The sequence below is a fragment of the Vibrio azureus genome (assembly GCF_002849855.1).
Lineage (GTDB): Bacteria > Pseudomonadota > Gammaproteobacteria > Enterobacterales > Vibrionaceae > Vibrio > Vibrio azureus.
Genome location: NZ_CP018616.1, coordinates 344,638 through 402,308, shown reverse-complemented (window position 1 = coordinate 402,308; position 57,671 = coordinate 344,638). Strand labels below are relative to the sequence as shown.

The following is a 57,671-nucleotide window of genomic DNA, read 5'->3' as shown; positions in this document are numbered from 1 at the left end:
CAAATATTGTGCAGCAAATGCAACACTCGAGATAAACCAAACATCGCTTCTGGATGAGAAAAAATGGTCGAAAAAACTTTTGGCATCAAACGAGCTAGGACTTCTCGTCCTCGAGGCCCCAATGTTTTCTTGGCTAAGTCGGCTTTAAATTGAATGATTTCTTTCGCCATCATCTCTACGTCATGCATGGCAAGATCTTGACTTAGGATCTGCTCAACGACATCGTACTTTGCCGCCATATCCCAAAGCTCATAGAAATGGCGTGCCACCTCTTGAGCTTCATCTTCTTCTTCATCGCCAATCAAACTTTCAAATACGATATGCACCCGATGCATGTGTTGATGAATCTCTTCTAACAACGCGTCCCATGAGGGACTTCTCATCGCTGTAGCGAGTTTAAGGCGCTCCTCTTCCGCTTCAGGTAAAGTTTGTGTTTGTTTATCCGCCATTGCTTGCATCAGGTTTTCTAACTGACGCAAATAACCGTAAGCAGAAGTCAAATGCTCTACTTGTTGATGAGATAACTGCCCTAATTGACCAATAGCTTCGAGGGTCTCCAATAAACCTCGTCCTCGCAATGATGGCTCTCGACCACCACGGATCAACTGAAAGACCTGAGCAATAAATTCAATCTCACGGATCCCTCCGGGGCCCAACTTGATGTTATTGCTCAATCCTCGACGGCGCACCTCACTGCTGATCATTGATTTCATACGACGTAGTGATTGGATAGCACTAAAATCGATATAACGCCGAAAAACAAAAGGACGTAACATCTGGCGTAACTCTTGATATTGTGGGTACATCTCACATCCCATGACACGAGCTTTGATCATGGCATAACGTTCCCAATCCCGTCCTTGCTCTTGATAATAATCCTCAAGAGCTGCATAGCTCATCACCAGCGGGCCGCTTTCACCAAATGGACGTAAGCGCATATCAACTCGGTAACAAAACCCATCGAAGGTTTGTTGATCCAGCGCTTTGATTATCCGCTGCCCAAGACGCGTAAAGAACTGGGCATTTGAAATACTACGGCGTGTCCCTTGAGTTTCACCGTTTTCTGGATAGGTAAATATCAAGTCAATGTCAGAGGAAAAGTTGAGCTCTCCTCCGCCCAATTTGCCCATTCCTATAATCAGCATCGGTTGGGCTTCACCAGCTGCGTTAGTTGGTGTGCCCCACTCTTTGCAACACACCTTGTATTGCCATTGATACGTTTCAACGATCATCGCCTCTGCTAATTGTGACAAATGATGTAAAGATTCTTCTAAGGTCCATCCATGTGTGAAGTCTTTCCAAGCGATGTAAACCATCTCACGGCGACGAAACTGACGTAGAACGCGATGAGCGGCACTCTCATCTTGGCTTTCTGCCAAAAGACTGGCCAATCGTTCGCGATACTCTTGTTGACGTTGTTTATCCGCTAACATGCTCGGTAAACACTGAGCAAGTTGCTCATCTTGCTGAATCGCATCAGTCACAAACTGACTCAAGCCGGATATAAAACCAAATTGCTCTGCCACATCTTCTGGCCACTGTTGATAATAACCTGCTTGCTCAGCCTGTTTTATTGCTGCATCAGAGATAGAAACCAGTCGTTGAGGCAATTGCATAATTCTTCCTTGTGTAAAAATGGCAACACGCGAGCATTAATCGTACGGCCGCTCGGCGAATAAAGAGTGTGATACAAAAAAGCAACGCCCACTCATAGGCAGTGGGCGTTTTATCAAAGGGTACTCATATCTGCATTGTCACAGAATTTAGCGTGCCATGATTCATATTGAACCTGTGAACACCAGCACTTCAACTTGTGATGCAACAAACTCACGATCAATCTCGCCAGTATGGCGCGACCTCAATACCAATCGCTCGAGTTTGATCCATAGCATGAAGAATAGAGCGCTCTTGACGTTGTAACCAACGTTCCAACTGCTCCTGCTCTTCCCCCTCTAGCATGCCAACGAGAGGCAACAGGTGATTCAACATTAATAGGTCATCAATGCCGTAGACCAAATCTTCCCAAGGCAAACGGAAAGTGTTCCTTTCATGAGCATCGTACAAGCTAGCAAAACCAATCCCGGTGTACAAATTGCGTTGTAAACGGTAGCGTTGGTCTATATACGCTTGGGCGGACAGCTCTCTCTCGATAGGGAAAGCTTCAATCAGTTCAGCCCAAGTGCGATCTAGCTGTTTCACAGAAAAAGGCTGGATGTTACTGGACAGTTTTTCGCGTGCCTTATCATCAAGAAATGGCTGCCAGCCTCGAGTTAAGATCCAGCGACTTAAATCCAACAGAAGCCCCGTGTAGCGCGCAGAGCATAATAAGTTGAGGTTTTCTTCTCGACTCGGCAACTCTTCAAACTGTTGGGTTAATTCGGAGACTAAGAATTTACGGGCATCGAGCTTACGCAGTACGTTACCTTTATCCTCAAGTAGCTCTTCAAGGTGAGCATGTTCATCCAACCAATCAAACTCTCCCTCAAGCCACTTAAGCTCTTGGCGTAAGAGCGCACTGGCACGACGTGGGACCATGCTGCCAAAAATCGTAAACGTCTGGCGGATAAATCGGATCGCATTGACAATTTCGCGCAAAGCCGCAACACAGTCACGTTCCGTATAGATCTGCTCGTGATAATGCCAATGAGACAGAGCATGTTCCAAAGAGTGAATCAGGCAATACTCCACATTATCTTGCTTGCTGCTATCGACTAACGACAGAGGTTGAACCTCATCACCTGCGTATTGCTTGGCTAAGCGATAGCCCTTTGCCGCTTTGCTGAGGTTACCTAAGCGCATACCTCCGGCTTCACATAGCGTACGAGCCACGGTGAATAGCGCATCGGTTTGACCTGACTTTAGTTCCAATTCGACTTCACAAATCGGCTCACTCACTTCTTGACCTTTTTCATCAAGAGCAACAACAGCGCCTTGGTCAAAGGCTACTTCAATTTGGCTCCCATCAGGCAAACTGATCAGCCATTGTTCACGTGAAAAATTGGTTGAGAATAATGGTGTCAATTCTGATTGCAAAGTGGGGACGTCTTTACCTTCTGGCCAAATATCAGAGGGATGAAGTGTGAGCTCTGGCTCATTTTTAGTATGTTCCGCATTGTATTCTGGTCTTTGATGAAGGCCCGCAACAACGCGCCCTGCGGTTTTTACTGTTTGAACGAAAACATCATCAAAGCGACGGATTCTGAGTCCAATGTCGTGCTTTCTTAGCCACTCATCAGCCGTATCAAAATAGATGTTACCTAAGTCACGACAACTGTGCTGGAGGACTTTTTTCTCAGCAATTTTTGCCTTTAAAGTTTCTGAAAATTCAGGAGAAACAAAAAACTTCAGTTCTATCTCGGTTTCCATAGCTATACCTTTCAACGCAGATAGAAACAGGATATTGCCTAATTTATCAGACGGCAAGCAAGAAATATCCGCTCAATGATGATCTAAAACAGTTTTAATGAACCATGTAATGCGTTAACATGCGCGCCTTTATAGCCATCGTTCAACATTTCGCCAAGAAATGGTGTATGTTTTTTTAAGGTTATAGTGATTAGGTTGAATGGCCATGCCAGTAAATACAATTATGGGGTTATTTGCAAAGTCCCCGATTAAACCTTTGCAACGCCACGTTGTGTGTGTCAATGAATGTTGTTCGCACCTGGTTAAGTTCTTCGAAGTTTCTTCAAAGGGTAACTGGGAAAAGGCAGCTGAAATACGTGCTCAAATCTCCCACCTGGAGAAAGAAGCTGATGTACTAAAACGTGAGATTCGATTAAAACTGCCTCGCGGTTTGTTCATGCCAGTCGATCGCACTGACATGCTTGAGCTTCTTACTCAGCAGGACAAACTGGCAAATCTGGCAAAAGACATTGCTGGTCGTGTTTATGGCCGTCAGCTTGTTATTCCAGAGGCTCTCCAACCAAACTTCCTTGCTTACGTTCAACGTTGTCTTGATGCGGCTAACCAAGCGCAAAAAGTCATCAATGAACTTGATGAACTTTTAGAAACGGGCTTTAAAGGCCGTGAAGTAACACTCGTTGCTGAAATGATTCATCAATTGGACGTAATTGAAGATGACACCGATGCAATGCAGGTTGAACTGCGCCAACAATTGATGGCCGTTGAATCTGAATTAAACCCGATCGACGTCATGTTCTTATACAAAATTCTTGAATGGGTGGGTGGTATCGCCGACCAAGCGCAGCGCGTAGGTGCTCGCTTGGAAGTGATGCTATCACGATCTTAAATCAATACGTTAACGACATAACGAAGAGCATCATCATCAAGCAGCAAAGAGACGCTGATCACCGTCAACGTCTTTATTATGTTGCGTGTAGTATTTTGCTCCGCTTGTTATAAAACAACTAGGTATTACGATGGATATCCTTGCGAACTACGGCACTGTCCTGATTATTGTTGCAGCAATTTTTGGTTTCATGATGGCAATTGGTATTGGCGCGAACGACGTTGCCAATGCGATGGGCACATCAGTAGGTTCAAAAGCACTAACCGTAAAACAAGCGATCATTATTGCCATGATCTTTGAATTTGCGGGGGCTTACCTTGCTGGCGGTGAAGTAACCGACACTATCCGTAAAGGTGTTATCGAGACATCTCTTTTTGCTAGTCAGCCAGACGTGCTTGTGTTTGGTATGATGTCAGCCTTGCTCGCTGCGGGTACTTGGCTGCTTCTTGCTTCTTACATGGGCTGGCCCGTTTCTACTACCCACTCAATTATCGGTGCGATCATTGGTTTTGCCTGCGTTTCTGTTGGTACTGAAGCCGTAGACTGGGCAAGCGTACAAGGTATTGTTGGCAGTTGGATCATCACACCGGTCATCTCGGGTTTCTTTGCGTACGCCATCTTTGTCAGCGCACAACGCTTGATTTTTGATACAGAAACACCACTGATTAATGCTAAACGCTTTGTGCCAGTTTACATGTTCATCACCACTATGGTGATTGCTCTGGTAACCATCAAGAAAGGCCTTAAACATGTTGGTTTACACCTAAGTAATGGTGAAGCTTGGATGTGGTCTGCTGTCGTTTCTGCTGTCGTAATGGCAGGAGGTTACTACTACATCCAGAAGAAATTTGCTAATCGTGAAGAAGATCATAGCTTTGCTGGTGTAGAAGGCATCTTCAGTGTACTTATGGTTATCACGGCTTGTGCAATGGCGTTTGCGCACGGTTCTAATGACGTAGCTAACGCGATTGGTCCACTATCTGCTGTTGTTTCAACCGTTGAACACCTTGGCGAAGTCACTGCGAAAAGCACGATTGCATGGTGGATTCTTCCGCTAGGTGGATTTGGTATCGTGGTCGGCCTCGCAACTCTGGGTCATAAAGTCATGGCCACCGTCGGTACAGGTATCACAGAACTCACACCTAGCCGTGGTTTTGCAGCTCAGCTTGCAACAGCTTGTACGGTTGTTCTTGCTTCGGGTACAGGCCTGCCTATTTCAACAACACAGACTCTTGTCGGTGCTGTCTTAGGGGTTGGTTTCGCTCGTGGTATTGCAGCACTGAACCTAGGTGTTGTACGTAACATCGTTGCCTCATGGATTGTCACGCTTCCAGCAGGTGCATTATTAGCGGTCGTTTTCTTCTACGCTATTCAAGCGGTTTTCTCGTAAGATTACCTTCACGGCCTCATTTTAATGATAAGTTAGATAGTAAGGGGAGGTTTACCTCCCTTTCTTTAGTTGCACACTAGCCTGAAACTGCATACTATTCACTTGCTTCAGGCTCGAATGATACGGTACCTGGACTATCTTCAAGAAAATCGTTAAGGGATTTACTGTGAAAAAACTATTCATCACGGTTCTGTTTGCACTGCTAGCAGTACCAACAGCTCTAGCCGCAGACCGTTATATTTCGGATGATTTATTCACCTACATGCACTCTGGCCCAAACAACACTTACCGCATTATGGGAAGTGTTAATGCCGGCGAGAAAGTAAAACTGCTGCAAGTGAATAAGGATACGGGTTACACTCAGGTTCGCGACTCTCGAGGCCGCACAGGCTGGGTCCAAAGTAAACTTGTTACTAACCAAGAAAGTATGGCTATCCGCCTTCCTCGTACCGAAAAAGAACTCGAAGAGGTCAAAAAGCAGTTAGCCAACGCTCGTCAAAATTCAGACACAGAGAAAGCAGGCTTAGTGCAATCTTTGGAAAATAGTAACAATCAGATCTCTAATCTGGAGAAGAGATACACTGAAATTAGTGAGCAATTAACTTCTGTAGAAACAGAAAACCGCAAGTTGCGTGCAAAACTGGATACACAGAAACAAGACATGTTCATGAAATACTTCGCTTATGGCGGTGGTGTAGCGGGTCTTGGTTTGTTGCTTGGGTTACTACTACCAAGTTTGATACCTCGCAGGAAAAAATCACCGGCAGGCTGGGCTTAAACTTAACCGCTTTCGTTTGTCATATACTCAAACGATAAAGCGTTACAAAAGTCAGATAAAAACAGTTTGTAGCGAAAATAATATTTACACCGAAACAAAAGCCAGTCCCTGAACATGACTGGCTTTTTTAATTTCTTTGACTCTCTGTTTTCAAAAGCGAGCGATGACGTTAACCTTTCCACTGGTAAGTCGAAGGAATGCTTATTTGCTCCCCCTGAAACTCAATGATGACACCATGAGCGTTAATTTCTTTTAACATAATTTGATTATCAATGAGGTCGCCTTGATGATATTCCACATCGTTAATTTTGACCCATCGACGTTGCGCATCACTGGAGTAAATATGGATTTGAAAGTTCAGTGCAGGTAAGCGTCCTCGCCATTTTTCTTGCTCTTTTTCAAGTTGACTGATACTCATGGCTGCTGAAGCAGAAGAATCAGAGTAAGGCTCATTACTTAAATAATCATCATTATTATTCAAGACACTTTCGACCGTTGATGCGAGTTCCGGCGAAAGAGAAGACAAGTCGAGATCACTGAGCGAAACGCCAAGCTCACTTTCATTTTCACTTTGCATCTTAGGGCTCGTGGGCACTTTATTCGTCAACATGGCTTTATTGACTTCATTAGCCGATAAGTTGCCATCACCAGCTTGAGTAGTAAAACTCCCAATTACCCTTGTGATCTTAGCGACTGGCCATTCTCTCTGTAAAGGCTGCAAAGTTTGTCGCTCCGGATAGTCGAAACTTTCAAACTTTGGCTTCCTCACGGGGGTGGGCAGCGACAAAGCTTCTTCAGGAAGCGTTACCGATTGGGCAGCCTCCACAACCTTCAAAGGTTCAGATAAGGGTTGAGATTGCTCTGAACGCGGATTAAATACCCCAAGGTACCAAGCAGAGCCAATCGCACTAAAAGCAACAGGGATCAAAAAAGCGCCAACATGTTTGGTCATTGACATTACAAATTCTCCTCATTAATCATGCCTAACAGAGGCGCATTGAGTTGAACATTTTGTTGCAAGCGATCCAGTGTTTGTTTTCCAGCGATGCCGTCAACATCCAAACCTTGCCAGCGTTGGAATAATTGAACACGCTCTTTGATCAAGGAATCAAAGGTATCGGTTCCTAATGGCGGTTCATTCACGGCTAATGCTAACAGTTGATCTAACACTTCAATCGCCGGTCCTTCCATGTCCAAGCGTAAGGTCTCTCTTAAAGGCGCTTGCCAAAGCTCGATGATATTTCCTTGCCATAACGGTTTTAACCAAGAGGTCGGTAAACGCAGACGTTGCTGGCCATTTAGCACCTCTACCTTGCTATCACCAATCGCATATAAAACAACATAACCAATTTGACCTTGGTAATTCAGCTCTAAGATAACCGGACGATTTTGGGCGACTAACATTGGCCAAGTCGTCATTTTACGCTGGCATAACATCGTCGATTGAGCATCACTCAAACACAAATTGTCCCGAACTGATGACTCATATCCCCATTGTTGATATAACTCTCTGACGGCCAAATGCGAATGAGGTTGTGCTAACAATACGTTGCGTTGCTCCTCGGTCAAATGGTTGTTTTGAATCGGAGGAGAAACAACGACGGCGGGAGTTTCTGGCAAGGCTTGCTTCTCTTCTGCAACTTGTATCGCTGCAGGGGTTGCAGTTTGTGGCGTTAACGGCATGTTCTGTACCATCAACCAGCCTAAGCCCAGAGCTGCCAGAACGCCAAGCGATGCGGTCCCCCAAGCAGGCCACTTCAACGGTGCTGATGTGCTCCCTTGTTGGTAAATATCCGCTTGAAACTGCATCACCTCTTCACAAGCCTGATAAACGGTATTTCGATCAATGTCAGTATGACCTTGATAAAAGCTCAGGTTGAGTGACTTATCACAGATAAGGTTAATTAAACGAGGGATACCATGACTGTATTTAGCGATCAGTTTGGTTGAAGCCCTATCGAATAATGGCTGCTCACCACCAGCGGTGTGCAGACGGAAGGTAATGTAGTCGGCGGTCTCTTTATCATCCAGTGGCAGCAAGTGATAACGCCCTGTAATCCGTTGTGCTAACTGACGTAATTGGGTCGTTTGTAGCAACCTTTGTAGTTCAGGCTGCCCGACGAGAAGCACTTTGAGTAGCTTTGTTGTCTCGGTTTCTAAATTGGTCAAAAGACGTAACTGTTCTAAAACATCAGCCGCTAAGTGCTGTGCTTCGTCAATAACAAGCAGAGTTTGCAACCCTTGCTGGTAATTATCTTGCAGATAAGCATAGATGGCTTGATGCAGCTGTTTTGGGGTTGCATTTTGTGGGTAATCGATATCAAATTCATCACAGATCGCTTCAAGCAGATCCTGACTAGAAAACGTCGGATTTAAAATCAGGCCGGCCTTGGTGTTCTGGTCAAGGTTAGCCAGCATGACTTTAGCCACTGTCGTTTTGCCTGTCCCCACCTCTCCGGTTAACATTGCAAAACCACCACCTTCACCCAAACCTGCCTTTAAATGCGTAATGGCTTCTTTGTGACGCTGGCTCAAATACAAATAACGTGGGTTTGGAACTATCGAAAAAGGCAGCTCAGTAAACCCAAAAAAGTCCTTATACATTAGGCTCTCCAGATGGACTCCATTTCTTATTAATGAAGTTTCTTATATCAGACTAAAAAGAGACTCTTAGAGTCTTATTTAGTTCTTTTTTTACTCCCAATCATTACAAAATAATAACTTCTATTGGAATCTGCCGACCTTTCGAGTGACTTTTGTGCAAAATAACACTGACATTTCAACACATCGTCATGCTGCAAAAGCCACAAGTGGCAGCAAGAATCAGCACAAAACCTCAACAGACCCTATTGATTTGGGGTAACATCGATTATCAATTGGGGCAAAGTACCACTGCTTACCTCAATATCCAACGTCATATCGATAAATTAAGAGGTAATTCGTGCAGGTTTATTTAGTCGGAGGAGCGGTTCGCGATCGTTTACTGGGAATCACGAATAACGATAGAGATTGGGTGGTAGTAGGTTCAACCCCTCAAGAGATGCTAAATCAAGGCTATATTACGGTGGGTAAAGACTTCCCCGTTTTTTTGCATCCCAGCAATAAAGAAGAATACGCACTCGCACGGACTGAACGTAAATCTGGTCAAGGCTATACTGGTTTTGAGTGTTTTTTCGACCCATCAGTAACTCTAGAGGAAGATCTTCTTCGACGTGATTTAACCATTAATGCTATGGCCATTGATGAAGCAGGCGCGCTACACGACCCTTACGGTGGTCAACAAGATATTGAAAACAAGCAACTGCGCCATGTTTCTGAGGCATTTATTGAAGATCCGCTCAGAGTATTACGTGTAGCCCGCTTTGCAGCAAAGTTAGCACCTCAAGACTTCCAAGTCGCTAAAGAAACCATGCAGTTAATGCGTCGTATTGTCGAAAGTGGTGAGCTAGAGACACTCACCGCAGAACGTGTGTGGCAAGAATGGCACAAATCCCTGTCGAGCCCTCGTCCAGATGTATTTTTATCCATACTGAGAGAGTGTGGCGCGCTCGCTATCGTGCTACCTGAGCTGGATAACTTATTTGGTGTGCCGCAACCCGCTCAATGGCACCCTGAAATCGACACTGGCATTCATACATTAATGGTGGCCCATCAGGCCGCTCTCTTAAGCGCCTCTTTATCGGTGAGGTTTGCAGCACAAGTACACGATCTCGGAAAAGGAGTTACGCCTGAAAGTGAGTGGCCAAGCCATAAAATGCACTGCCACACGGGGTTAAAACTCATTAAACAGTTATGTAAACGAGTCAAGGTCCCCAATGAGTTTAGAGACTTGGCGCTAATGGTCTGCGAGCAGCACTCCAACATTCATCGAGCCGCTGAGCTCAAACCTAAAACCATCCTAAAAGTTCTCAACAAATTTGATGTATGGCGCAAGCCTGAACGTTTACCCGATATTTTACTGTGTTGCCAAGCCGATCACGCAGGCCGTAAAGGGTTAGAACATTTGCCCTACCCACAGGCGGAGATCTTTACTCAAGCCTATCAAGCTGCAGCGGCCGTTGATGTTCAGGCTATTATCCGAGATGGCTTTACAGGCCAAGATATCCGTACTGAGCAAGATAAGCGTCGAGTTGAAGCGATTAAAGTCACGCTTCGCAAAGCTTGAGCCATCAACACATGCTTAACTAGCCAATCGAACTAGAAGGATGAAAAAAAGGCCAACTTATTAGAGCTGGCCTTGAACAATTAAGCACCATTGCTTAGTAAAAACGTGAATAATCCAATACCGAGAATCAAGCGATAAATAACAAATGGCGTCATACCCATGCGTGAAATAATCTTCAAGAAAAAGTGAATACACAGGTAAGCACTGATGAAAGAAGTGACGATCCCAGTGAATAAAAAGCCCGTATGAACCGGCTCACCACTGGTCACCAATTTCATCCCTAAATAGCCCCCCGCTAAAGTGATGATCGGAATTGACATTAAAAATGAAAAACGTGCCGCAGCTTCTCGAGTAAAGCCTAAGTAAAGCGCCGCTGTGATCGTCGCTCCAGAACGAGAAGTCCCTGGAATAATGGCTAGCGCTTGGGCAAAGCCAATAAATAATGCTTGTTTCCATCCGGTTTGATATTCATCGACGGCTTGTTTTGCATGTTTATCCGCCCACCACAGCAATAAGCCAAACACGATAGTCGTGGTTGCAATCACATAAGCGCTTCGAAGGTAAAGCTCTATAATATCTTTCATTAACAGACCAAAGAGACACGCAGGTATGGTGGCGATCACGATCATCCATGCCAGTTTTGCCTCTTTGCTTCGCTCCCCGCTAAAAATAGAAGCAAATAAAGCGCGTAATAACGTTATGACTTCTTGCCGGAAATAAATCACTACGGCCAGTAACGTGCCAACATGCACTGCGACATCAAAAGCAAGCCCTTGGTCTTCCCAACCGAAGATCGCGGAAGGGAGAATTAAATGTGCAGAGCTGGAAATCGGTAAGAACTCTGTCAGTCCTTGAATTAACGCCAGAATGAAGGCTTCAAAGTAACTCATATAAATAACTCGATATTATAGTGAAAGAGAAATCGGTGTAAGGGTGTCAACCGGCTGCATCGTTTGCCAAATCTCTGCGATGGTACGCCCATCCCCAGGGATAACCAATTTAGGATCGAGATCAAACAGCGGTTTGGTGACAAAAGGATATTTAAAAACATCACTGCGTGGTAGCTCAGGATCTTGAATGGAAAGACACGAACCAAACAAGATAAGATCAAGATCTAACGTTCGATCTTGATACTTTTGCGCGTCTTTTTCGCGCCCCCATCTGAATTCTATTTCACGCAATTCATGACTCAAGACTTCCAGTGATAACTGGGTAGAAAAACTAACCACAAAATTATAAAAAGGCTGGCTGCTAAAGCCAACCGGATCACATTCATATATCGGTGACACGCAAAGGTCAGAACCCAACTTTTGCAATTCAAGATAAGCCATTCGAGCATGCCGCTCTCTATCAATATTTGTGCCTACACCAATATACGCTTTTATCATGCTTGGCCTCGCTCAATCACTACACCAACAGTGCGCGCTTGAGGGACAGCCCCTGGTTTTGCTAAACGAATCTTCACCCAAGGAACAGAGAAACGCTGTATGATAATGTCAGCAATTTCCTCAGCCACTCGCTCAATCAGTAAAAAACGGCCGTTTGCAATGTGATTAAGCACCGCTTCACTGACTTGCGAATAATCCAAGGCATCTTGAACATCATCACTTTTACCTGCTGGTTTGTTGTCATGCGCCATTTCTATGTCCAAAACCAGCTTTTGCTTGATTTGCTGCTCCCAATCATAAACACCAATGGTGGTGAGCACTTCTAACTGTTCAATAAAAACTTTATCCAGAGCCATCTTCTCTATCCTTTTCTGCCAGAGGTCGGATACCCATTATGGGTAATTTAATCGTAGAATTCTCTCACTGAGTCGCCTAAATAGGCTTAAATCTGTTAACTCAGGTACAATAATGCTTGCTCCATCGCAGAGACTATTTTTGCTACACGCCAAATCAGAGTATGATAGCAATTCCGTTGGCACTGAGCACGACATTCCATTATCTCAAGGACTTATATGGACGCACTGGCACTGATAATGACAATGGCCGCCTATCTACTGGGTTCAATCTCCAGTGCGGTACTCATTTGTCGTTTATTAAGACTGCCTGATCCCCGCCAAGTCGGCTCAAATAATCCTGGTGCGACGAATGTACTTCGTATTGGTGGTAAAGGGGCCGCGGTTGCTGTCTTACTGTGTGATATGCTCAAAGGCACTATCCCTGTCTGGTGTGGGTATCTGCTTGGTATCGACCCAATCATTCTTGGCATCATCGCAATCGCAGCTTGTCTTGGGCACATGTACCCTATTTTCTTTCACTTTCAAGGCGGAAAAGGGGTAGCAACAGCATTAGGCGCCATTGCTCCTATTGGATTTGATTTGATGGGCTTGGTGCTTCTCACCTGGTTATCAGTTGCTGTTTTGTTCCGTTACTCTTCTCTCGCAGCCTTAGTTACCGTCTTACTTGCTCCTTTTTACACTTGGCTACTTAAACCTCAATACACTCTACCCGTTGCCATGCTGTGCTGCTTAATCGTGTTTAAGCATCACCCAAACATCCGTCGTTTGTTATCCGGTGAAGAACCTAAGATCGGTGAAAAGAAAAATATAGAAAAAAACTCGGCCTAACACCGAGTTTTCTCTGTGAGTTCTTAGTAGTAAAACTAAGCATGCACTCTGTTTAAAAAGCTCAATAGCATTTGGTTTACAAACTCAGGCTGCTCTAAAGAGCTGATATGTCCCGCTTGTGGAATTTCGACCAATTCACTGCCAGTGATGCAATCATTCATTAAATAAGACTCAAACACAGGACGGGGCTTATCCTCACGACCTACTGCAATTAAGGTAGGTAACGCGAACGCTTCAGTGTCTTCAATGACATCACGGCGGCCAAAGACCATACGACCAATACGAGCAATCTCAACTGCACGTTCACCTTGCAGTGCAGTTAGGCTTTGTTTGAAGGAAGCCACCAGCTCAGGATTCACTTGCTCAGCATCATTGGCGAAAAACAGCGGGGTGACCGCTTCAACAAGTGGTTCAGGAATGGCTTGCACTTGGCTGATAGTATCGAGCATTGCGAAATATTTCTTATGCGTCACTTCGGGTTCTAGGCCGATAAAGGTATCCATTAGAACCAGAGACTTCACTCGTTGAGGCGCTTGCGAGGTTAGCTCAGCGCCCCACATGCCACCCACAGAAAGACCGACAATGGAAAACTGCTCAATGGATAAGTGATCCATCAACGCCAGCATATGCTGGGCATAATCGACCAAAGATCGTGTGGAAGACGGTGCCGCCTCGGATTCACCATGAGCCCAAAGATCGGGAACAATACAACGGTAAGATTGACTCAATAGTTCAATCTGTGGTGCCCACATTTGACTATCCCAAAGATAACTGTGTCCAAATAACAACACGGGACCTTCGCCTTGATCTAAATACGCAAGCTGCTGACCTTCAATTTCAAACTTATTCATTGTTCTATCCATTTATTGTTGTGAGGTATAACCTTCGCGTCGACAAAAAGCCTTCTGTTGGCGCCAATCACGCATATGAGGTTACTGAGTGAGCTATTTCAATGGTGGCGCGAAAAACAAAGGCCTCTAATAAGTAGAGACCTTTAAAACATTTGATGTACTTTCAATCAAAAGCATCAGGATTAAGCAATGGGTGTCAACTGATCGATCGGCCAACGTGGGCGTGCTTCTACAGCCATATCTGACACTTCGCCATTTTTCAAACGCTGCATACCAGCATAGGCAATCATTGCACCATTATCGGTACAAAACTCCGTACGCGGGTAGTAAACCTCTCCTCCCACTTTTTGGGCCAATTTCTCAAGCTCCGCACGCAAACGGCGATTGGCACTCACGCCCCCCGCAATGACGATACGCTTCATACCGGTTTGCTCGAGTGCGCGCTTACATTTGATAGCCAACGTTGCACATACCGCCTCTTCGAATGCGTAAGCAATGTCTGCGCGTGTCTGATCATCATCACCATTGGCAGCAATTGTATTGGCGGTAAAGGTTTTTAGACCTGAGAAACTCATGTCTAGGCCAGGCACGTTAGTCATTGGACGTGGGAACTTAAAGCGACCCGGCGTGCCTTTCTCTGCGAGTTTAGAGAGCAATGGCCCTCCAGGGTAATCGAGGCCCATTAGCTTAGCGGTCTTATCAAACGCTTCACCGGCGGCATCATCAATCGATTCACCTAGGATTTTGTACTCACCAATCCCTTTGACTTCCACCATCATGGAGTGGCCACCGGATACCAAGACCGCAACAAATGGAAATGGCGGTGGATTATCTTCTAACATCGGCGCAAGCAAGTGTCCTTCCATATGGTGCACAGGCACTGCAGGTACTTCCCAAGCGTAAGCAATACTGCGGCCAATTGTCGCTCCAACAAGTAAGGCACCCACTAAACCTGGTCCTGCTGTATAGGCAATACCATCGATGTCTTTAGGCGTCAGATTGGCTTCTTTCAGCGCTGCTTTGATCAGTGGAATGGTTTTTTTAACGTGGTCACGTGAAGCCAGCTCTGGCACCACGCCACCATAATCGGCGTGAAGTTTTACTTGGCTGTAAAGCTGGTGTGACAACAGACCTTTTTCATCATCGTAAATAGCGATGCCAGTCTCATCACAAGAGGTCTCAATACCAATAATGCGCATGGTTATCTCAGTATGCTTTTTATGTAGAAGGAATTTATAGGCCATATTACCCTGCCTTGGAGCTGCAAACAAATTTTGTACAGACAATAAGCGATAAAAGGCTTTACAAAGTGATGGTGTTCAGATTAAAATTCCGCACCATTTTTGATCAAGCTGGTATGAAACCAAACAATCGTGCTTTGGTTTATTGAACTCCAGCGTTAACGAATAACCCCTGAGGTGAAAGGCATATGCCAGTAGTTAAAGTACGTGAAAACGAACCGTTCGACGTTGCTCTACGTCGTTTCAAGCGCTCTTGCGAAAAAGCAGGTATCCTTTCTGAAGTGCGTCGTCGTGAGCACTACGAAAAACCAACTACAGTTCGCAAACGCGCTAAAGCAGCAGCTCAAAAGCGTCACGCTAAGAAGCTAGCTCGCGAAAACGCTCGTCGCGTTCGCCTGTACTAATAACTGGACTCCAAAAGGAATTTAGTTATGGCTCTTATTGATACTCTCAAAGAAGAGCAAAAATTAGCGATGAAAGCCAAGGACAAAATTCGCCTTGGCACTATTCGTTTAGCCCTTGCGGCAATTAAGCAACGTGAAGTCGATGAACAGATCACTCTGAACGACGATGACATCATTGCTGTATTGACGAAAATGGTTAAGCAACGTCGCGACTCTGTCACGCAATATGAAGCAGCAGGTCGTCAAGATCTTGCTGAGGTTGAGCAAGCAGAAATTACTGTACTCGAGGATTTTATGCCTCAAGCGCTAACAGAAGAAGAAGTAGCTGTTCTTGTCGAAAAAGCTATCGCTGAATCTGGTGCCGCTGGCATGCAAGACATGAGTAAGGTAATGGCCGTTTTGAAACCACAAATTCAAGGCCGTGCAGATATGGGTAAAGTAAGCGGTTTGGTCCGTACTAAATTAGCTTAACACCCCACCCAATTGCAGCAAGCCGTGCTATCCTTTGGAACGCACGGCTTGTTTGTATCTGTCAGAATGGTATAACTCTAATTAAAGCGCTTTTGCTGACTACCCATTCACTTCAATCATGATTTGCTTTTTTTGTTAGGTTTTATGGCTGGACACATCCCTCGTAGTTTTATTGATGATCTACTAGCTCGACTCGACATAGTCGATATTATCGACGCGCGTGTGAAACTTAAGAAAAAAGGCAAAAACTACGGTGCATGCTGCCCTTTTCACAATGAAAAAACACCTTCATTTAGCGTGAGCCAAGAAAAGCAGTTCTATCACTGTTTTGGCTGCGGTGTACATGGTAATGCGATTGACTTCATTATGGAGTTTGAGCGTTTAGACTTTGTCGAGGCCATAGAAGAACTCGCCTCTTATCTTGGCTTAGATGTCCCCCGTGAGCAACGCAGCGGTAGTGGCAGCGGTCAATTTAAATCAGGTCCACAAGCAAGCAGCAGCGAAAAACGCAGTCTTTATGATCTCATGGGCAGTATTGCTCAATTCTACCGTAGCCAACTCAAGCAAGCTACTGGCAGAGAAGCCATCGAATACTTAAAAAACCGTGGTTTGTCTGGTGAAATTGTCCAAAAATTCGGCATTGGTTTTATTGCAGACGAGTGGGATTTGATACGTAAAAATTTCGGCCAGAGCAAAAATAATCAAGACATGCTGGTTACAGGTGGCATGTTGATCGAAAACGACAAAGGTAACCGATATGATCGTTTTCGAGGCCGGGTCATGTTCCCAATTCGAGATCGTCGTGGTCGAGTCATCGGTTTTGGCGGCCGTGTCTTGGGAGATGGCACACCAAAATACCTCAACTCACCAGAAACACCTATCTTTCATAAGGGCAAAGAGCTGTACGGTTTGTATGAAGTATTACAAGCGTACCGTGAGCCGCCACAGATCCTAGTCGCTGAAGGCTATATGGATGTGGTTGCCTTGGCACAATATGGGATTGACTATTCTGTTGCCTCACTAGGGACATCGACGACAGGCGATCACATCCAAATGCTGTTTAGGCAAACTAATACCGTTGTCTGTTGCTATGATGGTGACCGTGCTGGCAAAGAAGCTGCGTGGCGTGCTTTAGAAAACGCACTTCAGTTTCTGAAAACAGGTAACACCTTGAAGTTCTTATTCTTGCCAGATGGTGAAGATCCTGATAGCTATATAAGAGCAAATGGTAAAGCGGCCTTTGAACAGCAAATCGAAAACGCCACGCCGTTATCAAACTACCTGTTCGATAACCTGATCGAATTGCATAAGATTAATTTAGGCAGTAACGAAGGTAAATCTGCCCTGCGTGCATATGCAAGTGCTCTGATCAACCAAATTCCTGATCCCTACTTTCAAGAGCTACTTGAAAAACGCTTAGATGAACGAACTGGGTTTGATAATAGCCGCCGTCAGCCACGTAAGAAACATAATGAAACTCGACCTCAGCCACACAAAGAGATAAAACGTACCCCAATGCGGGAGGTTATCGCCCTGCTGATGCAAAATCCGAGCTATGCTAAAATGGTACCCGATCTTTCATCAGTGAAAATGCTGGCGATACCTGGTTTAAGTTTATTTGTTGATGTACTTGATAAGTGCATCACTCATCCCCATATTAACACGGGCCAGCTCTTAGAGCATTGGCGAAATGATAGAAATGAGAAGCTTCTATCTCGTCTTGCCAGCTGGGATATCCCAGTTGATGAAGACAATCAAGAAGAAATATTTTTAGACTCGCTGGACAAAATTATTGCTCAGTGCGTAGAAAAACAAATTGAAAACCTGCAGGCCAAAGCAAGAAGTATCGGTTTATCAGCCGAAGAGAAAAGGGAGCTGCTAGCTTTAATGCTAGATTTAAAAGCGTAACCCTGTTTGGTTAGTCAGCAACAATTTAATTTGTTATAGTTAGTGGTTTGCATTTCGCATACTAATTCCTTCACCAGATTACGAAGTTGGATACCGTCTATGGATCAAAATCCGCAGTCACAGCTAAAGTTACTTGTTATTAAAGGCAAAGAACAAGGCTATCTGACCTACGCCGAAGTAAATGACCACCTACCTGCTGAAATCGTAGATTCAGAACAAGTAGAAGATATCATTCAGATGATCAATGACATGGGCATCAAAGTAGTGGAAACTGCACCTGATGCTGATGATCTTGCTCTGAACGATGACACAAACATCACAGATGAAGATGCTGCCGAAGCCGCAGCCGCTGCACTTTCTAGCGTAGAAAGTGAGATTGGTCGTACAACTGACCCTGTTCGCATGTACATGCGTGAAATGGGTACCGTTGAACTACTGACTCGCGAAGGCGAAATCGACATCGCAAAACGCATTGAAGAAGGCATCAACCAAGTTCAATCGTCTGTTGCTGAATACCCGGGCACGATCCCATACATTCTTGAGCAGTTTGATAAGGTTCAAGCCGAAGAGCTTCGCCTTACCGACCTAATTTCTGGATTTGTCGACCCGGATGCTGATGATACTGCAGCACCTACGGCTACTCACATTGGTTCAGAGCTATCAGAATCCGATCTAGAAGATGAAGATGATGACAGCGTTGATGACGATGAGGAGAACAACGAGGACTCAGAAGAAGACAGCGAAGAAGAAGTCGGTATTGACCCAGAGCTTGCACTTGAGAAATTCACGCAGCTTCGCAGTACTTACCAGAACCTTCAGCTTGCTATCAACGAGTACGGCTACGAAAGCCCGAAAGCAACCGTTGCTAACGAATTGATGCTAGATGTATTCAAAGAATTCCGTCTAACACCAAAGCAATTTGATCACCTTGTTAACGAGCTACGAACCTCTATGGAACGTGTTCGAACTCAAGAACGTTTGATCATGAAGTCCACGGTTGAGTACGGCAAAATGCCGAAGAAATCTTTCATCGCGATTTTCACTGGTAACGAATCAAGTGAAGCTTGGCTAGATGGAATCTTGGCTTCGGATAAGCCATATGCTGAAAAAATCAAACGCAGTGAAGAAGACATTCGTCGTTCAATCACCAAGTTAAAAATGATTGAAGAAGAAACATCTTTAAGCGTGCAAAACATCAAAGACATCAGCCGTCGTATGTCTATCGGGGAAGCAAAAGCTCGCCGAGCGAAGAAAGAAATGGTTGAAGCAAACTTACGTCTTGTAATTTCTATTGCGAAAAAATACACCAACCGTGGTCTACAATTCTTGGATTTGATCCAAGAAGGTAATATCGGTCTGATGAAAGCAGTAGATAAGTTTGAATACCGCCGTGGTTATAAGTTCTCGACTTACGCAACATGGTGGATTCGTCAGGCAATTACTCGCTCTATTGCAGACCAAGCTCGTACTATTCGTATTCCGGTTCACATGATCGAAACGATCAACAAACTCAACCGCATCTCTCGTCAAATGCTACAAGAGATGGGCCGTGAGCCGCTACCGGAAGAGCTGGCTGAGCGCATGCAAATGCCTGAAGACAAGATACGTAAAGTGCTTAAGATCGCTAAAGAGCCAATCTCGATGGAAACACCAATCGGTGATGACGAAGATTCGCACTTAGGTGATTTCATTGAAGATACTACGCTAGAACTCCCATTAGACTCTGCAACCGCAACCAGTCTGAAAGGTGCAACAAAAGATGTCTTAGCAGGCCTTACACCACGTGAAGCTAAAGTACTTCGTATGCGTTTTGGTATCGATATGAATACGGACCACACTCTTGAAGAAGTGGGTAAGCAATTTGACGTAACACGTGAGCGTATTCGTCAGATCGAAGCAAAAGCATTACGTAAACTCCGTCACCCTAGCCGCTCAGAAACACTGCGCAGCTTCCTAGACGAGTAAACTTACGCTAATAAATAAAAAAGGTGACCAGTGGTCACCTTTTTTATAATTTATGGCACTAAGTGGATAAAAAACAAACATTAATCCTGTTTTCATGGCTAGACAGCTTGTTTTTGTTCCCCTATAATTGTCCACCTATTAAGGCCCCTTAGCTCAGTGGTTAGAGCAGTCGACTCATAATCGATTGGTCCGCAGTTCAAATCTGCGAGGGGCCACCAAATTTCGAAAGGCGCAGTTGGTTAACCCCTACTGCGCCTTTTTTGTACCTGTTCCACACCCCATCACTACAAGATCAATACCAACACTCAATTAAGCTTAAAGTATTCAATTCAAAGAGATAACGTCTTCGTCAAATAATCTTCTTTGCCGTAAGCTCAGTGTTATATGCCCAAGTAACCTCAAGAGACTGTGTTCAGCGAGATGACCTTATCTCTCAGGCGCGGTAACGATTCGAAGATATAGTCGTTCTACATTGAGAATCATTAACAAAGTCTGAGAGTTAGGGTCGCTCGCCTTTTGGGAGCGTGTCACTGAATCAAGCATCTTGAAATCACTTGGGTATAACTCAGAAATAAGCATCTTGACCTTACCTGAGTTAAATACATCTCGTTTACTAACCACTAAACAGCAATCGAATTAGAATCAAGACAAAGCACTTATCAAATTGACCAGCCCCTTACAAAGCCGATCAAATTAAGCTCAATAAAGAACAATAAAAATAAAAAGACAATAATAGTCAGAAGATTGAAAGCATCTGGTCAACCTTTGAAAGCATCAGGACGAGTACAGCATAAATTGTCGATTTTTTTGAATATCTCAAAATAAAACACTTTAATGCGCGCTCTTTTACAACACTGATAAGGTTATCCAATGAGAAAGACACTTCTAGCAGCACTTTGTTTATTAGGCACATCTGGCATGACAGTCGCTGGCACATTAAATACTGTTAGCTCCGACAATGCACAACTTGCCCAATCTCCAAACAATTTTGTTACTTGTGCAAAGTATGATGCAATGGTTGATATCCTAGTTAACAATGGTGGAATGACTCAGGATGAAGCTAATTTAATTAAATGTGTAGAAGAGTTTAACTTGGATTGGGAGTGGTCAGTAAATACGTGGGGCTACTACATACATCAAGATGACGCAACAACATACACATTACGATTCAAGGGCGACTACCCAGAAACAGCAGAAAGATTTAAACAAGAAATTGACACTGCTCTTAACGGCGGTAAAGAAGAGTTGTTCCAAATCCGTATAGCGAGAAACCAAGAGTTCTCTAATACCGTCAGCATTACCAGTGTTTCAGATATCAAACGAGTACCTGATTCACCTGATGAAGATGGAATCCGTTACCATTGGGACGTGACGATCACAACAAATCAAGAAATCATCGAACCAGCAGATAACTGGGTTGGCTCAATGAATTTCTACAAATTCAAGATGGCCGCTTACTAATCTTACTATAGCGCCCTAAAATTACTGCTCTGATATTCTCTTATCAGAGCAGTGATACCCAAGTAACCTTAAGGCGCTTGGGTGCCTACTAAAAATAATCCGCTAATACTCTTAAATCTCATAAGTTAAGCCAAAGTGAAACGTGTAGTCATCTTCTTTTGGAGTGATTCCGTCTGCATTGGGCTCAACATCTGAAACATGCTCCCAAGTCGCCTTGATGCTCAAATCCAAATCTTTCACGAGATCAATATCAATGCCCAGTTCATTCTTGTGCTGAGTACCCATATTTTCTTTGCTGGTCCAACTGAATGAATAGAAATAAGTCAAATCTATATTTCGAGTCAGTTCATATTCGAAGTTTGACTCAAAATATAAAGCACTGCTGCTTACTTTGTCTTTTTCTCCGGCTTCAACCGTTCGAAAAGCTGTATATTGATAACCAGGACCAAGAGATACATCCCACTGTGTTCTGGGGTTGGCAAGGATAAAATAGCCCAACTGCATAGACACATCTTCTTTGTGATCAATGTTTTGGAATTCATCACTTAGCACAGAAAGCTTAAGTGGTCTGAAGAAGAGTTTATTACTTAAGTAAATATCATAAGAGCCATCAAATGACGTATTTTTTGCCGTCGTCGTGCTATCACTCCTAGAATTTTCATGTCTGGCTTTTAGCTTTGTTCTGGAGTCAACTGCCAATCTTTCTGTTTCTATCTCACCAAGTAACGAGAACTCCTCGGTATTACCTTTACTGATGTCCAATCCCAAAAACAGCTCTGTTTTCCAGTGATCAGATTCCTCTTCGCGACCACGATAAATAGAAACCACTTGTTCAATCGGGAATGACCATTCTTCTCCATCATTGTGCAGGAAAAGCTTGTCATTTTTGATCGACAAGTACCCGTCATAGATCTCTCCGTTCGCCACTCGAACGGTAAAAAAGCTGACTGTCTCAAGTACTGCAATATCTTTTATTTCAATATCCTGATCGCCAAGATCATCGCTATCAAATTCAATTTCTTGCTCTAATGAATTCGCTTCTTCTTTTATCGTCCCCGTTAATTCACCTTTGATGACTTCTCCGGACTTCAATTGTAACCAATCATCGTTATTATCAATCCAAACTACTTGGCTTTTTTGTTGTGTTGTTTTCTCACTGTCTGCCAAAACGTAGTGATTGCCAAACACAACACTCACGCACAACACAAACCACTTTTTATTCATAGAAGAGCTTCCAAGACGCTAACCATTTTCTGCCTATATCAAAGCATAATGCTTATATACCCAAGTGACCTCAAGATACGTGATTCGGAGGGGGCTCAGAAAAGCGAACAGAGATCACTTGACCATAGACTTACCTTGTCAATTTTAGACCTCGTTATCAATAAAAATATCAATAAAAATGAAAAAGTTTAAATCGTCGGTCAATTAACTCGATTGAAGTATCCGCTGTTAGACGAACATACCGGCTCTGCCCAAATGACCTCAAATTAGAGAGAAAACATCACAACTTAACTCACTAGATACCTGACAAACTATAATAAAAAAGCAGCGAAAGTACTCTCTCGCTGCCTAATGTTAAAACTTGTTGTCTCAATTAATACTATATGATCTTGTAGAGTAAAAACCAAAAACTACTGGGCTACTCAACTGTTACTGCTTTAGCAAGGTTACGAGGCTGATCGACGTCCGTTCCTTTAATCAGTGCAACATAGTAAGAAAGTAATTGCATCGGAATGGTGTAATAGATCGCCGCAGTGATTTCGCTGATATGCGGTAGAGTTATGATTTTCATGGTTTCATCTTCCTGGAAGCCAGCATCGGCATCAGCAAATACGTACAACAGACCACCACGTGCACGTACCTCTTCAATGTTCGATTTCAGTTTTTCCAATAAGTCATTACTTGGTGCAACCACGACAACAGGCATATCGGCATCAATCAATGCAAGAGGGCCATGTTTAAGTTCACCTGCGGCGTACGCCTCAGCATGAATGTAAGAAATCTCTTTCAACTTCAAAGAGGCTTCCATTGCAATTGGGTAAAATTCACCACGACCTAAGAACAGTGTATGATGTTTATCAGCAAAATCTGTCGCCAAATCTTCTATTTCTTGTTCGAAAGAGAGCGCTGCGTTGATCTGTTTTGGTAACGCATGAAGAGCCTCGACAATCTCTTTTTCTTTTTCTTTACTCACTCGACCTTGTTGCTTACCTAATGCTGTCACTAGCATTAACAGCGCACAAAGCTGCGTCGTAAAGGCTTTAGTAGAAGCAACACCAATTTCAACACCAGCACGAGTCATAAAAGCAAAATCAGATTCGCGCACTAAAGATGAGCCTGCAACATTACAGATTGTCATCGCGGCCATATAGCCTTTTTCTTTGGCCAGACGCAAGGCTGCTAAGGTATCTGCCGTTTCTCCTGACTGGGAAAGAGTGATGAGCAAGCTGTTTGGTCGTGTGACAAACTTACGGTAACGAAACTCAGAAGCAATTTCGACATCACAGCTCACTCCGGCAATGTCTTCGAACCAATAACGAGCGGTCATACCTGCATTATAAGACGTACCACAGGCAACAATCTGGATATGCTCGACGTTCCTTAAGATTTCTGCTGCGTTGACGCCAATAGACTCAGTAATGATGCTATCAGCGGTCAGGCGGCCTTCCATTGTGTTAATGAGCGCGGTTGGTTGTTCATAAATCTCTTTTTGCATGAAGTGACGATATTGCCCTTTGTCACCTGCATCATGTTCAGCACTCGATTCAATGATTTCCCGTTCAACTGGATGACCTGACGCATCTAATACCGTCACTTGACGACGAGTGATCTCAGCAACGTCCCCTTCTTCTAAATACATAAAGCGGCGGGTGACATTGAGTAAAGCAAGTTGGTCTGAAGCGAGGAAGTTTTCCCCAACGCCAAATCCAATCACAATCGGACTGCCAGAACGAGCAACCACGATACGATCGGGATCATTGCGATCTAATACCACTGTACCGTAGGCACCTTCCAATTGCTCAGCGGTCTTTTGTAAAGCTTCTAACAGTGTTTCTGAGCTGCGTAATTCCCATTCAACTAAATGCGCAATGACTTCGGTATCCGTCTGAGATTCAAATTGATAACCACGCGATTTCAATTGCTCTCTAAGTGCTTCATGGTTTTCTATAATACCATTATGAACAACCGCAATACGGCCTGACATATGTGGGTGAGCATTTGCTTCTGAAGGTTCACCATGAGTTGCCCAGCGGGTATGGGCTATACCAGTTCCGCCAATGGTTTCGGCTTCATTCACTGCATCGGCTAACGCTTGTACTTTTCCTAAGCGGCGAATTCGCGTTAGATTATTGGCATTATCAATGATTGCCACTCCGGCAGAATCATAGCCACGGTACTCCAGTCGACGTAAGCCTTCTACTAAAATTTCTGCAACATCCCGCTGTGCGACAGCGCCTACGATTCCACACATGTATTGATCTCCATCGTTGTTCTATTTGCATCACTCTTCCCTGCTCTTATTTATTATAGAATCAGAAATCGAACTGTCAGGAAGAGGATTCTGGGTACAAAGTTTATTTAGAGTAAAAGTTTATTTAGGGTAAAGCGTTTCTGCGCAAATTAGCGCTTTTATTAGAGCATTAGGCAAGAATGACGTGAACGCCAAATCGTTCAATATGCTGTTGCTGTTCACTCGATATTTCATCATCTGTCACGAGGACATCAATTTGCTCCCAAGCCAGCTCAACATTAGGGATTCTCCGGCCTATTTTTTCTGATTCGATCATGACGATGACTTCACGAGAAACTTCAGCCATCACTTTGCTCAGACCAAGAAGCTCATTAAATGTTGTGGTGCCTCTTTCCAAATCTATCCCATCAGCCCCAATAAAAAGCTGGTCGAAATCGTATGAACGCAACACAGATTCAGCCACTTTGCCTTGGAAAGATTCAGAGTGCATATCCCAAGTTCCCCCTGTCATTAGCAAAGTGGGCTCATTTTCTAATTCATTGAGAGCATTAGCGACATGAAGTGAGTTCGTCATAACCACTAAGCCACGCTTATCATTTAATTGTTGTATTAGTGCTGCAGTGGTCGTGCCGCTATCAATTACAATGCGGTTATGATCGCGAATTAAACTCGCCGCCGCTTTCGCTAAATTTAACTTTCGATTCGAAACATTTGAGTTCATTTCTTCATGAACGACTTCTGTCGGGATAGCAATAGCACCACCGTAACGACGCAGTAATTGACCATTTTTCTCCAACGAAGCTAGGTCTTTCCTGATAGTAACTTCAGACGTATCAAACCTATGTGCGAGTTCATCAACACTCACTTCACCAAGTTCGTTAACCAAATTAGAAATAGTATGCCTTCTTAGCTGAGTGTTTCGTTTTGACATCTAACCTTACCTTAAGTTTCGACTCGAAAGTTATTATAATCAAATCGAAACTTAAAGATCCATTAATTTTGAGTAGAAAAATTAATATTTCTCTATAAAACCTTGTCCTAAGACAATTCTTAAACAGTGATATTGGATTCATTCAGTGGTAGAATTCGCCACCTAAAAGAAAAAAAATTACAGAATTGACGGTTATCTTTTTGTAACTTTCTGCATATAACCTCGAAGAAGTCACAAAAAGCGAACCATAATCGCCGCTTGATGAGTCATAAAATGACTAAACTCGGTGAAAGACTTTCAAAATCTGAAGTATCACAACGAGGCCATGAAAAGATGCGGGTAAAAGTAATAGCCAGCACCACGCCCCGACTTCAGCTTTAACAGCCGACTTTCAAATTGTAACTATACTTACCGGAGAGTATCTTCCATGAAAAAAACCAAAATCGTTTGTACGATTGGCCCTAAAACTGAGTCTGTTGAGAAGTTAACTGAACTTGTAAACGCGGGCATGAATGTGATGCGTCTTAACTTCTCTCACGGTGACTACGTAGAGCACGGCACTCGTATTGCGAACTTCCGCCAAGTAATGGAAGCTACAGGCAAGCAACTTGCGATTCTTCTGGATACCAAAGGCCCAGAAATTCGTACAATCAAACTCGAAGGCGGCAACGATGTTGATCTTGTTGCTGGTCAAGAGTTCACCTTCACAACCGACACCTCAGTGGTCGGAGATAAAGACAAAGTTGCTGTCACTTACCCAGGTTTCGCTGCTGACCTTAATGCAGGTAACACAATCCTAGTTGATGACGGCCTAATTGAAATGGAAGTTATCTCTACGTCAGAAACTGAAGTAAAATGTAAAGTTCTAAATAACGGTGCGCTTGGCGAAAACAAAGGCGTTAACCTACCTGGTGTTTCTGTCAACCTTCCTGCATTGTCTGAAAAAGACAAAAACGATCTTAAGTTTGGTTGTGAGCAAGGCGTTGACTTCGTTGCTGCATCTTTCATCCGTAAAGCTTCTGATGTTCAAGAAATCCGCGAAGTGCTTGCAGCCAACGGCGGCGAGAACATCCACATCATCTCTAAGATCGAAAACCAAGAAGGTGTTGATAACTTCGACGAGATCCTAGAGCTTTCTGACGGCATCATGGTTGCTCGTGGTGACCTAGGTGTTGAAATCCCAGCTGAAGAAGTAATCTTCGCTCAGAAGATGATGATCGAGAAGTGTAACCGTGCACGTAAGATGGTTATCACAGCAACGCAAATGCTGGATTCTATGATCAACAACCCACGCCCTACTCGTGCAGAAGCTGGCGACGTTGCTAACGCAGTAATGGACGGTACTGACGCAGTCATGCTTTCAGGTGAAACGGCTAAAGGTAAGTACCCAGTTGAAGCAGTAACGATCATGGCTCAAATCGCGAACCGTACGGATTCAGCTCTAAAAGCTGAGCTAGGTTCTCGTCTAGACAGCCCTCGCCTTCGTATCACTGAAGCTGTATGTAAAGGCGCTGTAGACACCGCTGAAAAACTGGCAGCGCCACTTATCGTTGTTGCAACTGAGGGCGGTAAATCAGCTCGTTCAGTTCGTAAGTACTTCCCTACTGCGAATATCTTAGCGCTTACCACTAATACTAAGACAGCAGCTCAGCTTGTTCTTACTAAAGGTGTGACACCAGTCGTTGTCGATTCTATCGAAAGTACGGATGCATTCTACCTAGCAGGTAAAGATCTGGCTCTAGAGTCGGGTCTTGGTAATAAAGGTGACATCGTAGTTATGGTTTCCGGTGCATTGGTTGCATCGGGCACAACCAACACCGCTTCTGTTCACGTTCTATAAGACTGAATGTATTTACCTTACGTTACATAAAAAAGAGGGCTATGGCCCTCTTTTTTTATATATTTTATCTTGCCCTCATAATCAGTACGCTGTATTATCAAACAAATCAGAACTATGTACCGTTTAATTGTCATCAAGCCAACAATTCCATGAGGTTACTGTGTCCAGTCCAACTCTTACCGACAAAGTATCAAAAATGATCTGTCAAGATATTCTGACAGGTGTGCTTAAACCAGGTCAGAAGCTTGTCGTCGCTGACCTTAAAGAAAAATACAATGTAGGAGCTTCTCCTATTCGTGAAGCTCTTGTGCAGCTTTCTTGGAGCAAATACGTCCACCTTGAGCCACAAAAAGGCTGTTGGGTCGCTCCTGTATGTAAGAAGGAACTCAACGATCTTTATGAAAGCCTTCGTGTTGTTTCTTCTGTATTACTAAAAAAGGCCATCTTAGCTGGTGATGAAAGCTGGGAGTTGGATGTATTGACGTCTTACCACAAGCTTTCCCGCCTCAATGTGAATGATTCGTTTTGCTGGCAAGAGTGGGAAGAGCGTCATTACCAGTTCCATGTTTCTTTATTGGAAGGTGCAGACTCTAGAAACATGTTTGAATTCTTTAGTGACTTGATCAATCAAATAAAACGCTACCGCTACTTTGCGATGCAAACACTCACTTCAGAACATGACACATTGTTCAATATTGATGAACATGAAATGATCATGAAGCTCGTACTGGCTAAAAACAGTGATGAAGCGATTGAGCTGCTGGATAAACACCTGTTAAGCTCTATGCAAAGCATCGAAACTGCCATAGAAGCGGTTTAATTGTGATTTGGCTGAGATTGAAACCAGAAATGCTCCGGTTTCAGTCTCACGTTGTAACAAAGAAAAATAACGAGCCAACGTCCTCAATTGCTCATCGTAAACCGTCTAATACTTCAGGCTACGTTCGCCACGGGCAATACCAACTACGCCACTGCGAGCAACTTCGACGACTTCCGTCACTTCTGAGATAGCTTGAATAAACGCATCGAGCTTTTCACTCGTACCAGCCAATTGCACGGTATATTGAGTGGCAGTCACATCAACAATTTGGCCTCGAAAAATATCAGCCGTTCGTTTGACTTCTGCTCTGGATAAACCACTGGCCTTGACTTTAACCATCATCAATTCACGCTCAATATGCTCAAACTCGGTAACCTCTTGCACCTTGAGAACATCAATTAACTTGTTAAGCTGTTTTTGAATTTGCTCAAGCTGCATTTCATCAGACGTCGTCGTGATATTAAGGCGTGAAAGTGTTTCATCATCGGTAGGTGAGACATTGAGAGACTCGATGTTATAGCCTCGCTGTGAAAACAGGCCAACAACACGCGACAAAGCACCAGGCTGGTTTTCCAATAATAAAGAAATGATATGTCTCATCTTAAGTACGCTCCGTTTTGCTTAGCCACATTTTATCCATCCCTTCGCCTTTAATTTGCATCGGATAAACATGCTCTGTCTCATCAACATTGATATCCACAAAAACCAGACGATCTTTCATGTCCAATGCTTTTTGTAAACCAGCCTCTAGCTGATCCGGGCTTTCAATACGAATGCCAACATGGCCATAGGCTTCAGCAATGGCAGCAAAATCAGGAACGGAGCTCATGTAAGAATTAGAGTGGCGTCCTTGGTAAATAATGTCTTGCCACTGTTTTACCATACCTAGGAAACGGTTGTTTAAGTTAATGATCTTAACCGGTATATCGTATTGCATTGCGGTTGATAGCTCCTGGATATTCATTTGAATACTGCCATCACCGGTGACAATCACGACTTCTTCTTCAGGCAAAGCAAACTTCACTCCCATACCCGCAGGTAATCCGAATCCCATCGTGCCAAGGCCTCCGGAGTTAATCCAACGACGTGGCTTATTGAATGGGTAATACAAGGCAGCAAACATCTGATGCTGCCCCACATCCGATGCCACATAAGCATCGCCATTAGTTAGCTTATGAAGGGTTTCAATCACTTGTTGGGGTTTAATACGATCATCTGATGTTTCATAAGCTAAGCAATTACGTTTACGCCACAGCTCGATCTCTTCCCACCACGCAGCGATCATCTCATGATCATTACTGCTGCTCTGCTCGTCAAGTAAACCGACCATGGTGGCTAATACTTTCTCAGCAGACCCAACGATCGGCAGATCCACTTTGACATTTTTTGATATTGATGAGGGATCGATATCAATATGCATGACTTTTGCATTTGGGCAATATTTTTCCAAGTTGTTGGTCGTTCGGTCATCAAAGCGCACACCAATACCAAAAATCAAGTCAGCTTCGTGCATCGCCATATTTGCTTCATAAGTACCGTGCATACCCAACATGCCTAAGGAGTTCTTGTGCGTACCAGGAAAAGCACCTAACCCCATCAAAGTGCTAACGACAGGGAGGTTTAACTGATCAGAAAGGGCTTGAATGTGCTCATGAGCACCAGAAATCACGGCACCACCACCAACATAGAGCACTGGCTTTTTCGCCTCAAGCAAAGACTTTAATGCTTTCTTGATCTGTCCTTTATGCCCTGCAGTCGTTGGCTTATAAGAACGCATGGAGATGCTTTCAGGATAGTCGTAAGGAAGTTTAATTTGTGGATTCAAAATATCTTTTGGTAGATCAATCACTACCGGCCCCGGACGACCTGTAGTAGAGATATAAAAAGCTTTTTTAATCGTTTCAGGGATATCTTCTGCTTTTTTGACTAAAAAGCTGTGTTTGACGACCGGACGAGAGACACCAACAATATCGCATTCTTGAAATGCATCATTACCAATTAAGTTATTCGGAACGTTGCCAGAAATAACAATCATCGGGATAGAGTCCATATAAGCGGTTGCGATACCGGTGATCGTATTGGTTGCACCAGGGCCAGAACAAACAAGGACAACCCCTGGCTGGCCTGTCGCTCGAGCGTACCCATCTGCCATATGAGTAGCCGCTTGTTCATGCCTAACAAGCACGTGCTTAATTTTATCCGCTTTAGCGTGCAAAGCATCATAAATATCTAAAACAGAGCCACCCGGATAACCAAATATTTGCTCAACGTTCTCTTCTATCAGAGATTGCACCACCATCTCTGCGCCTGACAATAATGTTGTCATAGTTACTCTCCTTGCCAGTCCTGCGATCATATGGCCAATGATTCAGTCTGGATTTTACATAGTCTAGGTCTTATTCGTAGCCTAATCGAAATACTTCCACTTTTTCGGCTATGCCCTGCTCTTGTCATAACAAGATGCAGGTAACTCAACAAATGTAACGTTTTATTATCAACAGGTCTAATGATGCAGGAGATTGATTTTGATGAAGATATCGAAATGGTTCTAAAAACCAGCATGAAAAACTAACCATAAGTCAGCAACCAGACACTTTGTTATATCAAGATGAAAATAAAAGTTTTATATTTTTCAATGAGGGTAGAGATAAGTCGGAGGTATGAAAGGCAAGCTATGTAAAACGCCCTAACTCACAGAAAGAACTCCATGAAATTAGGGCGTTAAATTTTACGACGAGATTATAGGCTTAAAGAGTCGCTATTTCTTTTTTGACTCGTCTTTATACATTTCTTCAATCTCACCTTGGTATTTATCATTAATCACTTTACGACGCAGTTTTTGTGTTGGCGTCAACTCTCCATCATCCATAGAGAAAGCTCTTGGTAAAAGCTTGAATTTCTTAACTTGCTCAAACTTAGCCAGTTCCTTTTGTAGGTCATTGACTCGTTTTTCAAGCATTTCAACAATCTGGTGATTCTTGATCAGTTCAACTCGATCTTGATACTTGATGTTCAGCTCTTTGGCATAGACTTCTAAAGAGTCAAAGCAAGGTACGATTAACGCCGAAACAAATTTTCGAGTATCGGCAATGACTGCTATTTGTTCAATAAAGTGATCTTTACCAATCGCTCCTTCAACCACTTGCGGCGCAATATATTTACCGTTTGAGGTTTTCATCAGCTCTTTAATACGATCGGTGATAAATAAATTACCGTTTTCATCAATATGACCAGCATCACCCGTTTTCAAAAAGCCGTGCTCATCAAATGTCTTCTCAGTTTCTTCTGGCATTTTGTAGTAGCCACGCATTACCATAGGGCCACGAACTAAGATTTCGTTATTCTCACCGATCTTCACCTGTGCTCCCGGCATTGACATACCGATTGAACCAGGGTCAAAGCATTTATCATCCCAGCATGAAACCGTTGCCGTAGTCTCTGTCATGCCATAGCCAAGTTTGACATTCACCCCTATAGCATGAAAAAAACGACCAATCGTTTCATCAAGCTTGGCGCCACCACAAGGCATAAAATTAATTCGGCCACCTAATAGCGCACGTAGTTTACTCAGAACCAGCTTATCTGCTAAAGCATAAGAACGTTTTAGCATCCAAGAAGGTGTGCGCTTTTCTTGATGGCAGGCCGCCATTTTAGCACCCATATTAACCGCCCAAGTAAACATCACTTTACGGTGTATCGGTGCCTTAGAGACCTTTTCATGAATCGCTGAGAATATTTTCTCATAGAAACGAGGAACGGCACTCATGACTGTTGGTTGAACTTCACTGAGCGCTTCACGAACTTTCATCGTATCTTGTAAATAGCAGTTGGTTGCCCCTTTATATAAGACATAGAAGGTCCATGCTCGCTCAAACACATGCGAAAGTGGTAAAAAACAAAGAGACACGTCTGTTTCAGTGAGGCTCAAACGTTGATCATGGCCTTCTAACTGAGAAGAAATGTTGGCGTAATCAAGCATGACGCCTTTGGGTTGCCCTGTTGTTCCTGATGTATAGATCAGCGTTAACAAGTCATCCAGCTGTGCCTGAGCGAGGCGCTGCTCTAACTCTGCATTAAGATTGACATCGTCTTTCGCAACAAAATCATGCCAAGATATCACAAACGCATGCTCACCTAAATCAACGTCATCAGACATTGCAACGATCAATTCAAGCTGAGGACATTGGTCAAAAATGCTGATGGCCGCGTCAAGCTGAGTCTGCTCACCGACAAACAAGACTTTTACATCAGCATTATCGATAATATAAGCAGATTGTGCCGCTGTATTAGTTGGATAAATAGGTACGGTAACACCGCGCAATTGTAACGCGGCAAAATCAGCGATAGTCCATCTCGGCATATTATTAGAAAAAATACCGATCTTATCTTGGACACCAATACCTTGAGCAAGAAGTGCTCTTGAAAGTGCGTCAACCTGCTGACCAAATTGTTCCCAAGTGATCCCTTGCCATGTTGAACCGACTTTATGTTTCAGTGCAACACGAGAACCACCTTTTGCAACCTGTTCACGAATACGTTTTATGATATGAAAATCTAACTTGGCCATTTTTATTTCATCACCTTTGGGCTTACATACGTAAGCTCTTTGAGCGCACAAGTGTAACCTCGATACTCAAAAACGCAACTGACCACCGTCAAACTTCAGGCTATTCACCTTAATAAGTAGGAAGCCATATGGTTTAAAGTTTAGCACGCCCTGATAAATTACCGAGCGCATGTTTTTAACCCATTGTTTTATTTCTGAAAGAATCAACATAAAAAAAACCCTGAAAGAACATCTCCTCTCAGGGTCAATTTATTGTAAATATTAGTAATAGCGAATCAAATCTGATCAGTCGCCATTTACCGTACCGTCATTAATGAGATGTGATTAAAATACTGGCTTATTACGTGCAACCACTTCACCACATATGATCATCAGCTGATCACGAAGCCAAATGTGGCCTTTGTCTTTCTCACTTGATTCATGCCAGCTTAAGTAACCACTCACTTGCTTGTTCTCAAATGGTAAGTCTAGGATCTGTAGTTGCTCGCTGTTTACTGCATTTTCTGCCATCCAACGTGGTGCAATCGTCACCAACTCTGATTGACCAACTACATACAATAAATTGCTCAAGCTAGAACCTTCGTAAGCAGCAAGACAATCTAGCTCACGGTATGCTTGTTCAGAGAAACTACGCTGACCATGTACTCTTGATAATTTAGCGTGCTTTTCATTTAACAGTTGCTCTGCCGAGACATTGCCTTGGATGCGCGGGTGCGTCTTAGAAGCGATCGCGACCAATTCATCCCTAAAGATTTCGGTGCTTGAGAAACCTTGATCATCAAAACGTGCATAGTCAATAACAAAATCGATTTCTTGATAACGCATGCGCTCAGAGAGTAGACGATCAAATTCAGCGTCGAGATGCAGTTGAACATTAGGTGCTTGATCACTGATGTTTTCCATAATCTTAGGCGCAAAACGCATGTCACATGGGCTGCAAATCGCCAGCTTAAATAAACGCGTTGAAGATTCTGGCTGAAACACTGAGCTCGGAAGTTCATTACGAATCAATTGTAGAGCTTGGCGAATAGGACCAAATAACTGTCGAGCACGTTGCGTCGGTTGGATACCACGACCTTGACGCATGAACAATTCATCATTGAACATGACTTTAAGGCGAGCAACAGCATTACTTACTGCTGGCTGAGACATACCTAAGTTGTGTGCTGCACGAGTAATATTCTGCTCTTGCATAACCGCGTCGAACACTGTTAACAGGTTTAAATCTACACCACGTAAAGTGCTTTCCATACGGTAGCTGGCGATTGCGCTCATCGCGTCTTTTTTATCTAACATGGCATATGCCTCTTAATTGGTCGTCATCGTAGTGACAAGGAATTCGTTTTGCATAGAATCTAAATAAGCGCAAAATCTTACTTAAATTCGAGTCATTTTTTTTAATAACGCTCCGAAACGTCATTACATTTACCGCTCGGATACGTTAGTTGATAAACACTACTATCCACGAATACATTAGCCTTTAGCAACTCGATTGATAATTAATCATTAAATTTTACCCTAAACGCAAACTTTCCCTTAAATTACAGTAGTTTAAAAAAACATAAAAAATTCAAAAAAACTAAATCAAAGATTTATAAACAATTTTAAACTCCATAAACACAGATAATCACTCAAACTACAACTTATTCGCCCAACTTATGGGTAAAGATCAACACACAAACTATTTGTAAGTGTTAATAACAATTTGTATTAGAAAGAGGTAAAGAGTGATACAAAATGAAAAGCATAAGAATGCACAATAAACACATTTTTAATGTAAAGAAACACAACATTATTTCTCGAACCATCTCACTTTTTTGCAAGCATCTTGGATAAACCTCCCTTAGTAAGAATAAAAATTGTTCATAAGGGTTGACGCGCTTAATAGAGTGCGGTACTAATTTATTAACTTATTTTTGTGGAACGCTTAACATCTATGTCAGCACATTTTTCTATTCTACTTAGCCTCCTCCTCATCGTGACCAATTCGCGCGGGTAGGCTGTGGAAGAAAAATAACCACACCAATTTTTCAAAAAAAGCCCGCATGAGAATGCGGGCTTTTTTTGATATTTAAACAATGGAATTAACGATTCACTGGCACATTAATGTTCTCATTAGGTGCAAAAATCATGAAGGAAACCAACATGAATGATCAAGTCATCATCTTCGACACCACTCTACGTGATGGAGAGCAAGCATTATCAGCAAGCCTAACGGTAAAAGAAAAACTGCAGATAGCTTACGCACTTGAAAGGCTTGGTGTTGATGTTATTGAAGCGGGTTTTCCTGTTTCTTCTCCGGGTGATTTCGAGTCAGTCCAAACCATCGCGAAACACATTAAAAACAGCCGAGTTTGTGCCCTTTCGCGTGCTGTTGCAAAAGACATCGACGCCGCAGCCCAAGCATTAAAAGTTGCTGATGCATTCCGGATCCACACTTTCATCTCAACTTCAACCGTTCACGTTCAAGACAAACTACGCCGTAGCTACGATGATGTCGTAGAGATGGGCGTGCAAGCGGTAAGACACGCACGTAACTACACCGATGATGTTGAGTTTTCTTGTGAAGATGCTGGTCGAACCCCCATCGACAATCTATGTCGCATGGTTGAGGCGGCTATCGATGCTGGCGCAAGCACCATCAATATCCCCGATACCGTAGGCTACACAGTACCAAGTGAATTTGGCGGTATTATTGAAACTCTATTTAACCGTGTACCTAACATCGACAAAGCGATCATTTCGGTTCACTGTCACGATGATTTGGGCATGTCTGTTGCGAACTCTATCGCAGCCGTTCAAGCAGGTGCTCGTCAGGTAGAAGGGACGATTAACGGTATCGGTGAGCGTGCGGGTAACTGTTCTCTTGAAGAAATCGCGATGATCCTAAAAACACGCCAAGAATTCATGGGTGTACACACCGGCCTAAAACACGACGAAATCCACCGTACCAGCAAGTTGGTCAGCCAGCTTTGTAACATGCCAATCCAGAGCAACAAAGCGATCGTTGGTGCCAACGCATTTAGCCATTCTTCAGGCATCCACCAAGATGGCATGCTAAAAAATAAAAACACTTACGAGATCATGACACCTGAGTCGATTGGCCTTAAGAACCAAGCATTGAACCTAACCAGTCGCAGTGGCCGTGCTGCTGTGAAAAGCCACATGGACGTAATGGGCTATAAAGAAGAAGAGTACAACATAGATGCGTTATACGAAGACTTTTTGAAACTTGCTGACCGCAAAGGCCAAGTGTTTGATTACGATTTAGAAGCACTAATGCACTTCTCGAACTTGCGTGAAGAAGACGACTTCTACAAGTTGAACTACCTAAGCGTGCAATCTGGCAGCGTAATGGCAACCACCAGCGTCAAAATGCAATGTGGCGATGAAGAAATGTGTGAAGCTGCCGTCGGTAATGGCCCAGTTGATGCGCTATACCAATGTATCTACCGCGTGACAGGTTACGAGATCGTCCTAGACAAGTTCGACCTAACGGCAAAAGGCGAAGGTGAAGACGGTCTTGGTCAAGCAGATATCATTGCCAACTACAAAGGCCGTAAATACCACGGGACTGGCGTTTCTACTGATATTGTTGAAGCTTCAGGCCAAGCACTGTTGCACGTCATCAACAGTATTCATCGTGCCGATAAAATTGAAGAAATGAAACAAAAGAAATTTGCGACGGTGTAGCTCCTAACCCTGTGACGGTTTAACCAGATGGCAGCACCACCATTGACGCGATAATCATTGTGTCGGGGGTAGACTGAAAGCCCTACTCCTCACTCAGTTGGTTTGGAACAGCTCAAAAATTTTAGAAAACTTAAAGGATTACCATGACAGACAAATCATACAAAATTGCCGTTTTACCAGGCGACGGCATCGGCCCAGAAGTAATGGCGCAAGCACATAAAGTGCTGGATGCAATCGAAAAGAAGCACGGCATTGCGTTTGAGCGTGACGAGCACGATGTAGGTGGTATCGCCATCGATAATCACGGTTGCCCACTTCCAGAAAGCACTGTAAAAGCGTGTGAAGAGTCTGATGCTGTCCTATTCGGTTCAGTTGGCGGTCCTAAGTGGGAACACTTGCCACCCAATGATCAACCTGAACGTGGCGCCCTACTGCCACTACGTAAGCACTTCCAACTGTTTTGCAACCTACGCCCGGCGCAAATTCACTCAGGTCTTGAAGCCTTCTCACCACTACGTGCAGACATCTCAGGTCGCGGTTTTGACATCGTAGTAGTCCGTGAACTCACAGGCGGTATCTACTTCGGCCAACCGAAAGGTCGTGAAGGTGAAGGGCCAACAGAGAAAGCGTTCGACACTGAGGTGTACCACCGCTACGAGATTGAACGTATTGCAAAAATTGCCTTTGAGTCTGCTCGTCTACGTCGTAAGAAAGTGTGCTCTATCGACAAAGCGAACGTTCTACAAAGCTCTATCCTATGGCGTGAAGTGGTCGAAGAAATCGCAAAAGACTACCCAGATGTCGAGCTATCACACATGTACATTGATAACGCAACCATGCAGCTTATCAAAGACCCAGCACAGTTCGACGTAATGCTATGTTCAAACATCTTCGGCGATATCATCTCTGATGAGTGCGCGATGATCACAGGCTCTATGGGTATGCTGCCATCAGCCAGCCTAAACGAAAGTAAATTCGGTCTCTACGAACCAGCAGGTGGCAGTGCACCAGATATCGCAGGTAAGAACATCGCTAACCCAGTGGCGCAAATCCTATCTGCAGCACTGATGCTTCGTTACAGTCTAGGTGAAGAAACGGCGGCACAAGACATCGAAACGGCCGTTTCAAAAGCACTATCTGCAGGTGAGCTAACGGGTGACCTTGCCGGTGACAACCCAGCACTTTCGACGTCTGAGATGGGCGATAAGATCGCTGAGTACATCTTAAACTCTTAATACAAAACAGATTCATAATAAATACTAAATCCTCGGTCAACCAATGGCTTTCCTCTAAGTCATTGGTGCAATAGCAAGGCAGCAAGCCCATTTATATTAAGGCGTTTAGTTCGCTAAATAACTGGATAAATGGGTGTCGCTAACGCAGTTATTGCGGCAAAGGCGACGAGGAAAGGAAGCAAACAATGGGCAAAACATTATACGAAAAAGTCTACGACGCACACGTTGCCGTCGCAGCAGAAGGGGAAAACCCAATCTTGTACATCGACCGTCACTTGGTACATGAAGTGACGTCTCCGCAGGCATTTGACGGCTTGCGTGAAAAAGGTCGTAAAGTGCGTCAGGTCAGCAAAACTTTTGCCACCATGGACCACAACGTTTCCACAACCACCAAAGACATCAACGCATCCGGTGAGATGGCACGTATCCAGATGGAAACGCTATCGAAAAACTGTGAAGAGTTTGGTGTTACGCTTTACGACATCAACCATAAGTACCAAGGTATTGTCCACGTTATGGGCCCAGAGCTTGGTATTACCCTACCGGGTATGACCATTGTTTGTGGTGACTCGCACACAGCTACACACGGTGCATTCGGCTCGCTAGCATTTGGTATTGGTACATCAGAAGTTGAGCACGTATTAGCAACTCAAACGCTAAAACAAGCGCGCGCTAAAACGATGAAGATCGAAGTGAAAGGCAAAGTGGCTCCGGGCATCACGGCGAAAGATATCGTGCTAGCGATCATCGGTGAAACCACAGCAGCAGGTGGTACCGGTTATGTGGTTGAATTCTGCGGTGAAGCGATCACCGACCTTTCAATGGAAGGCCGCATGACCGTATGTAACATGGCGATTGAGCTCGGTGCGAAAGCCGGTTTGATTGCGCCAGATGAAACCACGTTCGAATACATCAAGGGCCGTAAATTCTCACCTCAAGGTGCGGATTTTGATGCGGCAGTCGAATACTGGAAGACATTAAAAACGGATGAGGATGCTCAGTTTGATGCGGTCGTGACGCTAAACGCAGCAGATATTAAACCACAAGTCACTTGGGGGACGAACCCAGGCCAAGTAATCGCGGTAGATCAACCTATCCCAGTACCAGAAAGTTTTGCCGACCCAGTAGAAAAAGCCTCGGCAGAAAAAGCATTGGCTTACATGGGGCTAGAAGCAGGAAAATCACTTTCAGATTACAACGTAGACAAAGTCTTTGTTGGTTCTTGCACTAATTCACGTATCGAAGACATGCGCGCAGCAGCCGAAGTAGCCAAAGGACGTAAAGTTGCTTCTCATGTTCAAGCGCTGATCGTTCCTGGTTCTGAGCAAGTAAAAGCACAAGCGGAAGCAGAAGGTTTGGACGTTATCTTTAAAGAAGCGGGCTTTGAGTGGCGCCTACCAGGTTGCTCAATGTGTCTAGCAATGAACAACGACCGTTTGGGTCCACATGAACGTTGTGCGTCTACTTCAAACCGTAACTTTGAAGGCCGCCAAGGTCGTGATGGTCGTACTCACTTAGTCAGCCCTGCAATGGCAGCGGCAGCGGCCATTGCCGGTCACTTTGTCGATATTCGTGAATTCACTTCTTTTAATAAACAGGACTAGGGAGAATAATCATGTCAGGTTTTAAACAACACACTGGTTTGGTTGTACCTCTAGATGCAGCCAACGTCGATACCGATGCGATTATTCCAAAGCAATTCCTACAAAAGGTTTCTCGTTTAGGTTTTGGTAAGCATCTATTCCATGATTGGCGCTTCCTAGATGACGCTGGCGAACAGCCAAACCCAGAGTTCGTGATGAATGCGCCACGCTACCAAGGCGCATCTATCTTATTAGCGCGTGAAAACTTCGGTTGTGGCTCATCTCGTGAACACGCACCATGGGCACTAGCGGATTACGGTATCAAAGCGATGATCGCACCAAGCTTTGCCGATATTTTTTACGGTAACTCGATCAACAACCAAATGGTGCCAGTGCGTTTGACAGAGCAAGAAGTGGATGAAATATTCCAGTTTGTTGAAGCAAATGAAGGGGCAGAAGTCGAAGTGGATCTAGAAGCCAATGTCGTTCGTGCTAATGGCAAAGAATACGGCTTTGAAATTGACAGTTTCCGTCGCCATTGCTTACTCAACGGTTTGGATAATATCGGTCTCACTCTTCAGCACGAAGACAAGATTGCTCAATACGAAGCGAATATTCCAAGCTTTTTAAGCTAAAAAAACAGCTTAAGCTGATTCAAATAACCACTGAAATAGTAAAAGGTTGGCACTCACCAACCTTTTATACCCAAGTCTCTCGACGATGCTTTACAAATTGGCACAAACTTTCAAAATAAACAGTTCAATACGCCCAGCACAAACTCATCTACAGGAGAGTCAATGAAACGCCTACTATTACTCTTGTGCACGTTAATTTCATTTTCCCTATTTGCAGCACCAAAAGCAGAGCTTTGGCCTTATTGGCAACAATCTAATGAACAAAACAACGCTGAGATTTCACATAAGATATGGCAACAATTACTTGATCGTTATTTGATTCAGCAAGACGAGAATACGCTATTTCAATATAAAAACGTCTCTGCAGACGACAAAGTTCAGTTAAAAAAATATATTCAACACTTAGCAAACTTGGATCCTTTGCAATACCGTCAAGCTGAACAATATGCCTACTGGGTTAATCTCTACAATGCGATTACGGTAGATCTGATCTTGGATAACTACCCGCTAAAATCGATCACCAAACTGGGTGGGTTATTTACTTTCGGGCCTTGGGAAGAAAAGATCATCAAAATAAACAATAAGGATCTGACACTCAACGATATTGAGCATCGAATCTTGCGACCAATTTGGCAAGATCCAAGGACACATTATGCTGTGAACTGCGCCAGCTTAGGCTGCCCCAATTTACAAACTCAAGCATTTACCGCCGACAACACTCAAGCCATACTCGAAAGTGCCGCTAAAACATTTATCAACAGCAGCAAAGGCGTATTAATCCAAGGAAACACGGCACAGCTGTCTTCTATCTATGATTGGTTTGCAGCGGACTTTGGTGGAGAGAAACAAATCTTCAACCACATCGTGAAGTACGCACCGCAATACACAAACTTCTCAGGCAAGGTGAAATACGGATACGATTGGAACCTGAATCAAGCCGACTAGAGCGCTTAAAAATAGGTCAAAGAGCATTTGGATCTCCATAACCCAAAAGCAACTCACCAAAAGAAACCAGCGAACCAAATATCCATTAAGGAACAAAAAAGGGTACTGAGTACCCTTTTTGCGTGAGATGTGAAGAACAAAGCGCTTACTTGAAGCCTTTGACCTTTTTAATCAGATCGTAAGCATTTTGAATTTCCTGAGATTTTTCTTTAGCGACATTCATCATTTCTGGAGGTAAGCCTTTCGCTATCAGCTTATCTGGGTGATGTTCATTCATCAGTTTACGATAGGCCCGCTTAACCGTTTTCGCATCGGCATCAGAAGTCACATCAAGGATTTTATAGGCATCGGACAGTTGCTCTGCAGGCGAAGTTTGTTGCCAACCCGCTCCTGACGATTGACGTTGGTGTTGGCCTTGAAAACCACCTTGGCTTTGAAAACGAAAAGCGGCTTCTTGCATTTGTAAACGTCGTTCAAGTTGCTCCGATGAAAAGCCTAATCCACGAGCAATTTTATGTAGGACATTTCTCTCGTTTGGATGAAGTGAACCATCGGCAAACGCTGCTGAAACCTGTAGCTCAAGGAAAAACTGCAACAAATCAAAACGGCCACCCGATGAGGCTTTTACTTTGAGCAACGTTTCTTCCAAAGGAAACGCACTTTCTTTGCCTTCTCGAAACGCATTTTGCGCGGCTAAGCGCTGCTCGCCATATAAGCTCATACGATCCATCATTGCCGAAGCAAGTTGTATCTCTTCTTTTGTTACTTGCCCTGTCGCTTTTGCCACATGGCCCATTACTGCAAATGCAGCTTTAAAAAACTCTTCTTGCCGTTGAGATGTATTTGGTCCTTTGCCAAAACCGCTATTGGAAAAACCGGCCTGATTTAAACGACGTGCTTTATCAAATTGGTGGCCAACAAACAGGCCAAAAAGAAGCCCCCAAGGTCCCCCAAGCAACAAACCAAAAAAGGCGCCCAATATTTTGCCAAAAATATGCATTTTGTGTTCTCTATCTATGAATTTTTATCAACGATGACGGTCTTTTAGTGCCTGACGCGATGATTTCCTTTATGATAAAGGGATTCGTAATTTAAAATCTGGCAATATGCCTGCTTATCTTTACAGCTATTTTATAGCGGCATGATGTTATAGCAAATCTATGTTCAGAGATAATGGCAACTATAGCCCATTCATTTAGCTATAATGCGAGATAATATTAGCCCTCTATAGCTATCGAGTAGCAGTGACACAGGAAAGTTCAATTCAATGCAACATTTCTCCCGCACATTAATAGCAGCCTCTATCAGCAGCGCCTTGTTCGTATCACCAATCCAAGCAGGCGTTCATACCGATAACAGTGTGCAGGAAAAGCACGCTTCAGATCAATGCTTAACTGAATCGGAGGGTGATAATACGGCCCAAGATATTCCCGTTACAGTACAGGCCGATAGTTTAGAAGCCGTTAATGGTGAAAAAGCGTTATATTCTGGTAATGTCCAAGTCACCCAAGGGGCAAAAACCATTACTGCAGATAGCCTCACTCTGCACCAACCAGACAATATCATTGTGGCAGAGGGAAATGTTACATTCAGTGATGGTCAGGTGATTGAAGCACGTTCTGATCGAGTCACCAATAATCTTGATAAAGAAACCTTCTCGTTAGAAAACACCGACTATCAGTTTTTATGTCAACAACAAGGACGTGGCAGTGCAGCCTATATTGCACGCACAGGGCAATCTTTGTATGAGCTAGAGGACGGCTCCATCACCTCCTGCCCGGCTGGAGATAACGCTTGGCGTATGGTCGCTTCTGAAATCGATATTGACCAAAATGAAGAAACAGCCACGTTACACCATGCCCGCTTTGAAGTACTGGATGTGCCTGTTTTATATGTACCTTATCTCTCGATGCCAATTGGCGACAGTCGAAAAACGGGCTTTTTGTACCCGTCTATCTCTTACGGCTCTAACGATGGTATGGAGTTTGAAATCCCTTACTATTGGAATATTGCCCCGCAATACGATATGACCATTACGCCACTTTACATGCAAAAACGTGGTCTAAAGTTAGATTCTGATTTTCGTTACCTGACAGACGGATGGGGAAGCGGAACCGTAAAAGCGGAATACATCAACAAAGATGCAAAATACAATGATGACTCTCGTTGGGGTTATCAATTCAAACACCAAGGCATTGTTGACACACACTGGGCGCTTAAAGCTGATTACTCCAAAGTCAGTGATATTGAGTATTTCCAAGATCTCAGTTCCGATATTGGTAACCGTGAAGACGGCCAACTGATTCAAGAAGGACAAGTTAAGTACCGTTCTGACTTCTGGGATGCGTCGGTAACCGTTCGTGATTTCCAAATTCTCGTTGAAGACAGCAATAAACCATACCGATTACTACCACAGCTAGAGCTCAACTATTTTACTCCTCTGTGGGGAGAACACCTTAATTTTGATGTCAAAAGTCAATTGAGCCGCTTTGAAAGTGATTATCGCTATAAACCCAATGCCACTCGCGTGCACGTTGAGCCAGGAATAACGATGCCGCTTTCAAATACTTGGTCAACTTGGGTGACCGAAGCTCGCTTATCAACGACTTACTACTCTCAAGACTTGACACAATGGACGGACGACAACCTTGATAGCCGTGTATCAAGAGTGATTCCAGAGTTTCGCTCCCATGCTCAACTTCATCTAGAGCGCGCGACCAGTTGGTTTGAAGGCTACACGCAAACTCTTGAACCACAGATCCAGTATCTGTACGTTCCAGAAGAAGATCAGTCAAATATTTATGACTATGATACGACCCAATTACAATCAGACTATTATGGCTTATTCCGTAGCCGTCGCTTCAGTGGTATCGACTTTATCGCTGCCGCAAATCAACTAAGCTACGGTGCGAGTACGCGCTTTTTTGATGATGATTATAAAGAACGTTTAAACATCTCGTTTGGCCAAATTTACTACTTCAACAAAGATGTTAAGTTCTCTAAAAAAGATTCGGTCACGTCGGACTCAAGCGCAACCAATTACTCATCTTGGGCGATGGAAGCGGATTTCAACTACAACGACAATATCTTCTACCACGGTGGGCTGCAATATGATGTTGACTTAGGTGACATGCAGTTGGCAAACAGCACACTAGAATACCAATTTGACAAGGGATTTATCCAAGGTAACTACCGCTATGTCACGTTAGAGTACATCGAAAACTCTATTGCAATGAAGAATCTTGACACCATCACACGCAAAGGTATTTCTCAAGCGGGTATCGTGACTGCTTATGACTTAAATGATAATTGGTCGGCAAGTGGTCAATATTACTACGACATCAATGAACAGATCGATCTCGAGTGGCTGGCAAGCTTACGCTACCAATCTGACTGTTGGTATATGGGTCTCACCTACTCGAATCAGCTATTAGGTTGGGATAATAACATCATCGGCAGTCAAGGTTCGAAACCACAATACGAAGACAATATCAGTGTTAACTTCGGGATTCGTGGCTTTAGTACTAATGAAAGTCATACCACTGCAGCCAATGCACTTAATAGCTCGGACAACGCAATAAAGTACGGTCGTCCATTCTACTTGAACAATTAATCGAATTAAGCGTCTAAATAGTTAGATGCTTAATTTCTATGAATGATGGAATTTTTAATGAACATTTGGAAACCACTATTACTTACCGCATTACTCTCTTCGGGAGCAATGGCTGCGCCTGTTGAGCTAGATAAAGCAGCTGTTATTGTTAATGATGGCGTTATCTTACAAAGCGATATCAATACTGCCATGAAAACTCTACGAGCGAATGCAAAACAAAGTGGCACCGAACTCCCACCAGCTCATGTCTTAAAAGAGCAAGTGTTAGAAAAATTGATCTTAGACGCACTTCAACAGCAAGAAGCACAACGTATTGGTGTGCGCATTGATGATAACCGGTTAAATCAAGCCATTGCTGAAATTGCTAACAAAAACCAGCAGAGCATAGAACAACTTGCTGCAGCGGTTCAAGCCGAGGGACTCAGTTATTCCGAATTTAGAGAGCAAATTCGAAAAGAGCTCTCAGCTTCAGAAGCCCGTAATGCCTTAGTTCGCCGCCGCATCAATATCCTGCCTGCTGAAGTCGACAATCTAGCAGAGCAGTTGGGTCAGCAGACCAATGCCAGCGTACAATACAAGATTGGCCACATTCAGCTCCGATTTGAGGATGATACAGATAAATCAGAGCTCGAAGCACAAGCTAAGGCTTTGGTTAAAAGACTCAAAGCAGGTGAAGATTTCTCCACCATGGCTTATACCTACTCAAAAGGTCCAAAAGCTCTACAAGGTGGCGATTGGGGCTGGATGCGCAAAGAGGAAATGCCAACCATTTTCGCTGATCAGATCAACATGCAAAACAAAGGCAGTATCATTGGGCCTTTCCGCAGTGGTGTGGGCTTCCACATATTAAAAATCGAAGATGTTAAAGGTTTAGAAGCGGTTGCCGTCACAGAAGTTAATGCACGACATATCTTAATTAAGCCCACCGTTATCCTCAGTGATGAAGGCGCCGAGAAACAACTTAAAGAGTTTATCCGCCGCATCAACGCTGGTGAAGCAAGTTTTGCTGAATTAGCAACACAATATAGCCAAGATCCTGGCTCAGCCGCTCAAGATGGTGAGCTTGGCTACCAAACGCCTGACTTATACGTTCCAGAGTTCAAACATCAAGTTGAAACGCTACCAACAGGAACAATCAGTGAACCTTTCAAAACGGTTCATGGTTGGCATATTGTCGAAGTACTCGATCGCCGCCAAGTTGACCGCACTGATGCAGCAATAAAAAATAAAGCCTATCGTATGCTGTTCAATCGTAAGTTTAATGAAGAAGCAGGAGCATGGATGCAGGAACTTCGTGCTAGCGCCTTCGTTGAAGTTTTGGATGAAAACAATGACGACTAATTCAATCAGAAGAATCATTGTGACTGCTGGCGAGCCAGCAGGTATTGGCCCTGATTTGGTGCTCGCCCTGTCAAAAGAAAACTGGGCCCACCAGATTGTGGTCTGCGCTGATAAGAATATGTTGCAGGAGCGCGCTCAGCTTTTAGGCATCGATGTTCAACTGACTGATTACAATCCAAAGTTACCACCTCAGCCTCAACAAGCAGGCACATTAATTGTTCAACATATTGCACTTGCTGAACAAACCGTTGCGGGTCAGCTCAATGAGGCTAATTGCCACTACGTGTTAAAAACACTAGAAAGTGCCGCTTTAGGCTGTATGAATAATGAATTTGATGCTATTGTCACGGGTCCTGTGCATAAAGGAGTGATCAATCGCTCTGGCGTCGCTTTTAGTGGCCATACTGAGTTTTTCGCTGAAAAGTCGAAAACACCGTTAGTCGTGATGATGCTCGCCACCGAAGGGCTGCGCGTTGCATTAGTAACAACACATATCCCTCTGGCTTACGTGTCTAAAGCTGTCACCCCAGAGCGACTAGAAAAAGTGATCGATGTTCTACACCAAGATCTCGTCGAAAAGTTTGCTATCCCAACGCCAAAGATCTACGTCTGTGGTTTAAACCCACACGCAGGGGAAGATGGGTGTTTAGGCAATGAAGAGATCGAAACGATCACTCCAACATTGGAAAAAATACGGCAAGAAAAAGGAATAAATCTGATTGGTCCATTACCAGCAGATACCATTTTCAACGAAAAATATTTAAACGATGCGGATGCAGTATTAGGCATGTATCACGACCAAGTGTTGCCTGTATTAAAATACAAAGGCTTTGGACGTTCCGTTAATATTACTCTTGGTCTACCTTTTATAAGGACTTCGGTGGATCACGGTACTGCACTTGAGCTGGCAGGGACAGGCCAAGCGGATACAGGGAGCTTCCGAACAGCGCTCACACATGCGATAGAATTGGTAGAGAAGAAACAATGAGAAATGATGTCCACTTAGGACACAAAGCGCGTAAACGTTTTGGTCAAAACTTCCTTAACGATCCCTACATTATTGATGGTATCGTCTCAGCAATTAACCCTCGACCAGGTCAAAACTTGGTTGAAATTGGTCCAGGCCTTGGCGCAATTACTGAACCTGTTGGGCGAGAGGTGGATAAATTCACCGTTATCGAATTAGACCGCGATCTTGCTGAGCGCTTACGCAATCATCCAGAACTGGCTGATAAACTCACTATCCACGAAGGCGATGCTATGCGCTTTGACTTCGAACAATTAGTGAAACCAAACAATAAACTGCGTATTTTTGGTAACTTACCTTACAACATCTCAACACCGCTGATGTTCCACCTATTCGAATTTCATAAAGACATTCAAGATATGCACTTTATGCTGCAAAAAGAAGTGGTCAATCGTTTAGCGGCAGGCCCAGGCAGCAAAGCTTACGGACGCTTAACGGTTATGGCGCAGTACTATTGTAAAGTCGTGCCAGTACTAGAAGTTCCACCAACCGCGTTTGTTCCGCCACCAAAAGTCGACTCTGCAGTCGTTCGCTTGGTGCCTTACGAAGAGCTGCCTTACCCTGCTAAGGATCTTCGTTTACTGGATCGTGTTTGTCGTGAAGGCTTCAACCAACGTCGCAAAACCATACGCAACTGCTATAAATCACTCCTGAGTGCAGAAATCTTGGAAGAGCTTGGTATCAATCCAAGCATGCGCCCAGAGAACTTAACCCTACAACAGTTTGTGGCGATGGCTAACTGGTTAGCCGATAATCCACAACATTAATACCTCCGTTTATCAGCCTTACCTTTATTGGGCTGATTTCCAAGTGGTGCCTTCAGCTTGCACCACTTGGGTATATACTTTATTGATATGATAAGCTTTTCGAGGAGTGAATATGGACGTCATTCAACCTTGTATCAAGATTCAAGTGCATACCAAATACATTGAAGAACAGTCTACCCCTGAGCAATCCCGCTTCATTTTCGCCTACATCATCACGATTAAAAACCTGAGCCAGCAAACCGTACAACTGATCAGTCGAAGTTGGCTCATTACCGATTCCAACGGTAAAAAAATGACGATAGAAGGAGAAGGTGTGGTCGGGCAACAACCATTCATCTCAGCTAATGACGAATACACCTACAGCAGTGGCACGGCATTAGAAACCCCTGTCGGTGTCATGCAAGGACATTATGTTATGCGAGATGCACAGGGCCGAGAATTCTTAACCGAGATCGATCCTTTCCGCCTTGCTATCCCCAATGTCCTAAATTAGGAGAAAGAATGGCCACTTACATCGTTGGTGATATTCAAGGCTGCTTGGATGAATTACAGCAACTGCTCGTACAGGTAAACTTTTCCCCCCTCCACGATCAACTGTGGTTAGCGGGAGATCTTGTTGCTAGAGGGCCTAAATCACTAGAAACACTTCGCTTCATCAAATCTCTTGGTCATAGTGCAACGGTTGTCCTTGGCAATCATGATCTACATTTACTGGCCGTTGCTCATGGTCTTAAGCCCGTCAAAGAGAAAGATCAAACGGCAGCAATCTTATCTGCACCTGACAAAGAGGCATTACTTAGTTGGCTGACAAAACAACCACTTTTGGCTGAACATCATGACTTTGTTATGTGTCATGCTGGGATTTCTCCTTTATGGGATCTCTCAACCGCAAAGAGCTGTGCACGTGAGGTAGAGCAAATCCTACAAAGTGACCAACTGGTATGGTTACTAGAAAATATGTACCAAAATCAGCCAGATCAATGGAGTCCCTCACTGGCAGGTTTAGATCGCTACCGCTATACCATTAATGCGTTAACACGTATGCGCTTTTGTCACCCTGATGGACGTTTGGATATGGACTGCAAACTGCCCCCTGATGAGGTTTCAGCCCAGGAGTTGATCCCTTGGTTTCAACTTCCCCAACGCATTGAATTAGGAAAGTCGGTTCTGTTCGGCCACTGGGCAGCATTACAAGGACACCTTGATGAGCACGTTATTGGCTTAGATACCGGATGTGTATGGGGAGGCGCATTAACCATGATACGTTGGGAAGATAAGCAGATATTTACCCAGCCAGCACTCAGTTAGTAGCTCTCCCATAAGTGCAGTAAAATCATAATGCTTGAGGCTGAACCACTCGACTTCAAGCAGATATATACCCAAGTGACTTCAAGATGCTTGGTTCAGAGCCAGGTCATTCGGGTATACCTCAGTAATATTGAGATAATGGGGTCTATTACTTTTCTAAAATAGTAAAACGCATACTGTAGGCATTTTTTTCATCCGCTTGAAACACTTCTGAATAGGCTTCTTTAAAGTCCTTGCCCCAATCAGGAAATTGGGTATCGCCTTCGATTTGAGCTTCAATATGAGTAATATAAAGTTTGTCTGCGATGGGTAAACATTCCGTATAAATCGCCCCACCACCAATAATCATCGCCTCCTCAACTTCACCTGCTGCATCCAGTGCTTGTTGGATTGAGGTAACGGTGGTGACCCCTTCAATGACTAACGAAGCATCACGGCTAATAACGATATTTAAACGGCCGGGCAAAGGACGCCCAATCGATTCATATGTTTTACGTCCCATAATCACAGGCTTACCCATTGTACAACGTTTAAACCATGCGAAGTCGGCAGGAAGGTGCCATGGCATCTGATTATCTTTACCAATAATTCGATTGTCTGCCATTGCCGCTATCATACTAATGATCATGTCATGTCCTTCAGTTATGGAGTTCAAGTTATAGAAATTAAATGATGGAGATTAAATTACAAAGCGTTCCAAAGAAACTCAAGCCACAGTGAGTTATTCGGCTAATAAAAAAGCCGCAACATATATTGCGGCTTTTTGAATCATTTAATGATCAATCACGGACGTAAACGACATGGCCGTCATCTTCTTCATCGTCCCAGTCATCCCAATCATCGTCATCATCTTCGGTGATCACGTCTTTACCAGCCATCGCATCTTTGTGGTAATCGTCCCACATGAAGTTAACTTTGTCTTCTTCTGCGACTTCTTCCTCTTCACGAGGTAAGTTTTCCATAAAGTCAGCCAGTTTGTAACATAACTCCTTAGTGCCGTTGCGGTTGATCGCTGAGATCTTAAAGTACTCATCTTCCCAACCTAGCGCATCCAAGATCGCTTGGATCTTTTCATTAGCCTCTTCTTCTGGCATTAAGTCTGTTTTATTAAATACTAACCAACGTGGTTTATCCGCTAGCTTCTCACTGTATTGCTCAAGCTCGTCAATAATCGTCAGTGCATTTTGAACTGGATCGGATTGATCAATCGGCATGATATCAATCATGTGTAACAGTACACGACAACGCTCTAAATGCTTAAGGAAGCGAATACCTAGCCCGGCACCATCGGCAGCACCCTCAATAAGGCCAGGAATATCTGCAACGACAAAGCTCTTCTCAGGAACGACACTCACGACACCCAAGCTCGGAATAAGAGTGGTAAACGGGTAATCTGCTACTTTTGGCTTTGCAGCGGATACTGCACGAATAAACGTTGATTTTCCTGCATTTGGCAAACCAAGCATACCAACGTCGGCTAACAACAATAGCTCAAGACGAATTTCACGAACTTCACCTTTTGTACCCAAGGTTCTTTGGCGAGGAGCTCGGTTTACCGAAGATTTAAAGCGCGTGTTACCAAGGCCGTGCCAACCGCCTTTAGCCACCATGATTTTTTTACCATGCTCGGCAACTTCTGCAACGATTTCATTGGTGTGAATATCAACCGCACGAGTACCAACCGGAACACGTAAAGTAATGTCTTTACCGCGTTTACCTGTACAGTTACCGCCACGGCCGTTTTCACCGCGTTCAGCTTCGTAAAAGCGTTGGAAACGGTAATCAATAAGGGTATTTAGGTTTTCATCGGCTTGAATATACACATCACCGCCATCACCACCATCACCGCCATCAGGGCCACCTTTAGTGATGAATTTTTCACGCCAAAAACTGACGACACCACTGCCGCCATCACCAGCTTGAACTTTTACTACCGCTTCATCTACGAACTTCATCTTTCACTCCGACTACTTCGTGCGTGGATTTAATCTGATTTGCCATCAAACAATTTTAGCAGATGACAGATCTAAGCTCCCAGTAACATTATGCAGCTGTGCTAACAAGAAACTTCGATATGTCGACTGCCATAAATAAAAAACCCCGCCGAATCGGCAGGGCTTTTGAATTCAGCTATCTTGCTTTAAGATAATCAACCGTAAGGTTAAATTACTCAGCTTCGATGCTTACAAACTTACGGTTTTTAGGACCTTTCACTTCAAATTTCACTTTACCTTCAGTAAGAGCGAAAAGAGTGTGGTCTTTACCGATACCTACGTTGTTACCAGCGTGGAACTTAGTACCACGTTGACGAACGATGATGTTACCTGCAAGAACAGATTCACCACCGAAACGCTTAACACCAAGGCGTTTGCTTTCTGAATCGCGGCCGTTACGAGTAGAACCACCAGCTTTTTTGTGTGCCATTGTTAAACTCTCCTAATAGATTAAGCGTTGATACCAGTGATCTTCACTTCAGTGAACCACTGACGGTGACCCTGTTGCTTACGAGAGTGCTTACGACGACGGAACTTAACGATTTTGATTTTATCGCCACGACCGTGTTGTACAACTTCAGCAACAACTTTGCCGCCCTCAACAAGAGGAGCACCAACTTTGATGTCTTCGCCGTTAGCAACAAGAAGAACATTATCAAATTCAACAGTTGCACCAGTTTCAACGTCTAATTTCTCTAAACGAAGAGTTTGACCTTCGCTTACACGGTGTTGTTTACCACCAGATTGGAAAACAGCGTACATATTTTACTCCGCTTTTTCCGCACAGCCTGCAATCATATATGAGCTAGGGTGTGCGCTAAACTAATCATCAATAGGGCGCAGATTCTACAGAAGAGATGCCCTTATGACAAGCCATATTTTTAAAAAATTGGCGAAAAGCTAATCGCCAAAGAAAAGTGCGTCAATGATGCCGTTTAGCCATGTATTAATCAACGTTTTTTAGTGTATGATTCGACGATTACACAAATAGAATAAGCCTTGTAGGGTCTAACTTCAGCCGGATATACGATGGATTTTAAAACTATCCAAGCGCTTACTGCCGATGACATGGCAAAAGTGAATGAAACAATTCAAGCTCAATTGAACTCCGATGTCTCTTTAATAAATCAACTCGGATTTTATATTGTAAGTGGTGGAGGCAAGCGTCTGAGACCGTTGCTTGCTATTTTGTCCGCACGGGCGCTCAATTACCAAGGTCATGGCCATACCATGGCAGCTGCATTTATCGAGTTCATTCATACAGCAACATTATTGCATGATGATGTTGTTGATGAATCCGACATGAGGCGCGGCAAGGCAACCGCGAATGCTGCCTTTGGTAATGCAGCAAGTGTGTTGGTCGGTGATTTTATTTACACCCGTTCATTTCAAATGATGACTGAACTAGGATCAATGAAGATCCTCAAACTGATGAGCAATGCTGTAAACGTCATTGCTGAAGGTGAAGTTCAACAGTTAATGAACTGTAATGATCCCAACATCACCGAAGAAAACTACATGCAAGTTATCTACTCTAAAACTGCACGATTATTCGAGTCTGCTACCCAAATTGGCGCCATTCTTAGTGATGCGTCAGAAGAGGTCGAACTGGCGATGCAAAATTATGGTAAATATCTTGGCACCGCTTTTCAGCTTATTGATGATGTCATGGACTACACGTCCGATGGTGAAGATATGGGGAAGAACGTCGGAGATGATTTAGCAGAAGGAAAACCTACCTTGCCTTTACTCCACGCAATGCGTCACACCACCCCAGACAACGCAGCCATGATTCGTGAAGCGATTGAAAAGTCGAACGGCATGGAACATCTAGATGAAATTTTACAGGTGATGAAGCAATCTGGTTCACTTGAATACACGACCCAGAAGGCACTTGATGAGGCGGATAAAGCTATCGCGGAACTCAAGGTTTTACCCGAATCCGAATACAAACAGGCACTGATAAGTTTGGCTCATATGGCGGTTAAGCGAACAAAGTAGTGTGTCACTTTCAAGCAATAAATGAGACCCGTGTGTATTAGATATGCTTAATGATATGTCTTAACACGACAAAAATGCCTAACACATCGAAGGAAGGCAAAAGCCGACTTATCTTCGATGTGTTAGGGCTGCCGTGAAAATAAATCAATAATACTGATGACACCCTCCATGCAACTGTGGGTTTTCCTCTATTTCATCAAAGCCTAGTGCAAGTTGCTCTTCTGACCCTTGTTTAGCGAGTAGTACCATCTGTGCTTCTCTATCGACAACCAAAATGGTCCCCACCCCTTGTTGACACTCTACTATCAACCCTTTATGGACACGATTTGCTTCCATCGTTTGCTCCTTTGGTTACTTTTTGGATCCAAAAATACCTTTAGGCTAGAAGATTAGTACGTAGTGATAGCGTCAAGGATCAAAAAAGCCGAGCACTCGCGCTCGGCCTTGTCGATAGAATAATCGAACGTAGATAGAATAATCGAACGCTTATTTAGCGAACTCCACACCGATGTTGATATCGCCGTTTAAAGTTTCCAGCATGCCGTCTAGCGCAGACTTTTCGTAGTCGCTCAATGCACCGTAGCTTAGCACTTCTTCTACACCGTTTTTACCTAGCTTCACAGGTTGTGCGAAGTAAGGAGCGTGTTCACTGCCTCCATCGACGTATGCACATTCAACAACACCCTCTTCGCCTTGTAGAGCACGAACAAGTGACAGACCAAAGCGACACGCTGCCTGCCCCATAGACAAGGTTGCGCTGCCACCACCCGCTTTTGCTTCGACAACTTCTGTACCTGCGTTCTGGATGCGCTTGGTCAGAGCTTCAACTTCTCCAGTACTAAACTCAACACCTTCAACTTGCGAAAGAAGAGGAAGGATAGTGACACCAGAGTGACCACCGATAACAGGCACATGAACTTCTCTTGGATCTTTACCTTTTAGCTCAGCAACGAACGTTTCTGAACGGATAACATCTAGCGTCGTAACGCCAAACAGCTTACGCTTATCATAAACACCCGCTTTTTTAAGAACCTCAGCTGCAATTGGCACCGTTGTGTTAACTGGGTTAGTAATAATGCCAACACATGCTGTTGGACATACCACCGCAATCTTCTCTGCTAGTGACTTAACAATGCCAGCATTAACATTGAAAAGATCGGCACGATCCATACCTGGTTTACGAGCCACACCTGCTGAAATAAGCACAACATCAGCACCATCAAGCGCAGGCGTTGGATCTTCACCAGCATAACCCTTAATAGAGACAGGCGTTGGGATATGACTAAGATCGGCAGCAACACCAGGGGTTACTGGAGCAATATCATATAAAGCTAAGTCAGAACCTGCAGGCAAGTGGTTCTTGAGTAGAAGGGCTAGGGCTTGACCGATACCGCCAGCGGCACCAATAACGGCAACTTTCATGTAGTTCTCCTTGAGAGTATTTCTCTTATAAACGTATTTTTTATACCCAAGTAACCTCAAGATGCTTGATTCAGAGCGAGGTCAACTCACTAGACGCAGCATCTTGAGGTTACTTGGGTATATTTCTAATTCAGATAAAAATATCGAATTCAAAACTTGATTTCAATCAATAAACGCCAGCTTTGCGACCTCACGCAACTCACTAGGATCACAGGCAAAATAAAGATTTAATTATTATAAAATTCGGTTTAAATACAATAAATTCAATGAGGTAAAAATTACACCTTACCTATTAACCGCATCTTGTACCATTTATAATTTACAGTGACGAGAGTAACAGAATCCAGTGAGCACTTGGCACTAGGTGAATATATATGCAAAAATATGCAAATTGCTGACCCTATTCAGAGAATCATAATAATTATGCGCAATTCAGAAAAACAAGATAATTTAGTCCGCGCTTTTAAGGCCTTGCTAAAAGAAGAGAGTTTCGGCTCACAAGGGGAGATTGTTGATGCACTTAAGCAACAAGGCTTTGAAAGCATCAACCAATCAAAAGTTTCTCGTATGTTGACCAAATTTGGCGCTGTTCGAACGCGCAACGCTAAAATGGAAATGGTGTATTGCCTACCCGCTGAACTTGGTGTTCCAACAGTAAGCAGTTCTTTACGAGAACTTGTTTTAGATATTGATCATAACGCCGCTCTCGTCGTAATTCATACTGGTCCAGGTGCCGCTCAACTGATTGCTCGTTTACTCGACTCTCTAGGTAAATCGGAAGGCATTCTTGGTGTCGTGGCTGGTGATGACACGATTTTTATCACCCCAACTCTGCCAATACCAACTGAACAGCTATTTCGCTCTGTGTGTGAATTATTTGAATACAACGGCTAATATCCAGCCCGTAGCAAAAAAATATACTCAAGGTGTTTGATTCTAATTGGATTTAATCACCTCTGAGTATCACCATATATGAGTATATCAATGTGGCACCTGGTTACTGCAGCTCGTGTTATGTCTTACCCATTTACTCAACTCAACTCAACCAGCAAAAAATATAAACTATTGTTAATTAACATAATTTATTTTCTTCTTGTTTGTTAAAATGTTTAAAAATTCAAACTAGGTCACTTTATTTATTGATTAGGTGAATAAACTTTTCGTTTTTTTTGTTATCATTTATTTTCTTTTTCAAGTATATGGATTGAGAAAGATATCGTTTTGAAGTGCAACTATTGGACCTATCATCCATCGGGCCTATTAATAGTCATTTCCATGCTAATAATGAATATAAGGAAGGAAATTCATGGCATTTAACAAATTTCTTCAGGTTAGTGCGATCACTGCGGCAGTAATAGGAGCTGGTGCAGTGAATGCTCAAGACTTTATTACCATCGGTACTGGTTCCGTAACAGGTGTTTATTACCCTACTGGCGGAGCAATCTGTAAGCTGGTCAACAAAGGTCGTAAAGAGCATAAAATTCGCTGCTCTGTTGAGTCAACGGGTGGCTCTATTTACAACGTTAACACAATGAGAAATAAAGAGCTGGATTTCGGTATCGTCCAATCTGATTGGCAATACCATGGCTACAATGGTACCAGTAAGTTCAGTGAACAAGGTCCATATAAAGAGCTTCGAGCGATGTTCTCCCTTCATACCGAACCTTTTAATATCATCGCTCGCGCTGACGCAGGTATTAATGGCCTAAAAGATCTTAAAGGCAAGCGTGTCAATATCGGCAACCCTGGTTCAGGCGATCGTGCCACAATGGGTGTTGTGATGGACGCGATGGGTTGGACAAACGATAGCTTTAAATTGGCTTCGGAGTTAAAAGGGTCTGAGCGTTCACAAGCACTTTGTGATAACAAAATCGATGCCTTTATCTACATGGTTGGCCACCCAAATGGTTCAATCAAAGAAGCAACAACATCTTGTGATGCGAAACTTGTCTCAGCAACAGGGGCTGAAATCGACAAGATCGTTGCCAGCAATCCATATTACGCATTCAGCAATGTACCAGCGGGCATGTACCGTGGCACAGATAAAGATGTGAAAAGCTTTGGTGTCGCTGCCACAATGGTAACAAGTACAGCGGTATCAGATGAAGTCGCTTACAATGTAGCTAAAGCCGTGTTTGAAAACTTCGATACATTTAAACGCCTACACCCTGCTTTTGCTAATCTTAAAAAAGAAGATATGGTCAAAGCTGGCCTTTCGATCCCTCTTCACCCAGGTGCAGAAAAATACTACAAAGAAGTCGGTCTACTAAAATAAAAAGTGGATAATACTCAGCGCACATCAGATCGCATAATGAATCTGATGTGCGTGAGTAACATTTTATTGGCAAAGACTGTTTTATGGTGATGACCGTTTGTCCCCGCTTTTACCCAAGGCGATATAGAACATCAATAACAAGGCTCTTTACGAGTCAGGCTCAATCGAGCTCTAACTATCTAACGATGAATATCCATCGATGTAATTCTCTGATAACACTTTTACTTAGAGTGATATGGGTAAAACGAAAGTGACTCAAACACCCTAAGTTATTTTGTTATGTATAGTTCGCGTTAAAAATAGAACCATCAATAATAAGGAAAAGTACATGACGACGAATAAAACAGCGTCAAAAGATGTGCAAGAAATGGTGGCTCAAGCTGATACAGGGGCCCGCAATCCATCTGGCTTACAAGGCCGTATCTTATGGTTTGTTCCTCTGTGCTGGTCACTTTTTCAACTGTGGTATGCTTCACCACTGCCATTTATTTTTAATTTTGGGGTGCTCAATGATACTGAAGCACGAGCCATCCACCTCACTTTTGCAACATTTCTTGCCTTTACCGCCTATCCGGCTATGAAACGCTCTCCCCGAGAAACCATCCCTCTAATGGATTGGATATTAGCGCTCGGAGCCAGCTTTACTGCCTGTTATATTTATATTTTTTATACTGAGCTGGCTGAACGGTCAGGCGCCCCCCAACAAGTCGATATTATTATCTCAGTAGCCGGTATGTTGCT

Annotated in this window: 50 protein-coding genes and 1 tRNA gene (2 of these 51 only partly in view); 28 read left to right on the top strand and 23 right to left on the bottom strand. The window is 43.7% G+C overall.

What is annotated here, in order from left to right:
• On the bottom strand, positions 1–1,616 hold the 5' portion of the coding sequence (gene glnE / locus BS333_RS02000; RefSeq protein WP_021709343.1) for a bifunctional [glutamate--ammonia ligase]-adenylyl-L-tyrosine phosphorylase/[glutamate--ammonia-ligase] adenylyltransferase. Its footprint begins 1,237 nt before the window's first position; only the first 1,616 of its 2,853 coding nucleotides appear in the window; the start codon lies at positions 1,614–1,616; its stop codon lies off the left edge, out of view.
• A 217-nt stretch (positions 1,617–1,833) separates the two neighbouring features.
• Positions 1,834–3,366 carry a CYTH and CHAD domain-containing protein gene (locus tag BS333_RS01995; RefSeq protein ID WP_021709344.1) on the bottom strand — a complete coding sequence of 511 codons (1,533 nt, stop codon included), beginning with the start codon at positions 3,364–3,366 and terminating at the stop codon, positions 1,834–1,836.
• A gap of 205 nt (positions 3,367–3,571) precedes the next feature.
• Here BS333_RS01995 and BS333_RS01990 point away from each other — a divergent pair, with 205 nt between their 5' ends.
• The 3 genes from BS333_RS01990 to BS333_RS01980 all read left to right on the top strand — a co-directional run bounded on the left by BS333_RS01990 (position 3,572) and on the right by BS333_RS01980 (position 6,420).
• Positions 3,572–4,252, top strand: coding sequence for a TIGR00153 family protein (locus BS333_RS01990; RefSeq protein ID WP_033003627.1), 681 nt, complete (start codon positions 3,572–3,574; stop codon positions 4,250–4,252).
• 130 nt (positions 4,253–4,382) lie between these two features.
• Complete coding sequence (locus BS333_RS01985) at positions 4,383–5,642, top strand: inorganic phosphate transporter (protein WP_021709346.1); 1,260 nt, start codon at positions 4,383–4,385, stop codon at positions 5,640–5,642.
• A 166-nt stretch (positions 5,643–5,808) separates the two neighbouring features.
• Positions 5,809–6,420 (top strand): TIGR04211 family SH3 domain-containing protein, encoded by a 612-nt coding sequence (locus tag BS333_RS01980; protein WP_021709347.1) that lies wholly within the window; start codon positions 5,809–5,811, stop codon positions 6,418–6,420.
• Between the two features lie 169 nt (positions 6,421–6,589).
• Here BS333_RS01980 and BS333_RS01975 read toward each other — a convergent pair whose 3' ends face one another.
• Together BS333_RS01975 and BS333_RS01970 are read right to left on the bottom strand one after the other, a co-directional pair.
• A complete protein-coding gene (locus tag BS333_RS01975) occupies positions 6,590–7,378 on the bottom strand; it encodes a general secretion pathway protein GspB (RefSeq protein WP_021709348.1) in 789 nt (262 codons plus the stop codon).
• Positions 7,378–9,024, bottom strand: a complete 1,647-nt coding sequence (locus BS333_RS01970; protein WP_021709349.1) for an ExeA family protein — start codon at positions 9,022–9,024, stop codon at positions 7,378–7,380. The genes BS333_RS01975 and BS333_RS01970 overlap by 1 nt, the downstream gene beginning before the upstream one ends.
• A 337-nt stretch (positions 9,025–9,361) precedes the next feature.
• Here BS333_RS01970 and BS333_RS01965 point away from each other — a divergent pair, with 337 nt between their 5' ends.
• Positions 9,362–10,585, top strand: a complete 1,224-nt coding sequence (locus BS333_RS01965) for a multifunctional CCA addition/repair protein (protein ID WP_021709350.1) — start codon at positions 9,362–9,364, stop codon at positions 10,583–10,585.
• 80 nt (positions 10,586–10,665) lie between these two features.
• Here the strand turns inward: BS333_RS01965 and BS333_RS01960 are convergent, their stop codons facing one another.
• From BS333_RS01960 to folB, 3 genes are read right to left on the bottom strand one after another with little or no spacing between them, the layout of a single operon-like run.
• Positions 10,666–11,475 carry an undecaprenyl-diphosphate phosphatase gene (locus BS333_RS01960; protein WP_021709351.1) on the bottom strand — a complete coding sequence of 270 codons (810 nt, stop codon included), beginning with the start codon at positions 11,473–11,475 and terminating at the stop codon, positions 10,666–10,668.
• Between the two features lie 15 nt (positions 11,476–11,490).
• Positions 11,491–11,973: a 2-amino-4-hydroxy-6-hydroxymethyldihydropteridine diphosphokinase gene (folK, locus tag BS333_RS01955; protein WP_021709352.1), complete on the bottom strand. Its 483-nt coding sequence runs from the start codon at positions 11,971–11,973 to the stop codon at positions 11,491–11,493.
• A complete protein-coding gene (folB, locus tag BS333_RS01950) occupies positions 11,970–12,329 on the bottom strand; it encodes a dihydroneopterin aldolase (protein WP_021709353.1) in 360 nt (119 codons plus the stop codon). The genes folK and folB overlap by 4 nt, the downstream gene beginning before the upstream one ends.
• Before the next feature lie 216 nt (positions 12,330–12,545).
• Here folB and plsY point away from each other — a divergent pair, with 216 nt between their 5' ends.
• The gene (gene plsY, locus BS333_RS01945; protein ID WP_021709354.1) at positions 12,546–13,157 is read left to right on the top strand and encodes a glycerol-3-phosphate 1-O-acyltransferase PlsY; all 612 of its coding nucleotides are present in this window, start codon (positions 12,546–12,548) and stop codon (positions 13,155–13,157) included.
• A 35-nt stretch (positions 13,158–13,192) separates the two neighbouring features.
• Here plsY and BS333_RS01940 read toward each other — a convergent pair whose 3' ends face one another.
• Positions 13,193–14,008 carry an alpha/beta fold hydrolase gene (locus BS333_RS01940; protein ID WP_021709355.1) on the bottom strand — a complete coding sequence of 272 codons (816 nt, stop codon included), beginning with the start codon at positions 14,006–14,008 and terminating at the stop codon, positions 13,193–13,195.
• Between the two features lie 182 nt (positions 14,009–14,190).
• On the bottom strand, positions 14,191–15,207 hold the full coding sequence (gene tsaD / locus BS333_RS01935) for a tRNA (adenosine(37)-N6)-threonylcarbamoyltransferase complex transferase subunit TsaD (RefSeq protein ID WP_033003628.1): 1,017 nt from the start codon (positions 15,205–15,207) through the stop codon (positions 14,191–14,193).
• A gap of 230 nt (positions 15,208–15,437) precedes the next feature.
• Between tsaD and rpsU the strand changes: the two genes are divergently transcribed.
• The 6 genes from rpsU (at position 15,438) to BS333_RS01905 (ending at position 21,458) form a co-directional block, all read left to right on the top strand.
• Positions 15,438–15,653 (top strand): 30S ribosomal protein S21, encoded by a 216-nt coding sequence (rpsU, locus tag BS333_RS01930; protein WP_001145625.1) that lies wholly within the window; start codon positions 15,438–15,440, stop codon positions 15,651–15,653.
• Between the two features lie 27 nt (positions 15,654–15,680).
• Positions 15,681–16,124, top strand: coding sequence for a GatB/YqeY domain-containing protein (locus tag BS333_RS01925; RefSeq protein ID WP_021709357.1), 444 nt, complete (start codon positions 15,681–15,683; stop codon positions 16,122–16,124).
• A 144-nt stretch (positions 16,125–16,268) separates the two neighbouring features.
• Positions 16,269–18,032 carry a DNA primase gene (dnaG, locus tag BS333_RS01920; RefSeq protein WP_021709358.1) on the top strand — a complete coding sequence of 588 codons (1,764 nt, stop codon included), beginning with the start codon at positions 16,269–16,271 and terminating at the stop codon, positions 18,030–18,032.
• Between the two features lie 99 nt (positions 18,033–18,131).
• The gene (rpoD, locus tag BS333_RS01915; RefSeq protein ID WP_021709359.1) at positions 18,132–19,997 is read left to right on the top strand and encodes an RNA polymerase sigma factor RpoD; all 1,866 of its coding nucleotides are present in this window, start codon (positions 18,132–18,134) and stop codon (positions 19,995–19,997) included.
• 142 nt (positions 19,998–20,139) lie between these two features.
• Positions 20,140–20,215 (top strand) — tRNA-Ile (locus BS333_RS01910).
• A 652-nt stretch (positions 20,216–20,867) separates the two neighbouring features.
• Positions 20,868–21,458 carry a hypothetical protein gene (locus BS333_RS01905; protein ID WP_033003616.1) on the top strand — a complete coding sequence of 197 codons (591 nt, stop codon included), beginning with the start codon at positions 20,868–20,870 and terminating at the stop codon, positions 21,456–21,458.
• Positions 21,459–21,569: 111 nt separating this feature from the next.
• Here BS333_RS01905 and BS333_RS01900 read toward each other — a convergent pair whose 3' ends face one another.
• The 3 genes from BS333_RS01900 to BS333_RS01890 all read right to left on the bottom strand — a co-directional run bounded on the left by BS333_RS01900 (position 21,570) and on the right by BS333_RS01890 (position 25,864).
• Positions 21,570–22,682 carry a DUF481 domain-containing protein gene (locus BS333_RS01900; RefSeq protein WP_021709361.1) on the bottom strand — a complete coding sequence of 371 codons (1,113 nt, stop codon included), beginning with the start codon at positions 22,680–22,682 and terminating at the stop codon, positions 21,570–21,572.
• A 418-nt stretch (positions 22,683–23,100) separates the two neighbouring features.
• Positions 23,101–24,933 (bottom strand): glutamine--fructose-6-phosphate transaminase (isomerizing), encoded by a 1,833-nt coding sequence (gene glmS / locus BS333_RS01895; RefSeq protein WP_021709362.1) that lies wholly within the window; start codon positions 24,931–24,933, stop codon positions 23,101–23,103.
• A gap of 169 nt (positions 24,934–25,102) precedes the next feature.
• A complete protein-coding gene (locus BS333_RS01890) occupies positions 25,103–25,864 on the bottom strand; it encodes a DeoR/GlpR family DNA-binding transcription regulator (protein WP_021709363.1) in 762 nt (253 codons plus the stop codon).
• A 427-nt stretch (positions 25,865–26,291) separates the two neighbouring features.
• Here BS333_RS01890 and pykF point away from each other — a divergent pair, with 427 nt between their 5' ends.
• Both pykF and BS333_RS01880 read left to right on the top strand, forming a co-directional pair.
• Positions 26,292–27,704 (top strand): pyruvate kinase PykF, encoded by a 1,413-nt coding sequence (pykF, locus tag BS333_RS01885; protein ID WP_021709364.1) that lies wholly within the window; start codon positions 26,292–26,294, stop codon positions 27,702–27,704.
• A gap of 160 nt (positions 27,705–27,864) precedes the next feature.
• Positions 27,865–28,524, top strand: a complete 660-nt coding sequence (locus BS333_RS01880; RefSeq protein ID WP_021709365.1) for a GntR family transcriptional regulator — start codon at positions 27,865–27,867, stop codon at positions 28,522–28,524.
• A 105-nt stretch (positions 28,525–28,629) separates the two neighbouring features.
• Here the strand turns inward: BS333_RS01880 and ilvN are convergent, their stop codons facing one another.
• From ilvN to leuO, 4 genes are all read right to left on the bottom strand, one after another.
• Positions 28,630–29,124 carry an acetolactate synthase small subunit gene (gene ilvN / locus BS333_RS01875; protein WP_021709366.1) on the bottom strand — a complete coding sequence of 165 codons (495 nt, stop codon included), beginning with the start codon at positions 29,122–29,124 and terminating at the stop codon, positions 28,630–28,632.
• 1 nt (position 29,125) lies between these two features.
• Complete coding sequence (locus BS333_RS01870) at positions 29,126–30,850, bottom strand: acetolactate synthase 3 large subunit (RefSeq protein ID WP_021709367.1); 1,725 nt, start codon at positions 30,848–30,850, stop codon at positions 29,126–29,128.
• A 432-nt stretch (positions 30,851–31,282) separates the two neighbouring features.
• The gene (locus tag BS333_RS01865; RefSeq protein WP_033003620.1) at positions 31,283–33,091 is read right to left on the bottom strand and encodes an AMP-dependent synthetase/ligase; all 1,809 of its coding nucleotides are present in this window, start codon (positions 33,089–33,091) and stop codon (positions 31,283–31,285) included.
• 324 nt (positions 33,092–33,415) lie between these two features.
• Positions 33,416–34,387, bottom strand: a complete 972-nt coding sequence (gene leuO, locus BS333_RS01860) for a transcriptional regulator LeuO (RefSeq protein WP_021709369.1) — start codon at positions 34,385–34,387, stop codon at positions 33,416–33,418.
• Between the two features lie 849 nt (positions 34,388–35,236).
• Here leuO and leuA point away from each other — a divergent pair.
• From leuA to BS333_RS01835, 5 genes are all read left to right on the top strand, one after another.
• Positions 35,237–36,784 carry a 2-isopropylmalate synthase gene (gene leuA, locus BS333_RS01855; protein ID WP_021709370.1) on the top strand — a complete coding sequence of 516 codons (1,548 nt, stop codon included), beginning with the start codon at positions 35,237–35,239 and terminating at the stop codon, positions 36,782–36,784.
• Between the two features lie 143 nt (positions 36,785–36,927).
• Positions 36,928–38,019, top strand: coding sequence for a 3-isopropylmalate dehydrogenase (gene leuB, locus BS333_RS01850; protein ID WP_005430431.1), 1,092 nt, complete (start codon positions 36,928–36,930; stop codon positions 38,017–38,019).
• Between the two features lie 185 nt (positions 38,020–38,204).
• Positions 38,205–39,623, top strand: coding sequence for a 3-isopropylmalate dehydratase large subunit (leuC, locus tag BS333_RS01845; protein WP_021709371.1), 1,419 nt, complete (start codon positions 38,205–38,207; stop codon positions 39,621–39,623).
• An 11-nt stretch (positions 39,624–39,634) separates the two neighbouring features.
• Positions 39,635–40,237 carry a 3-isopropylmalate dehydratase small subunit gene (gene leuD / locus BS333_RS01840; RefSeq protein WP_021709372.1) on the top strand — a complete coding sequence of 201 codons (603 nt, stop codon included), beginning with the start codon at positions 39,635–39,637 and terminating at the stop codon, positions 40,235–40,237.
• 162 nt (positions 40,238–40,399) lie between these two features.
• The gene (locus BS333_RS01835; RefSeq protein WP_021709373.1) at positions 40,400–41,182 is read left to right on the top strand and encodes a DUF547 domain-containing protein; all 783 of its coding nucleotides are present in this window, start codon (positions 40,400–40,402) and stop codon (positions 41,180–41,182) included.
• A gap of 145 nt (positions 41,183–41,327) precedes the next feature.
• On the opposite strand, the gene djlA is transcribed toward BS333_RS01835, so the two are convergent.
• Positions 41,328–42,182, bottom strand: a complete 855-nt coding sequence (gene djlA, locus BS333_RS01830) for a co-chaperone DjlA (protein ID WP_021709374.1) — start codon at positions 42,180–42,182, stop codon at positions 41,328–41,330.
• Between the two features lie 267 nt (positions 42,183–42,449).
• On the opposite strand from djlA, the gene lptD reads away from it, so the two are divergent.
• The 6 genes from lptD (at position 42,450) to apaH (ending at position 49,238) form a co-directional block, all read left to right on the top strand.
• Entirely contained in the window at positions 42,450–44,795 is a 2,346-nt protein-coding gene (gene lptD, locus BS333_RS01825) for an LPS assembly protein LptD (protein ID WP_021709375.1), read from the top strand.
• Between the two features lie 57 nt (positions 44,796–44,852).
• On the top strand, positions 44,853–46,136 hold the full coding sequence (surA, locus tag BS333_RS01820; protein ID WP_021709376.1) for a peptidylprolyl isomerase SurA: 1,284 nt from the start codon (positions 44,853–44,855) through the stop codon (positions 46,134–46,136).
• Positions 46,126–47,124, top strand: a complete 999-nt coding sequence (gene pdxA, locus BS333_RS01815; protein WP_033003621.1) for a 4-hydroxythreonine-4-phosphate dehydrogenase PdxA — start codon at positions 46,126–46,128, stop codon at positions 47,122–47,124. The genes surA and pdxA overlap by 11 nt, the downstream gene beginning before the upstream one ends.
• Positions 47,121–47,930: a 16S rRNA (adenine(1518)-N(6)/adenine(1519)-N(6))-dimethyltransferase RsmA gene (gene rsmA, locus BS333_RS01810; protein ID WP_021709378.1), complete on the top strand. Its 810-nt coding sequence runs from the start codon at positions 47,121–47,123 to the stop codon at positions 47,928–47,930. Before pdxA ends, rsmA begins: the two co-directional genes overlap by 4 nt.
• A gap of 112 nt (positions 47,931–48,042) precedes the next feature.
• On the top strand, positions 48,043–48,423 hold the full coding sequence (gene apaG / locus BS333_RS01805) for a Co2+/Mg2+ efflux protein ApaG (protein ID WP_021709379.1): 381 nt from the start codon (positions 48,043–48,045) through the stop codon (positions 48,421–48,423).
• A gap of 8 nt (positions 48,424–48,431) precedes the next feature.
• Complete coding sequence (gene apaH, locus BS333_RS01800; RefSeq protein ID WP_021709380.1) at positions 48,432–49,238, top strand: bis(5'-nucleosyl)-tetraphosphatase (symmetrical) ApaH; 807 nt, start codon at positions 48,432–48,434, stop codon at positions 49,236–49,238.
• Positions 49,239–49,386: 148 nt separating this feature from the next.
• Here the strand turns inward: apaH and folA are convergent, their stop codons facing one another.
• From folA to rplU, 4 genes are all read right to left on the bottom strand, one after another.
• A complete protein-coding gene (gene folA, locus BS333_RS01795) occupies positions 49,387–49,866 on the bottom strand; it encodes a type 3 dihydrofolate reductase (protein WP_021709381.1) in 480 nt (159 codons plus the stop codon).
• A 151-nt stretch (positions 49,867–50,017) separates the two neighbouring features.
• Complete coding sequence (gene cgtA, locus BS333_RS01790) at positions 50,018–51,193, bottom strand: Obg family GTPase CgtA (RefSeq protein WP_021709382.1); 1,176 nt, start codon at positions 51,191–51,193, stop codon at positions 50,018–50,020.
• Positions 51,194–51,404: 211 nt separating this feature from the next.
• Positions 51,405–51,662, bottom strand: a complete 258-nt coding sequence (rpmA, locus tag BS333_RS01785) for a 50S ribosomal protein L27 (protein ID WP_005383095.1) — start codon at positions 51,660–51,662, stop codon at positions 51,405–51,407.
• 20 nt (positions 51,663–51,682) lie between these two features.
• A complete protein-coding gene (gene rplU / locus BS333_RS01780; protein ID WP_021709383.1) occupies positions 51,683–51,994 on the bottom strand; it encodes a 50S ribosomal protein L21 in 312 nt (103 codons plus the stop codon).
• Between the two features lie 267 nt (positions 51,995–52,261).
• Between rplU and ispB the strand changes: the two genes are divergently transcribed.
• Positions 52,262–53,233, top strand: coding sequence for an octaprenyl diphosphate synthase (gene ispB, locus BS333_RS01775; protein ID WP_021709384.1), 972 nt, complete (start codon positions 52,262–52,264; stop codon positions 53,231–53,233).
• Positions 53,234–53,377: 144 nt separating this feature from the next.
• On the opposite strand, the gene BS333_RS01770 is transcribed toward ispB, so the two are convergent.
• Positions 53,378–53,569, bottom strand: coding sequence for a hypothetical protein (locus tag BS333_RS01770; protein ID WP_021709385.1), 192 nt, complete (start codon positions 53,567–53,569; stop codon positions 53,378–53,380).
• A 150-nt stretch (positions 53,570–53,719) separates the two neighbouring features.
• Positions 53,720–54,655, bottom strand: coding sequence for a malate dehydrogenase (gene mdh / locus BS333_RS01765; protein ID WP_021709386.1), 936 nt, complete (start codon positions 54,653–54,655; stop codon positions 53,720–53,722).
• Positions 54,656–55,078: 423 nt separating this feature from the next.
• Here mdh and argR point away from each other — a divergent pair, with 423 nt between their 5' ends.
• The 3 genes from argR to BS333_RS01750 all read left to right on the top strand — a co-directional run.
• The gene (gene argR, locus BS333_RS01760; RefSeq protein WP_021709387.1) at positions 55,079–55,549 is read left to right on the top strand and encodes a transcriptional regulator ArgR; all 471 of its coding nucleotides are present in this window, start codon (positions 55,079–55,081) and stop codon (positions 55,547–55,549) included.
• 412 nt (positions 55,550–55,961) lie between these two features.
• Positions 55,962–56,930, top strand: coding sequence for a TAXI family TRAP transporter solute-binding subunit (locus BS333_RS01755; RefSeq protein WP_021709388.1), 969 nt, complete (start codon positions 55,962–55,964; stop codon positions 56,928–56,930).
• A 328-nt stretch (positions 56,931–57,258) separates the two neighbouring features.
• Positions 57,259–57,671: the 5' portion of a TRAP transporter permease gene (locus BS333_RS01750; protein WP_021709389.1), read on the top strand. The gene runs 2,167 nt beyond the window's last position; 413 of the gene's 2,580 nt are visible here — the first part of the coding sequence; it begins with the start codon at positions 57,259–57,261; its stop codon lies off the right edge, out of view.

Coding starts and splice junctions, on each gene's coding strand:
- glmS (WP_021709362.1), bottom strand. CDS start 24,933: ATGTGTGGAATCGTAGGCGCTGTCGCACAGCGGGATGTTGCAGAAATT.
- pdxA (WP_033003621.1), top strand. CDS start 46,126: ATGACGACTAATTCAATCAGAAGAATCATTGTGACTGCTGGCGAGCCA.
- apaG (WP_021709379.1), top strand. CDS start 48,043: ATGGACGTCATTCAACCTTGTATCAAGATTCAAGTGCATACCAAATAC.
- folK (WP_021709352.1), bottom strand. CDS start 11,973: ATGATAAAAGCGTATATTGGTGTAGGCACAAATATTGATAGAGAGCGG.
- BS333_RS01985 (WP_021709346.1), top strand. CDS start 4,383: ATGGATATCCTTGCGAACTACGGCACTGTCCTGATTATTGTTGCAGCA.
- ispB (WP_021709384.1), top strand. CDS start 52,262: ATGGATTTTAAAACTATCCAAGCGCTTACTGCCGATGACATGGCAAAA.
- djlA (WP_021709374.1), bottom strand. CDS start 42,182: ATGCATATTTTTGGCAAAATATTGGGCGCCTTTTTTGGTTTGTTGCTT.
- leuB (WP_005430431.1), top strand. CDS start 36,928: ATGACAGACAAATCATACAAAATTGCCGTTTTACCAGGCGACGGCATC.
- rpoD (WP_021709359.1), top strand. CDS start 18,132: ATGGATCAAAATCCGCAGTCACAGCTAAAGTTACTTGTTATTAAAGGC.
- BS333_RS01770 (WP_021709385.1), bottom strand. CDS start 53,569: ATGGAAGCAAATCGTGTCCATAAAGGGTTGATAGTAGAGTGTCAACAA.
- BS333_RS01755 (WP_021709388.1), top strand. CDS start 55,962: ATGGCATTTAACAAATTTCTTCAGGTTAGTGCGATCACTGCGGCAGTA.
- BS333_RS01990 (WP_033003627.1), top strand. CDS start 3,572: ATGCCAGTAAATACAATTATGGGGTTATTTGCAAAGTCCCCGATTAAA.
- folB (WP_021709353.1), bottom strand. CDS start 12,329: ATGGCTCTGGATAAAGTTTTTATTGAACAGTTAGAAGTGCTCACCACC.
- BS333_RS01900 (WP_021709361.1), bottom strand. CDS start 22,682: ATGAATAAAAAGTGGTTTGTGTTGTGCGTGAGTGTTGTGTTTGGCAAT.
- leuO (WP_021709369.1), bottom strand. CDS start 34,387: ATGTTAGATAAAAAAGACGCGATGAGCGCAATCGCCAGCTACCGTATG.
- BS333_RS01905 (WP_033003616.1), top strand. CDS start 20,868: ATGAGAAAGACACTTCTAGCAGCACTTTGTTTATTAGGCACATCTGGC.
- leuA (WP_021709370.1), top strand. CDS start 35,237: ATGAATGATCAAGTCATCATCTTCGACACCACTCTACGTGATGGAGAG.
- BS333_RS01960 (WP_021709351.1), bottom strand. CDS start 11,475: ATGAGTTACTTTGAAGCCTTCATTCTGGCGTTAATTCAAGGACTGACA.
- BS333_RS01995 (WP_021709344.1), bottom strand. CDS start 3,366: ATGGAAACCGAGATAGAACTGAAGTTTTTTGTTTCTCCTGAATTTTCA.
- mdh (WP_021709386.1), bottom strand. CDS start 54,655: ATGAAAGTTGCCGTTATTGGTGCCGCTGGCGGTATCGGTCAAGCCCTA.
- BS333_RS01970 (WP_021709349.1), bottom strand. CDS start 9,024: ATGTATAAGGACTTTTTTGGGTTTACTGAGCTGCCTTTTTCGATAGTT.
- BS333_RS01975 (WP_021709348.1), bottom strand. CDS start 7,378: ATGTCAATGACCAAACATGTTGGCGCTTTTTTGATCCCTGTTGCTTTT.
- pykF (WP_021709364.1), top strand. CDS start 26,292: ATGAAAAAAACCAAAATCGTTTGTACGATTGGCCCTAAAACTGAGTCT.
- ilvN (WP_021709366.1), bottom strand. CDS start 29,124: ATGAGACATATCATTTCTTTATTATTGGAAAACCAGCCTGGTGCTTTG.
- BS333_RS01835 (WP_021709373.1), top strand. CDS start 40,400: ATGAAACGCCTACTATTACTCTTGTGCACGTTAATTTCATTTTCCCTA.
- argR (WP_021709387.1), top strand. CDS start 55,079: ATGCGCAATTCAGAAAAACAAGATAATTTAGTCCGCGCTTTTAAGGCC.
- BS333_RS01925 (WP_021709357.1), top strand. CDS start 15,681: ATGGCTCTTATTGATACTCTCAAAGAAGAGCAAAAATTAGCGATGAAA.
- lptD (WP_021709375.1), top strand. CDS start 42,450: ATGCAACATTTCTCCCGCACATTAATAGCAGCCTCTATCAGCAGCGCC.
- rpmA (WP_005383095.1), bottom strand. CDS start 51,662: ATGGCACACAAAAAAGCTGGTGGTTCTACTCGTAACGGCCGCGATTCA.
- leuD (WP_021709372.1), top strand. CDS start 39,635: ATGTCAGGTTTTAAACAACACACTGGTTTGGTTGTACCTCTAGATGCA.
- BS333_RS01890 (WP_021709363.1), bottom strand. CDS start 25,864: ATGTCAAAACGAAACACTCAGCTAAGAAGGCATACTATTTCTAATTTG.
- BS333_RS01870 (WP_021709367.1), bottom strand. CDS start 30,850: ATGACAACATTATTGTCAGGCGCAGAGATGGTGGTGCAATCTCTGATA.
- cgtA (WP_021709382.1), bottom strand. CDS start 51,193: ATGAAGTTCGTAGATGAAGCGGTAGTAAAAGTTCAAGCTGGTGATGGC.
- folA (WP_021709381.1), bottom strand. CDS start 49,866: ATGATCATTAGTATGATAGCGGCAATGGCAGACAATCGAATTATTGGT.
- rsmA (WP_021709378.1), top strand. CDS start 47,121: ATGAGAAATGATGTCCACTTAGGACACAAAGCGCGTAAACGTTTTGGT.
- BS333_RS01940 (WP_021709355.1), bottom strand. CDS start 14,008: ATGAATAAGTTTGAAATTGAAGGTCAGCAGCTTGCGTATTTAGATCAA.
- surA (WP_021709376.1), top strand. CDS start 44,853: ATGAACATTTGGAAACCACTATTACTTACCGCATTACTCTCTTCGGGA.
- rplU (WP_021709383.1), bottom strand. CDS start 51,994: ATGTACGCTGTTTTCCAATCTGGTGGTAAACAACACCGTGTAAGCGAA.
- rpsU (WP_001145625.1), top strand. CDS start 15,438: ATGCCAGTAGTTAAAGTACGTGAAAACGAACCGTTCGACGTTGCTCTA.
- apaH (WP_021709380.1), top strand. CDS start 48,432: ATGGCCACTTACATCGTTGGTGATATTCAAGGCTGCTTGGATGAATTA.
- BS333_RS01865 (WP_033003620.1), bottom strand. CDS start 33,091: ATGGCCAAGTTAGATTTTCATATCATAAAACGTATTCGTGAACAGGTT.
- leuC (WP_021709371.1), top strand. CDS start 38,205: ATGGGCAAAACATTATACGAAAAAGTCTACGACGCACACGTTGCCGTC.
- plsY (WP_021709354.1), top strand. CDS start 12,546: ATGGACGCACTGGCACTGATAATGACAATGGCCGCCTATCTACTGGGT.
- tsaD (WP_033003628.1), bottom strand. CDS start 15,207: ATGCGCATTATTGGTATTGAGACCTCTTGTGATGAGACTGGCATCGCT.
- dnaG (WP_021709358.1), top strand. CDS start 16,269: ATGGCTGGACACATCCCTCGTAGTTTTATTGATGATCTACTAGCTCGA.